General features: G+C 61.1%; 55 protein-coding genes and 2 tRNA genes (1 of these 57 running past the window's edge). 17 read left to right on the top strand and 40 right to left on the bottom strand.

Annotated elements, in window-relative coordinates; genetic code table 11:
* From FEF26_RS01350 to FEF26_RS01360, 3 genes are all read left to right on the top strand, one after another.
* A partial coding sequence (locus tag FEF26_RS01350) for a transposase (RefSeq protein ID WP_208012816.1) occupies positions 1–332 on the top strand: 332 nt, incomplete at its 5' end.
* A 274-nt stretch (positions 333–606) separates the two neighbouring features.
* A complete protein-coding gene (bla, locus tag FEF26_RS01355) occupies positions 607–1461 on the top strand; it encodes a class A beta-lactamase (protein ID WP_243730342.1) in 855 nt (284 codons plus the stop codon).
* Positions 1462–1742: 281 nt separating this feature from the next.
* A complete protein-coding gene (locus FEF26_RS01360) occupies positions 1743–2942 on the top strand; it encodes an FUSC family protein (protein WP_243730343.1) in 1200 nt (399 codons plus the stop codon).
* Positions 2943–2965: 23 nt separating this feature from the next.
* Here the strand turns inward: FEF26_RS01360 and FEF26_RS01365 are convergent, their stop codons facing one another.
* The 4 genes from FEF26_RS01365 to FEF26_RS01380 all read right to left on the bottom strand — a co-directional run bounded on the left by FEF26_RS01365 (position 2966) and on the right by FEF26_RS01380 (position 5403).
* Positions 2966–3730: a DUF429 domain-containing protein gene (locus FEF26_RS01365; protein WP_243730344.1), complete on the bottom strand. Its 765-nt coding sequence runs from the start codon at positions 3728–3730 to the stop codon at positions 2966–2968.
* An 89-nt stretch (positions 3731–3819) separates the two neighbouring features.
* A tRNA-Ile gene (locus FEF26_RS01370) sits at positions 3820–3896 on the bottom strand.
* 98 nt (positions 3897–3994) lie between these two features.
* On the bottom strand, positions 3995–4399 hold the full coding sequence (locus tag FEF26_RS01375) for a 6-pyruvoyl trahydropterin synthase family protein (RefSeq protein ID WP_243730345.1): 405 nt from the start codon (positions 4397–4399) through the stop codon (positions 3995–3997).
* A complete protein-coding gene (locus tag FEF26_RS01380; RefSeq protein ID WP_138251747.1) occupies positions 4399–5403 on the bottom strand; it encodes a zinc-dependent alcohol dehydrogenase in 1005 nt (334 codons plus the stop codon). The genes FEF26_RS01375 and FEF26_RS01380 overlap by 1 nt, the downstream gene beginning before the upstream one ends.
* A gap of 57 nt (positions 5404–5460) precedes the next feature.
* On the opposite strand from FEF26_RS01380, the gene FEF26_RS01385 reads away from it, so the two are divergent.
* Positions 5461–6546: a glycosyltransferase family 4 protein gene (locus FEF26_RS01385; RefSeq protein ID WP_138251748.1), complete on the top strand. Its 1086-nt coding sequence runs from the start codon at positions 5461–5463 to the stop codon at positions 6544–6546.
* 28 nt (positions 6547–6574) lie between these two features.
* Here FEF26_RS01385 and FEF26_RS01390 read toward each other — a convergent pair whose 3' ends face one another.
* From FEF26_RS01390 to FEF26_RS01400, 3 genes are read right to left on the bottom strand one after another with little or no spacing between them, the layout of a single operon-like run.
* Positions 6575–7771 (bottom strand): glycosyltransferase, encoded by a 1197-nt coding sequence (locus FEF26_RS01390; protein WP_138251749.1) that lies wholly within the window; start codon positions 7769–7771, stop codon positions 6575–6577.
* A complete protein-coding gene (locus FEF26_RS01395) occupies positions 7768–8532 on the bottom strand; it encodes a CDP-alcohol phosphatidyltransferase family protein (RefSeq protein ID WP_138251750.1) in 765 nt (254 codons plus the stop codon). The genes FEF26_RS01390 and FEF26_RS01395 overlap by 4 nt, the downstream gene beginning before the upstream one ends.
* Before the next feature lie 9 nt (positions 8533–8541).
* Positions 8542–9363 carry a phage holin family protein gene (locus tag FEF26_RS01400; RefSeq protein ID WP_166432867.1) on the bottom strand — a complete coding sequence of 274 codons (822 nt, stop codon included), beginning with the start codon at positions 9361–9363 and terminating at the stop codon, positions 8542–8544.
* A gap of 112 nt (positions 9364–9475) precedes the next feature.
* Between FEF26_RS01400 and FEF26_RS01405 the strand changes: the two genes are divergently transcribed.
* Complete coding sequence (locus tag FEF26_RS01405) at positions 9476–9922, top strand: NINE protein (protein WP_138251752.1); 447 nt, start codon at positions 9476–9478, stop codon at positions 9920–9922.
* Here FEF26_RS01405 and FEF26_RS01410 read toward each other — a convergent pair.
* Positions 9919–10791: a siderophore-interacting protein gene (locus tag FEF26_RS01410; protein ID WP_138251753.1), complete on the bottom strand. Its 873-nt coding sequence runs from the start codon at positions 10789–10791 to the stop codon at positions 9919–9921. The two genes, FEF26_RS01405 and FEF26_RS01410, sit on opposite strands and share 4 nt — an antisense overlap.
* Positions 10792–11009: 218 nt before the next feature.
* Here FEF26_RS01410 and FEF26_RS01415 point away from each other — a divergent pair, with 218 nt between their 5' ends.
* Positions 11010–11495 (top strand): Hsp20/alpha crystallin family protein, encoded by a 486-nt coding sequence (locus tag FEF26_RS01415; protein WP_138251754.1) that lies wholly within the window; start codon positions 11010–11012, stop codon positions 11493–11495.
* Between the two features lie 72 nt (positions 11496–11567).
* Here FEF26_RS01415 and purU read toward each other — a convergent pair whose 3' ends face one another.
* The gene (gene purU, locus FEF26_RS01420) at positions 11568–12437 is read right to left on the bottom strand and encodes a formyltetrahydrofolate deformylase (RefSeq protein ID WP_138251755.1); all 870 of its coding nucleotides are present in this window, start codon (positions 12435–12437) and stop codon (positions 11568–11570) included.
* An 80-nt stretch (positions 12438–12517) separates the two neighbouring features.
* A tRNA-Asn gene (locus FEF26_RS01425) sits at positions 12518–12589 on the bottom strand.
* An 81-nt stretch (positions 12590–12670) separates the two neighbouring features.
* Here FEF26_RS01425 and FEF26_RS01430 point away from each other — a divergent pair.
* Positions 12671–13240, top strand: coding sequence for an LOG family protein (locus FEF26_RS01430; protein ID WP_243730346.1), 570 nt, complete (start codon positions 12671–12673; stop codon positions 13238–13240).
* Between the two features lie 8 nt (positions 13241–13248).
* Here FEF26_RS01430 and FEF26_RS01435 read toward each other — a convergent pair whose 3' ends face one another.
* Complete coding sequence (locus tag FEF26_RS01435) at positions 13249–13941, bottom strand: SDR family oxidoreductase (RefSeq protein ID WP_138251757.1); 693 nt, start codon at positions 13939–13941, stop codon at positions 13249–13251.
* 62 nt (positions 13942–14003) lie between these two features.
* Between FEF26_RS01435 and FEF26_RS01440 the strand changes: the two genes are divergently transcribed.
* Complete coding sequence (locus FEF26_RS01440; protein WP_138251758.1) at positions 14004–14780, top strand: GNAT family N-acetyltransferase; 777 nt, start codon at positions 14004–14006, stop codon at positions 14778–14780.
* 3 nt (positions 14781–14783) lie between these two features.
* Positions 14784–15902 (top strand): o-succinylbenzoate synthase, encoded by a 1119-nt coding sequence (menC, locus tag FEF26_RS01445; protein ID WP_138251759.1) that lies wholly within the window; start codon positions 14784–14786, stop codon positions 15900–15902.
* A 42-nt stretch (positions 15903–15944) separates the two neighbouring features.
* Here menC and FEF26_RS01450 read toward each other — a convergent pair whose 3' ends face one another.
* Both FEF26_RS01450 and FEF26_RS01455 read right to left on the bottom strand, forming a co-directional pair.
* Entirely contained in the window at positions 15945–18131 is a 2187-nt protein-coding gene (locus FEF26_RS01450) for a TRAP transporter permease (RefSeq protein ID WP_138251760.1), read from the bottom strand.
* Entirely contained in the window at positions 18128–19138 is a 1011-nt protein-coding gene (locus tag FEF26_RS01455; RefSeq protein WP_138251761.1) for a TAXI family TRAP transporter solute-binding subunit, read from the bottom strand. Before FEF26_RS01455 ends, FEF26_RS01450 begins: the two co-directional genes overlap by 4 nt.
* A gap of 222 nt (positions 19139–19360) precedes the next feature.
* Between FEF26_RS01455 and dapD the strand changes: the two genes are divergently transcribed.
* The 3 genes from dapD to FEF26_RS01470 all read left to right on the top strand — a co-directional run bounded on the left by dapD (position 19361) and on the right by FEF26_RS01470 (position 22632).
* On the top strand, positions 19361–20314 hold the full coding sequence (gene dapD / locus FEF26_RS01460) for a 2,3,4,5-tetrahydropyridine-2,6-dicarboxylate N-succinyltransferase (protein WP_208012817.1): 954 nt from the start codon (positions 19361–19363) through the stop codon (positions 20312–20314).
* Positions 20315–20323: 9 nt separating this feature from the next.
* Complete coding sequence (locus tag FEF26_RS01465) at positions 20324–21409, top strand: hypothetical protein (RefSeq protein WP_138251763.1); 1086 nt, start codon at positions 20324–20326, stop codon at positions 21407–21409.
* 257 nt (positions 21410–21666) lie between these two features.
* Positions 21667–22632, top strand: coding sequence for a hypothetical protein (locus FEF26_RS01470; RefSeq protein WP_138251764.1), 966 nt, complete (start codon positions 21667–21669; stop codon positions 22630–22632).
* Positions 22633–22750: 118 nt separating this feature from the next.
* Here FEF26_RS01470 and FEF26_RS01475 read toward each other — a convergent pair whose 3' ends face one another.
* The 20 genes from FEF26_RS01475 to FEF26_RS01570 all read right to left on the bottom strand — a co-directional run bounded on the left by FEF26_RS01475 (position 22751) and on the right by FEF26_RS01570 (position 48277).
* Entirely contained in the window at positions 22751–24031 is a 1281-nt protein-coding gene (locus FEF26_RS01475) for a citrate synthase (RefSeq protein WP_138251765.1), read from the bottom strand.
* Between the two features lie 94 nt (positions 24032–24125).
* Positions 24126–25259 (bottom strand): succinyldiaminopimelate transaminase, encoded by a 1134-nt coding sequence (gene dapC, locus FEF26_RS01480; protein WP_138251766.1) that lies wholly within the window; start codon positions 25257–25259, stop codon positions 24126–24128.
* Between the two features lie 11 nt (positions 25260–25270).
* The gene (gene fdxA / locus FEF26_RS01485; protein ID WP_138251767.1) at positions 25271–25600 is read right to left on the bottom strand and encodes a ferredoxin; all 330 of its coding nucleotides are present in this window, start codon (positions 25598–25600) and stop codon (positions 25271–25273) included.
* A gap of 13 nt (positions 25601–25613) precedes the next feature.
* Complete coding sequence (locus FEF26_RS01490) at positions 25614–26024, bottom strand: hypothetical protein (protein WP_138251768.1); 411 nt, start codon at positions 26022–26024, stop codon at positions 25614–25616.
* Between the two features lie 8 nt (positions 26025–26032).
* Positions 26033–27955, bottom strand: a complete 1923-nt coding sequence (typA, locus tag FEF26_RS01495; protein ID WP_138251769.1) for a translational GTPase TypA — start codon at positions 27953–27955, stop codon at positions 26033–26035.
* 120 nt (positions 27956–28075) lie between these two features.
* Entirely contained in the window at positions 28076–29803 is a 1728-nt protein-coding gene (locus FEF26_RS01500; RefSeq protein ID WP_138251849.1) for a dipeptide ABC transporter ATP-binding protein, read from the bottom strand.
* 392 nt (positions 29804–30195) lie between these two features.
* Entirely contained in the window at positions 30196–31329 is a 1134-nt protein-coding gene (locus tag FEF26_RS01505) for an ABC transporter permease (RefSeq protein ID WP_166432868.1), read from the bottom strand.
* An 18-nt stretch (positions 31330–31347) separates the two neighbouring features.
* A complete protein-coding gene (locus FEF26_RS01510; protein WP_138251771.1) occupies positions 31348–32892 on the bottom strand; it encodes an ABC transporter permease in 1545 nt (514 codons plus the stop codon).
* Between the two features lie 150 nt (positions 32893–33042).
* Positions 33043–34992 (bottom strand): ABC transporter substrate-binding protein, encoded by a 1950-nt coding sequence (locus tag FEF26_RS01515; protein WP_166432869.1) that lies wholly within the window; start codon positions 34990–34992, stop codon positions 33043–33045.
* A gap of 1001 nt (positions 34993–35993) precedes the next feature.
* Positions 35994–37256, bottom strand: a complete 1263-nt coding sequence (locus FEF26_RS01520; RefSeq protein ID WP_243730347.1) for a YihY/virulence factor BrkB family protein — start codon at positions 37254–37256, stop codon at positions 35994–35996.
* A 53-nt stretch (positions 37257–37309) separates the two neighbouring features.
* Positions 37310–37687: a cation:proton antiporter gene (locus tag FEF26_RS01525; RefSeq protein WP_243730348.1), complete on the bottom strand. Its 378-nt coding sequence runs from the start codon at positions 37685–37687 to the stop codon at positions 37310–37312.
* Complete coding sequence (locus FEF26_RS01530; protein WP_243730349.1) at positions 37687–37950, bottom strand: MrpF/PhaF family protein; 264 nt, start codon at positions 37948–37950, stop codon at positions 37687–37689. Before FEF26_RS01530 ends, FEF26_RS01525 begins: the two co-directional genes overlap by 1 nt.
* Positions 37950–38381: a Na+/H+ antiporter subunit E gene (locus FEF26_RS01535; RefSeq protein WP_138251775.1), complete on the bottom strand. Its 432-nt coding sequence runs from the start codon at positions 38379–38381 to the stop codon at positions 37950–37952. Before FEF26_RS01535 ends, FEF26_RS01530 begins: the two co-directional genes overlap by 1 nt.
* The gene (locus tag FEF26_RS01540; protein WP_138251776.1) at positions 38378–39988 is read right to left on the bottom strand and encodes a monovalent cation/H+ antiporter subunit D family protein; all 1611 of its coding nucleotides are present in this window, start codon (positions 39986–39988) and stop codon (positions 38378–38380) included. Before FEF26_RS01540 ends, FEF26_RS01535 begins: the two co-directional genes overlap by 4 nt.
* Entirely contained in the window at positions 39985–40515 is a 531-nt protein-coding gene (locus tag FEF26_RS01545) for a sodium:proton antiporter (protein WP_138251777.1), read from the bottom strand. The genes FEF26_RS01540 and FEF26_RS01545 overlap by 4 nt, the downstream gene beginning before the upstream one ends.
* Entirely contained in the window at positions 40512–43520 is a 3009-nt protein-coding gene (locus FEF26_RS01550; protein WP_138251778.1) for a DUF4040 family protein, read from the bottom strand. The genes FEF26_RS01545 and FEF26_RS01550 overlap by 4 nt, the downstream gene beginning before the upstream one ends.
* 267 nt (positions 43521–43787) lie before the next feature.
* Complete coding sequence (locus FEF26_RS01555) at positions 43788–45647, bottom strand: DUF2207 domain-containing protein (RefSeq protein WP_138251779.1); 1860 nt, start codon at positions 45645–45647, stop codon at positions 43788–43790.
* A gap of 214 nt (positions 45648–45861) precedes the next feature.
* Positions 45862–46854 (bottom strand): phosphatidate cytidylyltransferase, encoded by a 993-nt coding sequence (locus FEF26_RS01560; RefSeq protein WP_138251780.1) that lies wholly within the window; start codon positions 46852–46854, stop codon positions 45862–45864.
* On the bottom strand, positions 46851–47579 hold the full coding sequence (locus FEF26_RS01565; protein WP_208012818.1) for a lysophospholipid acyltransferase family protein: 729 nt from the start codon (positions 47577–47579) through the stop codon (positions 46851–46853). Before FEF26_RS01565 ends, FEF26_RS01560 begins: the two co-directional genes overlap by 4 nt.
* Positions 47580–47581: 2 nt before the next feature.
* Positions 47582–48277, bottom strand: a complete 696-nt coding sequence (locus FEF26_RS01570) for a CDP-alcohol phosphatidyltransferase family protein (RefSeq protein ID WP_138251782.1) — start codon at positions 48275–48277, stop codon at positions 47582–47584.
* A 117-nt stretch (positions 48278–48394) separates the two neighbouring features.
* On the opposite strand from FEF26_RS01570, the gene FEF26_RS01575 reads away from it, so the two are divergent.
* The gene (locus FEF26_RS01575; RefSeq protein ID WP_138251783.1) at positions 48395–48988 is read left to right on the top strand and encodes a hypothetical protein; all 594 of its coding nucleotides are present in this window, start codon (positions 48395–48397) and stop codon (positions 48986–48988) included.
* A 197-nt stretch (positions 48989–49185) separates the two neighbouring features.
* Positions 49186–51273: a S9 family peptidase gene (locus FEF26_RS01580; protein ID WP_138251784.1), complete on the top strand. Its 2088-nt coding sequence runs from the start codon at positions 49186–49188 to the stop codon at positions 51271–51273.
* A gap of 31 nt (positions 51274–51304) precedes the next feature.
* Here FEF26_RS01580 and FEF26_RS01585 read toward each other — a convergent pair whose 3' ends face one another.
* Entirely contained in the window at positions 51305–51604 is a 300-nt protein-coding gene (locus FEF26_RS01585; RefSeq protein ID WP_138251785.1) for an acylphosphatase, read from the bottom strand.
* A 41-nt stretch (positions 51605–51645) separates the two neighbouring features.
* Positions 51646–52833 carry an amidohydrolase gene (locus FEF26_RS01590; RefSeq protein ID WP_138251786.1) on the bottom strand — a complete coding sequence of 396 codons (1188 nt, stop codon included), beginning with the start codon at positions 52831–52833 and terminating at the stop codon, positions 51646–51648.
* A 90-nt stretch (positions 52834–52923) separates the two neighbouring features.
* Here FEF26_RS01590 and FEF26_RS01595 point away from each other — a divergent pair, with 90 nt between their 5' ends.
* Positions 52924–53883 (top strand): cation diffusion facilitator family transporter, encoded by a 960-nt coding sequence (locus tag FEF26_RS01595; protein ID WP_138251787.1) that lies wholly within the window; start codon positions 52924–52926, stop codon positions 53881–53883.
* A gap of 134 nt (positions 53884–54017) precedes the next feature.
* Positions 54018–54917 carry an ectoine hydroxylase gene (gene thpD / locus FEF26_RS01600; RefSeq protein WP_138251788.1) on the top strand — a complete coding sequence of 300 codons (900 nt, stop codon included), beginning with the start codon at positions 54018–54020 and terminating at the stop codon, positions 54915–54917.
* A 31-nt stretch (positions 54918–54948) separates the two neighbouring features.
* On the opposite strand, the gene FEF26_RS16335 is transcribed toward thpD, so the two are convergent.
* From FEF26_RS16335 to rpmI, 4 genes are all read right to left on the bottom strand, one after another.
* Positions 54949–55335 carry an RNHCP domain-containing protein gene (locus tag FEF26_RS16335; protein ID WP_138251789.1) on the bottom strand — a complete coding sequence of 129 codons (387 nt, stop codon included), beginning with the start codon at positions 55333–55335 and terminating at the stop codon, positions 54949–54951.
* Entirely contained in the window at positions 55265–56266 is a 1002-nt protein-coding gene (locus FEF26_RS01610; RefSeq protein ID WP_243730351.1) for a TrmH family RNA methyltransferase, read from the bottom strand. Before FEF26_RS01610 ends, FEF26_RS16335 begins: the two co-directional genes overlap by 71 nt.
* 234 nt (positions 56267–56500) lie before the next feature.
* On the bottom strand, positions 56501–56887 hold the full coding sequence (gene rplT / locus FEF26_RS01615) for a 50S ribosomal protein L20 (RefSeq protein ID WP_138251790.1): 387 nt from the start codon (positions 56885–56887) through the stop codon (positions 56501–56503).
* A gap of 50 nt (positions 56888–56937) precedes the next feature.
* Positions 56938–57132, bottom strand: a complete 195-nt coding sequence (gene rpmI, locus FEF26_RS01620) for a 50S ribosomal protein L35 (protein WP_120004476.1) — start codon at positions 57130–57132, stop codon at positions 56938–56940.
* On the opposite strand from rpmI, the gene FEF26_RS01625 reads away from it, so the two are divergent.
* Positions 57132–57431 carry a hypothetical protein gene (locus FEF26_RS01625; protein ID WP_138251791.1) on the top strand — a complete coding sequence of 100 codons (300 nt, stop codon included), beginning with the start codon at positions 57132–57134 and terminating at the stop codon, positions 57429–57431. The two genes, rpmI and FEF26_RS01625, sit on opposite strands and share 1 nt — an antisense overlap.
* Here the strand turns inward: FEF26_RS01625 and infC are convergent.
* On the bottom strand, positions 57418–57671 hold the 3' end of the coding sequence (gene infC, locus FEF26_RS01630) for a translation initiation factor IF-3 (RefSeq protein ID WP_341805133.1). 481 nt of this gene lie beyond the right edge of the window; only the last 254 of its 735 coding nucleotides appear in the window; the start codon falls outside the window, past its right edge — the gene reads right to left on this strand; it ends in the stop codon at positions 57418–57420. The two genes, FEF26_RS01625 and infC, sit on opposite strands and share 14 nt — an antisense overlap.

Below are 57671 nucleotides of genomic sequence, written 5' to 3' on the forward strand. Positions count from 1 at the left end.
ACCGTCAGCATGCCAGGGTGGAGGACCGGATCCGGCAGGCCAAAGCCACCGGGCTGGCCCGATTCCCTGCCGCCGGGTTCGCGGAGAACCAAGCGTGGCTGCAGGTGGTGATGATCGCCAACGACCTGATCACCTGGACAAAGCTCATCGCCTACAAAGACCACCCCAGCATTGGCCGGGCAGAGATTGCTGCGTTCCGGTACATGATCCTGCACACCGCAGCCCGCATCACCCGCGGAGCACGACAACTCAGGCTCCGGGTTGATGCCGGCTGGAGATGGGTCAACGAGGTCGCCCACGGCTACACCGCCATCCGCGACGCCTTCACCTGACGACCCGCCCACCTGCCCCAACGACTTGCGGAAAATTCGGAGAAACGGCCACCCGAGACGGCAACCCTCGGGCCACAGCCGCGCCCTCATGCGCATTCTCAGCGATTCACCCGCGAGCATGCCCTCAGAACTCCTCAGCGGCGCCCCGTGAAAGAAGGAGGCTCAAAGCCCTCGGACTGACCCTCCCCCTGGTGCTGCTCACCGCAGCGTGTTCTGGCACTGAGCCTGACACCGCACCCACACNCTCAAAGCCCTCGGACTGACCCTCCCCCTGGTGCTGCTCACCGCAGCGTGTTCTGGCACTGAGCCTGACACCGCACCCACACCGACCGCTTCCCCCGAAGAGTCAACCGTTTCGGAGAGCTTCAAGGAACTGGAGTCGCGCTATGACGCCAGACTTGGCGTCTATGCGGTAGACACCGGTAGCGGGGAAGAGGTGACCTGGCGTGATGATGAGCGGTTCGCGTACACCTCGACAATTAAGGCCATCGCGGCAGGGGCACTGCTTGATCAGGTGGGCCTCGATGGCCTCGAGACGGAAGTCCCGATCCAGACAGGCGATATGGTGCCTCACGCCCCCGTCACTGAGAACCATATCGGTCAAACGCTCACACTCGCGGAGCTCACAGAGGCCGCGGTGACCGTGAGTGACAACCCCGCCGCGAACTATCTCTTTGATGAACTCGGCGGCCCCGCCGAGTTCGATGCTGTCTTGGAAGATTTGGGTGACGACGTCACTGAGGTGGTGCGCCGTGAACCAGAGCTCAACGAAGCGACCCCCGGTGATGACCGAGACACCACCACTCCCCGTGCAATCTCAGAGAATCTGCGGGAATACCTTTTCGGCACGACATTGTCTGATGAGGAGAAGTCCCAACTCAGACAGTGGATGATCGATAGTGAAACCGGCGATGCGCTTATCCGCGCCAATCTTCCCTCAGAGTGGACCATCGGAGACAAATCTGGAAACGGGGGCTACGCGAGCCGTGGCAATATCGCGGCGATCTGGCCTCCAGAAGGTGATCCCATCGTGATCGCTGTCCTGTCCTCACGTGATGAACCGGATGCTGAACACGATGACCGGCTCATCGCAGAAGCAGCCGAAGTGGCCGTCTCCGAGCTTCGCTGACGCACCGCATCCAGCCCAAGATGAGACAAGCTGGCACCAAGGACCAGCTCACGCGGAGATACATGCGCATGACATCACGGAACTCAGAGAAATAGACCAGGCGATAGGCCGGACTGGTCCCAGTAGCATGCGCCGTCAGAGGGGACGATTTTCACTGCCAGTGGGCGTTGGGATCCGATTGATAGAGATACAGTCCCAGCAGTGCCAAAATATGGACTGCGGCGCTGAGCGCGCCAATGACACCCCAACACGATGAAGTTCATGAGCGCAGAGGAGCACAGGTGGCCCAGAGTCCCAGGCAGGACCCGGTGAAACACACTCAGGAGGGCAACCACGGTAGATCCCGGCGTATGCCCTCCTTCCGCGGCGTCGTCGACTGGATCCGCAATGTGGTGCAGAAGCCGGAGTTCCTCACTGATGTGCTGCAGATCCTCAAGACTGTTATCGCTGGAACGGCAGCATGGTGGTTCTCCACCTCCGTGTTGGAATCTGAGCTGGCATTCCTAGCGCCGTGGACAGCGCTGCTGACTGTCCACGCAACTGTGCACCGTTCACTGTCGCACGGCATCCAAACCACGGTGGCTTCCACTATCGGTGTCGGGCTGTCCTTTGTCATCGGCTTCTTTCTCGGTGTCAGCCTGTGGACGTTCGCCCTGGCGCTGCTGGTGGGTGTGGCCGCGGCGCGTATCTCTTGGATCAGAGATGAGGGGGTCGCCATTGCGACCACCGCGATATTCGTCTTCGGCAGTGGTTTCGACGAGCAGGCTCCGCTGCTAGATGACCGCATATTGGAAGTAGCAGTGGGTGTCGCCGCCGGGGTCCTGGTCAACATGCTCATTGTTCCGCCTCTGGGAGACAAACAGGCTGGGCGCTACGTAGACAGCCTCAACGAGCGCATGGGCGGGGTTCTAGTCAGCATCTCCGAGGAGTTCTCCGACAACTGGGATACCGACCGGGCTGAGGCATGGTTCAAAGAGACAGAGTCAATGAGCCAAGAACTCGATTCGGCCTGGACTGTGGTGCGTTTCGCGAGGGAATCCCACCGCGCGAACCCACGAGGACTTCGCGGCAAAAGCAAACTTCACCGAAGCACCTGGGAAGCGCACGAGGCAAGCTACGAGGAAATCTTGGAACGCACTGACGAGGGCATCTCCCATTTGCGCCACCTCACCCGTTCGCTGCGGGAAGCCTCATACTCCGACGGCGAATGGGATGAGCGGTTCCGTGAGCGCTGGGCGCGGATTGTGGGAGACGCCGGGCGCTCGATCGCAGATCCAGATAGAGAGGTCGCCCCTCTTCACGAGGACCTCACCTCACTGTCGACCGATATGGCCAAGGACAGGGGTCTGCCCACTGATTCATGGCCTACCTACGGTTCGCTGCTCGCAAGCGTGCGGCACATCGTGGTGGTCGTGGACGACGTCGCCTCCGCCCGTAAAGCCCGCGAAGGCGGTACTGAGAACCCCACAGTCTCCCATTGAACGCTGCGCACAGGGTGAGAATCTCAACTGCGCGGAGACCGCAAGCTGCCAAGCGAGCAGTCCGGTAGAGCGATCCATCCTTCTCGTTCAGCCCTCGCCTTGTGCTGGGGTGGCGGAGAGGAGTACTGGCCCACTGCTGCGGCCCGAGCCGAAAGAGCTGCGATCACCGCATCAAAAGCGTCAGGAGAGTCCACCATGAGTTCTTGATGCGGACGGATTTCCAACCACGGTGCCTCACTTTCAATCCGCTGAACGAGTAGGCGACGCACCTCAGGGTCGGTCCGATACCCGCGGATATCCCAGTCCCACTGCCTCAGCGTTGCCCCAGGGTAGACCTCAACTACGATGCCCTCTCGCCCGGACCTGTCCACCTGAAGTCCATGTGCGGCAAGTCGCCCAAGGAGGCCGGCACAACGCATTGCCGTCAGGCCCAGGCGATCGGTCGATACGCTCAGCGGCCAGCGTCCTACCTTCTCGCGGACAAACCGGTCGGTCTCTCGGAAAGCTAGGGTCCGCCTCCACTCCATGCCCCCGTCTGCTGTCTGCGGCTGAGCGAGATTCGAGTGACTGGCCACAAAGGCGACAAACTCGTCAGGCCAGCCCAGCGCACAATCAACTCCGATCTTGGTGACTCCCGCTGCCGCCCGGACAATCTCGGTGTCGTCAACGTTAAGACGCAACTGCTCCAGGCGCGCACCGGCTGGGGTCCAAGCCATGATGGCGAGGGCCGTCCGCTTGCTCTCGGCCGCAAGATCGACTCCCGCGATCCACATGACATCATCGCTCATGCCAACGACGGTACGTGATCAGGATCGACGGGACTGCTATGAGCACGAGTGTCGCTGAACCACCAGGACACCTCATCATCGGCCCATTCTGGTAGGGGGTGCGGGACTTGAACCCGCGACAAAAGGATTATGAGTCCTCTGCTCTAACCAACTGAGCTAACCCCCCTCGCAGCCGCCCAGATACGCAACGGCAGCCGCTCTATCCTAACTGAGGACCGCCCGACCTTGCGCAGCTGCGCAGGCCCCACGGAGGTGGCGATACTCTCAGGGGCCGAGTTCAAGCCTGACGGAAGCTCGCGCCCGCGGGTGCTCATCAGCTGCAATCTCCAGAGCACGCAACCCGTGGTGACCGGGCAGCCCCTGCACCACCTGCTCGGCGACGTACTGGCAGACGACTTCCGTCGTCGTGATCTTCCCTGAAAGGTCCGGGTGCTCATCCAGATTCCGGTACCTCAGGCCGTCCAACACCCCACCCAGAAGGGACATGGCCACCCCAATATCCATCACAACCCCATGCTCATCGAGCCCTTCACGTTCGAACGTCGCAGTGATGGCCAGGGTTGCCCCGTGCAGCTGCTGAGCTGGACCAAAGAACTCATCCGGGAGCGAGTGAGCGATCATCACGTGGTCGTCCACCGATACGCGGAATATGGGCTTCTGTGCGGGCATTAGTCGGCTCCTTGAGTCTCGGATGGGGCATATGTCACCGCGTGCAGCAGCTGGTTTCGAGTCCAGTCTGCCTTACGCGAAAAGTCATCGAGCACCGTGGGCAGATCGTCCAAGGATGAGCTACCGGTGACGAGGGCGTCGAACCGCGGATCCAGCAACTCCAATGCGGCCGCCAACCGCTGCCTCCGGGTGCGCCGCAAGCGCTTGGGTGCCGCTACCTCGCCCACCTGGGCACCGATGATCCTCAGGCGCCTAGCGTGAAAACCGCCACCCAAAGGAACATTGGGCTCGCTCGTGCCGTACCAGGACATCTCCACCACAGCACCGTCGTCCCCCGTGATGTCCAGAGCGCGGCCAAGGCCCGATTGGGCAGCTGAGGTGTGAAAGACTGCGTCGTTATCACCGGAGGCCTCCTCTGGGGAGACGGCATGAAGTCCCAACTCTGCGACAAGGGCCCGCCGCGCTGAGTCGACCTCCACCACTTGGAGCCGCGCCGGGGTGACCTGTGACAGCAGCAACGCCGTCACCAACCCCACCAGCCCAGCGCCTACGACGGCGATTCTGTCGCCAAGTGTGGACTGGGCCTCCCACACGGCATTGAGCCCAACCTCAGCAATACCGGCCACCAAGGCACGTGAGCTGGGCATGTCATCGGGCACCACATGGCAGGCCTCCACCGGCACCACCGCATGACTGCGGTGACCAGTCAGGCTGAAGACCCGTTTACCTATCAGGTCCTCAGGTCCCTGGCGCACCACTGCCACATTGAGATACCCGTGCGAGACCGGAAACGGCAGATTGCCAAGCTGGTGCGGGGCAGCCATCAGACTGGCCACCGCGTCCGGAACCTCCCCCCGGTAGACCACCGATTCGGTGCCAGGAGAGATCCCGGAGAGCTCAGTCTCCAGAAGCACCTGCCCGGGGCCAGGCTCAGGCGCAGCAACGTTGCGCACCCGGGCAGAACGGGGCGACTCGATCCATAGTTCGCGTGCAGTCAATGTCATCGGCCCTATAGTCCCATGTCAGCCGGAACAGGACCTGGAGGTGACACACTAAAGGCTATGAGGCTCTTCATTGATTGCCGGTATGTCCGCCCGCGGGTGCATGACGGAATCTCCCGGTACACAGCCTCCCTGGTGCAGGCCGCCGCTGAGCAGGCTGATATCACCATGCTGATCCACGACCCAGAACAGCTGAACCAGCTCCCTGAGCTTCCGCATCTGCGTATCAGTTCACCGACAGGGCCGAACGAACCTTTCGTTGCCCGGCAGATTAACCCCCACTCCCCGGATGTGGTCTTCTCCCCCATGCAGACCATGGGCAGCCTGGGCAGACGGTACAGCCTGATCCTCACTCTTCATGACCTCATCTACTATCAGCACCGCACCCCACCGAAGAACCTTCCCGCCCCAGTCCGACTGGGGTGGTGGCTCTATCACCTCAGCTATGCGCCTCAGCGGCTGGCACTGAACCGGGCCGACGCCGTCGCCACCGTTTCGCAGACAACAGCAGACTTGATTGCCGAACACCGGCTGACCTCACGGCCGGTTCATCTGATCTCCAATGCACCGCAAGACGTGCCCGAACCGCGGAACCCTTACCAACCCCCCGAAAAAGACCTGGTCTACATGGGTTCGTTCATGGACTACAAGAATGTTCCGGCGCTCATCGCCGCGATCAATGAACTACCCGGCTACAGGCTGCACCTATGTTCACCGGTTGAGCCCGCAGGCCGGGCGCAGCTGACGGCACGTGCCACGCGACCGGGTCAGCTGATCTTCCACAACGGGATCAATGAGGGGGCCTACCACCAGCTGCTACAGCGGGCCACCGCCTTGGTGACGCTTTCCCAGGCAGAAGGCTTCTGCCTTCCCGTGGTTGAAGCGCTCAGTCATGGAACGCCCGTCATCACCTCAGATCTGCCCATCTTCCGGGAGGTCACAGGCTCTGCAGTCCGCAGCTACGGAGCACAGGTGATCGATAGTAAAGATCCGCTGAGCTTCGCTGCCGCGGTGCACGCTTTGGAGAATCAGGAGGACTTCGCCGCGGCGAGCGAGGCGGCACGAACCAGGAGCCAGGACTACTCATGGTCGGAATCCGCCGCTGAACTGATCAGGCTGGCTGAATCACTGACGGGTTCCCGCTAGCGCAAAGGTCGCACGTGCTTTCCGCGCCCTACCACTCGAACTGGTATGTCTCCGTCCAGTCCGCGCCGTAGTAGAGAGCCTCATAAGCGGCCATGGTCTTGCCAATCGCGTGCTGATTGGCCTTCTCCCGGCTCCTCAGCCCCATAGTCGCCCGCTCCTGAGGTGTCTTCCTGAAGACGCGGTTGAGCTGTTCGGCCAAATCATCACTGTTGAACGGCTCAAAAAGGTAGCCGTTCTCTCCCACTGCCACCAAGTGCGGCAAGGCCAACGCGTTCGCCAAAATCACAGGCTTGGCCGCACTCATGGCTTCCAGCGACACCAATGACTGAAGTTCTGAGGTGCCTGGCTGGCAGAAGGCATCAGCCGAAATATAAGCCTCTCTGAGCTCCGCATCATTCAGGTGACCCCTGAAATTGATTCGGTCCTCAATGCCCAGCTCAGCTGTCTGCTCGCGGAGCTTATCGCGCTGTTCGCCGTCGCCGATGATCTCGGCGGTGATCTGGAGTGCAGGATCAGTCTTAGCCACGGCGTCTATGAGCACGTCAACGTTCTTCTCCACCGCCAAACGCCCCACGAAGAGCACTGTCGGTTTGTCCCGCCGGGCGATGGATTCATCAGGCCGAGGGCTGTAATAGTCAACATCGATCCCGTTGGACAGTGGGAGCACATGTTCGAACCCACCCTTAGCCCGCATGGTGTCGGCGGCTAATGGTGTGGGGGTCGTGACCACGGAGGCCTTACCCATGAGGCGCCCCATATCCCTCCAAGAGTTCCGTGCCACAATCCGCTTGAACCACTTGGGGAAGGGCAGGAAGGGGTCCAGGTTCTCCGGCATGAAGTGATTGGTGGCCACCGTGCGCACCCGCGCCTCTTCTGCGGCCAAAATTGCAGCCTTACCAATCATGTAGTGGCACTGGACGTGGACCACGTCTGGTTGGATCTCGGCGACCAAGCGGCGCATGGCAGGTTCCACCAGCCAGGGCAGGCAGAGGCGGTGGTACTCGTGTGTTGGCGCCTTGAATGACCGGAAACGGTGGATGGTGGCCTCATCTTGATGCTCCACCACATCAGGGCCTGGGCCCGGCCGCGCCGCCGCTATGTGGACTTGGTGCCCGCGGGCTGTCATGTGTTTGGCCAGTCGATAGCCGAAAATGGATGCCCCGTTGACATCGGGTGGGTAGGTGTCGGCTGCGATCAGAACTGTTAGTGGCTTGCCGTTGTTCACTCTTCGTTGACCCTCCGCGGAGGTCCTCCCTGTTCGGGGTGCAGATTGGCGGTTTGTGTGGTGGTTGTGGGTTTACCGACCAGCGGTTCGTCTGATGTGGCTGCCACACCGATCCGGGCCCACGTACTTCGCCTCCACGGGTTGATGTCCGCTGCGCGCAGCCTCCGGAACTTGCCGAGGGCTTGGATGAAGTAGTCCAGGGAGGCGATGATGTGCATCACGGCTCCGGCGACGAGGAGCGACTCTGCCACCAAGGGGAATAGCCCGTCGATTCGCTCGGAGAACTCCGGCAGTTCGGCGAGCATGAGCATCGGCAGACTGACCATGAGGCAGGCGGTGCGTACTTTGCCCATCCCGGAAACGGGCAGTTGGGGTGAACCGGCGAAGAACACGGTGGATGTCAGCAGGAGCACCAGGTCGGGAAGCAGTATTGCCCAGAGCAGCCATTCGGGTGCTATGTCGAAGTAGACCAGGGTGAGCGTCACGATGATCATCGCGAGTCGATCGGCAAGTGGGTCAAGCCAGCGTCCGACTGTGGACATCTGGTTGAAGAACCTGGCGATGAAGCCGTCGATCCAGTCAGTTGCGCCGAGCACCACCAGGATCCAGAACGCGGTCATGAACTCGCCCTCGCGCACGAAGTACACGAAAAACGGAAGAAGCAGGAACCGAAGTACGGTCACAATGTTCGGAACGGTCCAGAACGTCTGCTTGACGGTGTACTCGAAACCCTCCCGGGTTCCAATACCCATGATCCTCATGGGCTCAGTCTATTTCTTGGTCAGCTCGCGGAGGAACGCACCTGCGGCGGCGGCGGAACCGGCAGCGACTGCCAGTGGTTTCCAACGTTCTGCGAAGAATTCTTTGGCACCACGGGCATCAGCAGGATCCTGCCCATCGACCGGCGGAGCAGGGGCCGGAGCCTCGGGTGGCAGCGAATCCTGGGGCTGCGGAGGCTGATCCAGGACGGTGTTGGATCGGGTGAATCGGGTCCGCAGCTGGTCCTGCAAACCGGCAATGTGATCACGGCGCAGTGCCGTCCGGCGCAGAAGTTCGGTGTAGCTGGGCTTCTGGGGCGCGCCTTCACCCGGGGTCTTCTTCTGCTCAGCGGACCGGCGCTTAGCCTCCGCCTTCGCCCGGCGGCGTTCCTCATCAGCTCGGTCCAAGGACTTGGGATCAAAGTCTGTGCCCTCGCGTGCCACCCCGAGGTCGAGACGGAGCCCGCGGATGGCATCCTCTGGTGTCAGAGGCTGGGTGCGTTTGAACTTCGCTAAGCCTATGAGAGCGAAGACCAGCGCGATCAGCAGGAACCCTCCAGCCACAATCAACGCTGCGGCCCAGAGTTGGAAGCCCGCGGCGTGAAGTCCCGCAATGGCAGCTACGATGAGCGCCACGGTGAGGAAGGTGAGGAAGACCAGACCCACGACCACAAGGGCTGCGGCGATGGCGGCGGCCATCCCTTTGGCCTTCATCTGAGCGGTGGCCAGGGCTATCTCGTCGTTGATCTGCTTGGGTCCAAGCCTGACGAGAACTTTGACAACATCGATCACGGAAGGTTTCGATGCCGCGCTCTTGGTGTTCTGCTGCGCCACGACAGCGCCTCCATCCATAGTTGAGAAGCGTATATTCAGATCCAAACTACCACCTGCACCCCTTGTGAGGCGCCTGGGCCTGGGCTTTCGCTCCAGAGCTAGAATTGTGGGTATGGCCGGTGACTATGACCTTGACGAGCTTTACGCCAATACCTACACCGATGAGGACCGGCTTGCCTTCGAAAATCAGCCGGAGTCATCCAAGAGGTTTGTGATCGCCTGGGCTCTGGCACTCTTTCTCGGGCCCATAGGGGCTCAACGCTACTACCTGGGCTATTTCACCACAGCTGTGGTGAAAACCAGCCTGTTCTGCGCCGGGGTGGCGCTGTTGGTCCTCGATGTGCCCAATGCTGGGCTCGCACTGATTGGTGTTGTGGGGGCGTGGACCATCATCGACCTGTTTCTTCTGCTTTCCGGAACCATGCAGGATAAGGCGGACCATCGACTCAAGGGCTTTACCCGGTTTGCTGGAATCTGCGCCGCAGCAACTGTGGCGGTGCTCGTCGGTTGGCTGGTCATCGCCCTGGTGATCGGCACAAGCTCCGGAGTTGCCGGTTAGTTGTCGGGGTCAATCTTTCCCGCCGGGGTCTGTTTCTCCGCCTGGAACTGGTCCTCTATCCTGCCGTACGCCCAGTATGCCGATAGCGACATCCCCTTGCGTTCCAGGCCCCGCTCTTTGACCAGGTGTTTACGGATTCGCTTCATCTGCTCCCGCTCCCCGTGGATGAACACCTGGACGTCACCATCAGGAATCTCAATTTCCCGCAGGTGATCCGTGATGCGGGTGGTTTCCGGCGTGAAGTCACCTCCACGGTGGATCCACATCAGCTCAATACCCTCTGGCACAGTGAGCGGCACTTCCTCAGTGGCGTCCCGAACTTCCAGCACGACGACGCCGCGCGCGTCAGCTTCCATTCCCTCCAGGGCAGCTGCGATGGCTGGGATGGAAGACTCATCGCCAGCGATGAGGTGGAAGTCGGCTTCAGGGCGGGGAGCGTAGCCTGAGCCGGGTCCGAAGAAGCTGATGCTGTCCCCCGGCTGGGCATTGGCCGCCCAGGGACCCGCGATGCCCTCATCACCATGGACAACGAAATCAACCCAAATCTGCTTATTAAGCCAATCGATATGCCTCACGGTGTAGGTGCGACGAACGGGCATCTGCTTTTTGGGCAGCTGCTCACGCAGCGCCTCCATGTCATAGGGCCGCTGAAGTCCCAGTGCGGGGTCAGCGAACAGCAGCTTGATGTACTGATCCGTATCGTTCTTGAACTCGATGGAGTCGAACTGTTCTCCGCCCAGCACCACGCGCACCATGTGTGGGGCGATCTGCTCAGTGCGCACCACTTCGAGAAGCGTTTGGACCTTCGGTTTGCGGGGCTTCTTGGTCTCTGCGGTGGGCTGCTGGTCGGGGGAGGCCTGAGTTGACATGCCCCTCACTCTACAAGATAGGTGATCCTAAGTAGGAGACATGTCCACTACGCAAGATGGTTATGACGCAATTTACCAATTCGAGAATCTTGAGCGTTACTGACTCAACTTGAGGAATAGGTGCGTAGGCGGCGTCGTTATATGAGGCGACAGTGCCATAGTGGCGCGGTCCACCGTTGTAGGTGATGAGTTGCTTCCATGAAAGGAGCTGATTGCTGATGATCAACTCGACCTTTACCCGTCTTGACCCTTTCGCTCTGGTGGATGATTTCCTCCGCCAGTCGCGAATCCCCCAGTTCAACGATGAGCAGCGAGCTTCCGGGTTCGTGCCTGCTGTTGACGCGCGCAGGGAGGAAGAGGACCTCGTGGCCTCTGTTGACCTACCCGGCGTTGACCCGGAGAACGATATCTCCGTGGAACTCTCCAACGGTGGGCGCACGCTTACCGTCTCCGGCGAGCGCAAGATCCGCCATCAGGCCGAAGGGTTCCGCGAAGTCCGCTACGGCAGCTTCTCCAGGACTTTGCACCTGCCTGAGGCTGTGCAGGACAGTGACATCTCCGCTGACTACGAATCCGGCGTCCTGACTGTGCGAGTCGCCGGAGTCTACGCGGAGGAGCAGCCGCAGAAAATCCGAATCACGTCCAGCTCCGGGTCCCAGCAGGTGAGCGCTTCAGGATCTGAGGCCAAAGAGATTCACCAGTAGAAACCGTTGTCCGCACCGTATGAACTCAACTGTTGGGGTCGCCACGTCCGGCGGCCCCAACACCGTTGGACCCTAGAATACGATGGTGGTGCCGCCGTGCCGGATAACCCGGTCCTCACAGTGCCACTTCACGGCACGGGACAGCACGGCACGTTCTACGTCCGCTCCAAATCGCGTGAGCTGGGCGACGTCGTCAGCATGAGAGACCCGGATGACATCCTGTTCGATGATCGGGCCCTCATCCAAGTCCTCGGTGACGTAGTGCGCCGTGGCGCCGATCAGCTTTACACCCCGGTCTTTGGCCTTTTGGTAGGGCCCTGCGCCGATGAAGGCAGGGAGGAAGCTGTGGTGAATATTGATGATCGGCACTCCGATCTGCTCTAGGAAGCTTGGGGAGAGGATCTGCATGTACCGAGCCAGTACCACCAGGTCAACGTGCCCCTTGAGCAGCTTGAGGTGCTCAGCCTCAGCAGCCGCCTTATTGTCCCGATCCACAGGAACGTGGTGGAAGTCGATGCCGAAGCGGCGCACGTCAGCCTCCAGATCTGCATGATTTGAGACCACCATGGCGATGTCCATGGGAAGGTCACCGCGACGATGCCGCCAGAGCAGGTCAAGCAGACAGTGGTCCGTCTTGGAGGCGAAGATCGCTACCCGCTTGGGTTCCGCGGCGTCGGTGAGCTGAAACTCCATAGAGAACCGCTCACCGAGACGATCCTGGACCGTTTGCTGGATTTCCTGCCGACGCTGGGCGAATCCCGGAAGGTGAAAGACGGTGCGCTGAAAGAACTGGCCGTCCTCGACACCGGTGGAGTACTGGTCCAAGGTGATGATGTTTCCACCGAGTTCAGCGATCAGTTCCGATACCGCGGCGACGATTCCATGTTGGTCGGGGCATGAGATGACCAGGCGGGCGATATCAGGACGCTGCTCAGTGTTCATCGTGGGCCTCCGGGATCGTTACTACCACTGGAACCAAAAACGCCCTCCACCCGACGGGCAGAGGGCCTTTTTGCGTTTCGCTCCCCCGGCTGGACTCGAACCAGCAACCACTCGATTAACAGTCGAGTGCTCTGCCATTGAGCTACGGAGGAATGGACCTCGAAATTCTAGCAGGCGGGGAGCATCGATGAAAAATCGGGCCCACGCCCAACCCCGCTTATAGGATGGTGAGCGTGACTCACCTTCAACGCATCACCGTCTTTACCGGCGGCGCCTCCGGCCATGATCTGACCTACCAACAGCACGTACGCGCCCTCGGAACCGAGTTCGCACGGGCCGGCATCGGTGTGGTCTACGGCGGCGGAAAGGTGGGCCTCATGGGCCAGATCGCTGACTCCGCATTGGAAGCCAACGGCGAGGTCATCGGAGTCATCCCCGAGGTGCTCATGGAACGCGAGGTCGCGCACCGCAACGTCACCTACCTCGAAATCGTGCCCGATATGCACTTCCGCAAAGCGCGGCTCGGCGAGCTCGGGGACGCATTCGTGGCTCTCCCCGGCGGTATGGGCACCCTCGAAGAACTCTTCGAGGTCTGGACCTGGCAATACCTCGGCATCCACGCCAAACCAGTGGCGCTCTACAACATCAAGGGATTCTGGAACCCTCTGCTGGAGATGATCGACCACCAAGTAGCCGAAGGGTTCATTGCAGGATGGCGGCGGGACGCACTAGTCATCGCAGACACCCCCGGGGACCTGATCTCCCAGCTGCAGGCCTGGAGGCCACCAGCTCAGGACCGGTGAAGCCCTCCCTAGGGATTGACCGGTCGAATGGTGAGCTCATCAATACTTGAAGCAGCTTCATTCTCTAAAGCCAAGCGGGCAGTCTTGGCCACTGCCTCCGGAGAAATATAGCGGGCGCCGTCGTACTCGGTGTTCCCAGCGGCAGTCTGCAGAGCCACCTGCATATCCGTATCCACCTGACCAGGGTGCAGCGAGGTCACTCGCACCGCGCCCCGCTCCTCCTCCCGCAAAGCATCAGTGAATGCACGCAGCGCGAACTTTGACCCGGAGTAGAGCGAGCTGCCGGCTCGGGACCTGAAGCCCGCACCCGAGTTGATGGTGATCACCTGCCCTGATGCTGCCCGTAAGGCAGGAAGGGTCAAGCGGGTGAGTTCCGCCACAGCGAAGACATTGATCTCAAACATCTGCCGCCACTGATCCAATGTCGCCTCAGCCACTGGGTTGGTCCAGGCCAGCCCAGCAGAGTGGACCAGCACGTCCATCTGCTGCAGGCCGGCCTCCTCCCATGCCCGCTGCACTGCGTCCGCATCGCCAAGGTCAGCGAGGAACGGCGCCGCGTCCGGCAGTGAGGAAACCACCTCCTGCACGCGCTCTGCGTCGGTGCCGCCGACCAAAATTCGGTAGTCAGGACCCAGTTCCTCGGCGATCGCGCGGCCGATCCCCCGCGAACCACCAGTGATGAGTGCAACTTTTTCAGCCATAGTCGGTAGTTTATCGCCCCGGTCAGACTCGCCGGCGGGAAGCAGAGCGATACAGTGGCTCCATGATCCCCGGAGACAATTCACCCGCCGCGCGACTGACGCTCAGCTCAGGGCTCATCGTCCGCGAACTCAGCAACTACGGGGAACTCAAGCAAGCCTGCCAGCTCTACCGCGGCGTGTTCGGTTACACCGGTGATGACGAGTCACTGAACCCGAGGATGCTCAGCTCACTGCTCAAGCATTCAGGCTCGGTGGTCGGCGCCGTGGACCCCTCCGGCACGGTACTGGCTTTCGCCTACGGGTGGGCTGCGGTTGAAACCGGCGACGACGCCCACATTTACCACTTCTCCCAAGCGGCCGTGGTGTCCTCCGTCCTGCAAGGGCAGGGGGTGGGCCGCTCACTGAAACGAGTCCAGGCAGCCATGGCTGAACGCTCAGGTGCGGAGCGTATGCGCTGGACTTACGATCCGCTGTTAGCCCGCAACGCACACTTCAACCTTGATGTGCTCGGCGCTCGAGGCCGCTGGTACTCCCCTGATGCGCAGGGCCTACCGGGCACTGACCGCATCACCGTGGAATGGCGCTTCACCGAGGACGGCGCATCCACCGCTGGTGCGGACAACGCCAATGGTGGCCACACACCCCACGTGGCCGTGGGCGAACTTCACCACGACGACGCCGGAACCCACCTGGGACTGCCAGCCGCCAAACCTGTGGACCCTGACCTCGCTGCCAGTCTGCGCCACCAGATCCGAGGCATATTCGACCAGGGCTTTTCCGCCGTCTCCTGCTTCCGCACCGACCCACATACCGCCGTATACACCTTTGTGAAGGACTGATCCATGCGCATCGTTAACGCCACGCTCCACGACGTTGAGCTTCCGCTGGTCCACTCATTTGAGACGTCCAGCCACCGCAAGTCCTCACTGCGGCATCTCATTGTGGAGCTCACTGATGAGTCTGGAGCCAAAGGATGGGGAGAGATCGCCTCACCGGCAGGGCCGTACTACGCCTCCGAGACAACCACGATCGCCTGGCACACCGCCACCGAGTACCTCATCCCCGCAGTTCTTGGGGCCGAATGGGAACATCCCGATGAGGTCTCTGCGCTCTACGGCAAAGTGCGCGGGCACTGGTTCGCTAAGGCAGGAGTCGAAATGGCGGCATGGACTCTCTACGCCGCTCACACCCAGCAGCCCCTGGCGACGGCCCTAGGTGGGACCCGCAGCACCGTCATAGCTGGCGTTTCCCTAGGTATTGAGCCGAGCATCGATGAGCTGCTGACCCAAGTGGCCAAGCATGTCGACTCCGGCTACCCGCGCGTGAAGCTGAAGATCGCACCCGGATGGGACGTGGAACCGGTCAAGGCTGTGCGAGGCACCTACCCTGACCTTGATGTTCACGTTGATGCAAATGGGGCCTATCCCGGGGACGACGCCGCCTTCGAGACTTTTCGCGCATTGGACCCACACGGACTGACAATGATTGAGCAGCCCTTCGCGCCGCGGAACTTCATGGATTCAGCGCGGCTCCAAGCAGAGCTGAACACACCGGTATGCCTCGATGAGTCCGTGGAGACACTGGACGATCTGCGCACCGCCCTTGAGCTGAAAGCAGGAGGGGTGCTCAACATCAAGGTTTCCCGCATGGGAGGGCTCAGTGCCGCGCGCGCTGCACACGACTTGACCCAAGAGGCCGGTTGGCCAGTCTGGTGCGGGGGGATGCACGAGTTCGGAATCGGGCGGCTCGCCAATGTTGCCATCTCATCACTGCCGGGCTTCACACTTCCTTCTGATGTGTCCGCCAGCGGCAAGTACTACGCAGAAGACATCATTGACCCGGCCGTCACGGCCGAGGGCGGCGTCGTCACGGTCCCGTCCACCGCAGGTCTGGGCGCGCAGGTGCGTACCGAGCTGATTGCTGAGCACGCGCAGCAGACACAGACCTTCAGCGCCGACTAACGCGCGTCAGCCGCAGGGGACCCCGGCTCGGCCATGGGCCGATCAGTTGGTCGCGGTGGAGTCCTGGTGGAGGTCTACGTGAACATCGTCGCCGGAATCCATGTTTGCCTTGTATCCGCGGGAGCGGAGCACGGCCTGGATGGCGACGCCGGCGGCGACGACGCCCAGGCCAATACCTGAGACGACCACGTCCGGGTAGATGAGCATGATTCCGCCGAGTACCAGCAGTGTCCGGTCCATGATCGTGCCCCGGGCGATGAGGTAACCCGCCAGACCCGAGGACACTCCGATCATGCCGAGCACCACGGTGCCGAGCGCCAGTATCAGCTCGGTGAACGTTCCCTCCAGAAGCAGCGCCGGTTCCAAGATGAACGCGTAGGGAATGAGGAAGCCGGCTATCGCCATACGCATCGCGCTCACCCCTGCTCGCATGGGATTCGCTCCAGCGATTCCTGCGCCAGCGAACGCCGCAAGACACACTGGTGGCGTGACATCGGCAAGGATTCCGAAGAAGAACACGAACATATGCGCCGCAATCAGCGGCACGTCGAAGTTCTGATACAGGATCGGCGCGGCAACCGTCGCGGTGACAACATAGTTCGCGGTGGTCGGAAGGCCCATACCGAGGATGATGCAGGCGATCATCACCATGACCAGCACCAGCATGAAGTTGCCGCCGGCGAGGGCGACCAGACCGGCGCCCAGCTGGCCACCCAGTCCCGTGGAGGTCACGGTTCCGGCGACCATACCGGCGGTGGCACATGCTGCGATGACCGGAAGCGCCGTACGGGCTCCGGAGGTCAGCATTTGGATGACCACGTAGAGCAGAGCGAGCAGCATCTTGCCGGTCTCCTCAAGAGGGCTCTTCCCCTCCTTGACGGCATCTGTGATGACCGGGATCAGATGTTCGATCATGGCTCGCAGCAGGCTCAGACCCAGGGCGGTGCCGATACCGAAGAGCGCTGCGCGCATGGGGCTGGCGCCGCCCAAGAGCGTGCCGATGATGACCACCAGCGGCAGCAGCATATCGATGCGCGTGATGATGGACTTCCAGCTCGGCAGCTCCTCCGGGGGAATGCCTTTGAGCTCATTGCGTTTGGCCTCGAAGTGCACTGAGAGGAACACTCCGGTGAAGTACAGGGCTGCCGGAATGATCGCGATGACGATCAGCTCGTTGTACTCCAGGCCGGAAATGTTCTGCGCCATGATGAACGCGGCCGCACCCATGATGGGTGGGACCATCTGACCACCAGTTGAGGCTGTTGCCTCAGTAGCTGCCGCAACGTGAGGCTTGAAGCCCGCCCGTTTCATGATGGGGATGGTGAAAGAGCCAGAGGCAACTGTGTTTGCCACCGAAGAGCCTGACACCATGCCCTGCAGACCTGAGGCAGCCACCGCAGCCTTTGCTGGGCCGCCGGTAAAGCGTCCAGCGGCGCGGAAGGCGAGATCGTTGAAGAACTGGCCAATATTGGTGCGCAGTAGGACGACTGCGAAGAACAGGAAGAGGAAGATGAACTCGGACGAGACCCGAATGGGGGTTCCGAAGATGCCCTGCCCTGCGGAGAGGAACATGTTGGTGGCGAATTCGTTCCACTCCTGTCCGCGGTGCCCCCAGTTGCCCGGCATCCGATCCCCTGTGGCGAAGAGGGCGTACGCGATCGCCACGCCTGCCACCACAACGATCGGGGTTCCCACGCAACGTCGGGTGGCCTCCAGAACTAAGAGGACTCCCAGAGTGGCGACCAGAATGTCGGTGTCGCTATAGCCCAGGATGGCCACCTGGTTGGAGACCAGGTACTCGTAGTTGAAGAAGATGTAAAAGCTGCACGCGGAGGCAACAACGGCCAGCAGCACGTCATACCAAGGGATGCCCCGGTGCCGGCCGGTCAGCACATCAAGCCAACGGTTACCACTCGGGTTCACCGCAAGCAGGCGCTTGGACGCCGGGTACAGCAGGAAGATTAGTGCAAGGGCACCGGCCACGTGAAGGGACCCATGCATCCATGCGTTGTACGGCCGTTCGAAAGCGGCGTACAAGTGATAGGCAGTGAAGACGACAGAGATGCCGCCTACAACCCAACCCCACCAACCGAGGTCGGTGCGGAATCGGCTGGAGATGTCATGAGCACGGAGGACATCCTCAGCCTTCCCCTCAGCCGCAGCCCCGGGTGCGGCATCCTCTGAAGATGCCGACGCCCGGGGCTTGTCGGCTGCGGCGGCTTGGGTCACGGCAGGTCGATGTCCTGCTCTTCGAAGTAACGCTCAGCGCCGGGGTGCAGCGGAATGTCGCCGACACCCAGGAGTGCCTCATCGGTGCCGATGTTCTCACCGACATCCAGTGTGATGCTGTCAGCGTTGTCGAACAGTGCGGCGGTGATGTCGTAAGCAAGGTCATCGCTCACCTGAGTGGTGGAAGCAACCAGGGCCGCGAATACCGACAGAGTAGTGACATCTTCGTCAAGGAAGTCGTAGATGTCAGCCTCAATGTTGTACGGATCGAACAGTCCGCCCTCAGCAACTTCCTCAGCGTCGCTTTCGTCCAATGACAGTAGCGTCACATCAGTGGTGGCCGCCAGTGACGTCAGTGCCGCCACCGGGGGGCCAGCCACGAACATTGACGCGTCAATCTGTCCATCGCCCAGCATCTCAGTTGAAGCGCCAAAGTCGGTGACCTCAGGGGTGTAGTCGATCTCGTAGTACTCGAGGATGGCATCGGAAATGGCACGAGTTCCTGAGCCGGCGTCGCCGACAGCGATCGTCGTGCCATCCAGGTCATCAATGGACTCAATGCCGGAATCTTCACGCACCACGATGTGCATGGCCTCTGGATAGAGGTTGGCGATCCAGCCAACATTGTTGATCTCAATACCATCGAGATCCTCAAGGTCCCCATTGATGGCCTCAGCTGCCGTGTCATTCTGGGTCAGCGCCAGCTGCGACTGTTCGTTATAGATACGGCCCAGGTTCTCACCTGAACCACCGGACTCCACATAGTTCACGGAAGCATCGGTTTCTGCGGAGAAGATCTCAGAAAGTTCACCACCCAGCGGGTAGTACGTGCCACCAGTACCACCGGTAGTGAACTCGAGGTCTGTGATGAAGTCGTCTTCGCTGCCGACCTCGACGTCACCCTCATCCCCGTTGCCATTGTCATCGCCATTGTCATCCCCACATGCGGCGAGTGCGGTCATCGCGGCCACAGCAGTCATTGCTGCGGCAGTTCGGCGGATAGTCATTGGTCCTCCTGGTAAAAATGATTCATGGGTGCGACCGACCCGGTTCACCTCACCACAAGCTTGCGGTGAGGGTATTCCCAGCCGACCCCGTGAGGATCACACTAGAGCAGGTCAGAGGCATTCGGCCAGTCGAGGAGTGGCCTGAAACACAAACGTAACCTTAATGCCGCATGCCTATGGACTAGTCACGGTGAAGCTTCGGTCATACGTAGGATGGAGACTATGACTTCTACTGCTCGCACCGCTTCCGGACATGGACTCGCCACGATCGCCGCAGACGGCACTGTTCTGGACACATGGTTCCCCTCCCCCACGCTGGTTCCGCTGGTGGAGAACGACGACGCCACACTGACCAGCCATCTCAAGGCCGCAGAGAGCGAAGACCCAGACCGCGGCGTGAAAGTTCAGGCAGTAGCGGTGGAGTCAGACCTAGACGCTGAGGCGGCGGGAACGTCGGACGTGTGGCTACGCCTGCACCTGCTCTCCCACCGACTAGTCGCTCCGAATAGCATCAACCTCGACGGCATTTTCGGTCACCTGTCGAATGTGGTGTGGACAAACTTCGGCCCGTGCACTGTCGAGGGGTTCGAACTCACCCGCCTCAAGCTGCGCAGCCGCGGCCAAGTCACGGTGTACTCCATAGACAAATTCCCCCGCCTGGTCGACTACGTGACCCCATCAGGTGTCCGAATTGCCGATGCCGACCGTGTTCGCCTAGGAGCCCATCTGGCTGAAGGCACCACAGTCATGCATGAAGGGTTCGTCAACTTCAACGCCGGCACGCTGGGAGTTTCTATGGTGGAGGGCAGAATCTCTGCCGGCGTCGTCGTCGGTGATGGAACCGACGTAGGTGGAGGCGCGTCCATCATGGGCACCCTCTCTGGTGGGGGCAAAGAGAAGATTTCCCTGGGCGAGCGGGTGCTGCTGGGCGCGAACTCCGGGGTCGGAATCTCCCTGGGTGATGACTGTGTGGTTGAGGCCGGGCTCTATGTCACCTCCGGCACAAAAGTCACCGTGCTGAACAGTGACGGCAGCGCCCGCGGGACAGCCAAAGGCTCAGAGCTCTCCGGGTCAGCCGGTCTGCTCTTCCTGCGCGACTCGGTCACCGGCCAAGTCCAGGCCCGCCCGCGTAAGGGCCAGAAGGTTGAGCTCAACGCCGCGCTGCACGCCAACTGAGGCTGCGCCATGAGTCCTTTCCGAAGACGCCGCAATACTGTGATCACTAGGCCGATGGCTCGGCGTCGGCGGCGTCGTCGCGCGCTGGTGGCGCTGGGTGTAACCACCGCCATGGTGGCCGGAGCTTCCTACGGCACCTGGCGCTATATCGAGGAGAGCGAATTCCTCCTCGATGAACGCTGCGCAGTCACCGTGGGCGACACCGACTACCAGCTCACCCCCACCCAGGCCCATAACGCCGCCCTGCTGGCGGCATCAGCGGCAGATCACGGGCTACCACCTGAAGCTGCCGTCGACGCGCTGGCGATGTCCATGCAGGAGACAGAGCTGAGCGTCCGCGATTCAGATGACGAGCGCGGCACAGAGGTGCTGTTCGCCCGCGGTGCACCAGATTGGACCGCGGACAACGATGTTCAGCCCGTGCAGATCACCGTGGACGGGTTCTTCGACGTGATGGAGACATCATGGCGTTCAGGCCTGGAGGCAGCGGAAGAAGCTGACGAAGAGGACGATGAGGACGACGCCGAGCTTTTCTGGATGCCGGACCTTGAGCTGGACGAAGCAGCTGAAGCCTTGGAGCGCCCCCACAACCCGCAGTTCTACCCTCAGCATGGTGCTGCGGCGCGGGCATTCGCGTGGCCGCTCGCGGGACAGACCCAAGGGCCAGACATGACCTGCCATCTCTCCCAGCTGGATGTTCCGGGGCCTGATCCTGAGGGCGTCACGGACGAACTGGTCGGTATGATGCCCGCGGTGCTGGAGATCCCCTTCACGGAACCGTCAGAGGAGGACGAAGGCGACGAGGAGGATGAGTTCGTGCCGGAGCCGATCCTGGAAGGGATCATCGAGGTCTCAGGCGACGATGATGATGCCCTGGTGAGGGTGGAGACGCCCGAGTCCGATGGCGACCTCAACCACCAGTGGTTGATTGCGCACTGGGCGGTGGCGACGGCTGAAGACTACGGCGTGCAGTCGGTGACATCGGCGCCCTACCGGTGGGATCGTGACTCTGCTCGGTGGCAGCGCCTCTCAGAGGACGAGGCCGACGCCGCACCCAACGGCACAGTGGTCCTGGGCTTCTCCAGGGACCGCTGAGGCTGCTCCCGACTGTCGGCGCGCTCTGCCTGCCCTGCTCCTGCGCCTCCTGGACCTACCTGCGCCAACTGGCCGATTATGCCGCTAACTCAGCCTTAGATCGCCGCATTTAAGGGCAGAATCGGCCAGTAGACGATGGGGACGGGAGAGTACAGTGATTTGTTCCCTCCCGCGCCGTGTGAGAACGACACTCCGGCCACTGCACAGATGCGCACTAACGGGTGGTCTGCGCATGCAGGACGTGGCATCACTGAGGTATGACACCCGAATCACACCGAACGTTTCACCGACGCCGCGGCCGGGACTATCCGCTGCCGACTCGTGGCATTCGCTACGGGGAGCTCACTGACGTTCTCTCCCGACGGGATATCCGCCACGCTACCCATGGAGGCGAACTTCACGCTGTGTCGCACGGCATTTACATTCCCGCGTCCAAGTCTGTTCTTGGAGCCCCTCTTGCCACTCTCGAAGCGTTGTGCCACGGGACACCACACCTAGTGAGCCACCACACGGCAGCTGCATTGTGGGGGATCATCGATGCCGCACCTACACCCCCGTACCACCTGACGGCACCACCAGAAGGCTCACGTGTTAAGCGGCCCGATTTGGTGGAGTCTCACCGCACACATGTGCCGGAGGCGGATAGAACGGAGCTGCATCGGCTGCCGATCACGTCCCCGGCCAGAACCTGGGTGGATGTGGCACTCAGCTCCTCCGTACTTGAGGCACTCATCCTGGCTGATCGCTGTCGACGCCGGGGGCGTAAAGAATTCGGCGAGGATCCCCAAGCGTTGGCGTCCGCCGCTGAGCTGGCCGCAGCACTGACCAGACGCGGGAAACCCCGCGGGATCAGGAACGCCCGCGCGGCCCTGCAGTTGAGCCGGGACCGAGTGGATTCACCCCAGGAGACGCGGCTGCGTTACGCCATGGCTCAAGCAGGCCTTCCCGAACCTGAGGTGAACGCTTGGATCTACAACGCCCACGGCTGGGCTGTAGTGCAGCCGGATATGAGCATCCGGGAGTATCGCCTCGCCATCCAGTATGAAGGGTGGGAATTCCACACAGACGATGATCAGATGGTCAGGGACATCCAGCGTCAAGAACTCACAGAGGCGTTGGGCTGGGTCGAGGTTCGAATTACTCGGGAGCACATGAGGAACCAGTGCGGACGGGCTGTCGAGAAGATTGTCCGCACCCTGCGACGACAGGGGTGGCCCGGGTGAAGCCCAACTTTCATAACCCAGGCGTCTAGTGGCCGAAAATGCCGTTCCAGGAGGGCCCTGAGGACCTCTTGGAACGGCATAATCGGCCAGTCAGCGAAAGGGAGAGCCAGGAGGCGGCTCAGCCGGGGTAGTCCCGCAGCGCCTCGCCGGTGTAGATCTGACGTGGGCGGCCGATCTTGGTGTTGCGGTCGCTGAGCATCTCTCGCCACTGGGCAATCCAGCCTGGCAACCGCCCCAGGGCGAAGAGCACGGTGAACATCTTCTCCGGGAACCCGAGGGCCTTGTAGATGAGCCCGGTGTAGAAGTCCACGTTGGGGTACAGCTTGCGCTCCACGAAGTAGTCGTCCTCCAGCGCCTTGGACTCAAGCCGCTGAGCGATGTCGAACAGTTCATCGTCGCCACCGAGCTTGGCCAGAAGGTCATCCGCCAGGCCCTTCACAATGCGGGCCCGGGGGTCGTAGTTCTTGTAGACGCGGTGGCCGAAGCCCATAAGCCGCACGCCGTCTTCTTTGTTCTTGACCTTCTCCATGAAGGTCTCGGGGCTCACGTCGCCGGCCTGGATCTCGCGGAGCATCTTCAGAACGGCTTCGTTGGCGCCACCGTGGGCTGGGCCGTAGAGAGCGTTGACGCCCGCGGAGACTGAGGCGAACAGGTTGGCCTGAGCTGAGCCGACCATCCGCACAGTGGACGTGGAGCAGTTCTGCTCATGATCGGCGTGCAGGATCAGCAGTGTGTCGAGCGCCTTGGAGATATCGGGGTCCACCTCGTATGGTTCGGCCGGCACACCAAAGCAGCCGCGCATGAAGTTCTCCACCAGGTTCAGGCTGTTATCCGGGTACAGCATGGGCTGGCCGACAGACTTCTTATAGGCGTAGGCGGCAATAGTGGGGAGCTTCGCCAGCAGCCGGTAGGTGGAGCGTTCGACGTGGTCGGGGTCGAACGGGTCCAGTGAGTCCGGGTAGTAGGTGGACAGGGCGGATACCGCGGAGGACAGCACCGGCATGGGGTGCGCGTCGCGGGGGAACCCGGAAAAGAAGTTCTTGAGCTCTTCGTGGAGGAGAGTGTGACGCCGCGTGACGTTGTCGAAGTCTGCCAGCTGCTGCTCGGTGGGCAGTTCTCCGTAGATGAGCAGGTAGCTGACTTCGAGGAAGTTGGACTTCTCCGCCAGCTGCTCAATCGGGTAGCCGCGGTAGCGCAGGATCCCCTCATCACCGTCAATGTAGGTGATCGCCGATTTGGTGTTGGCGGTGTTCATGAACCCGGGGTCGTAGGTGACCGCGCCGGTGGTCTTCAACAACGGAGCAATGCTCAGACCGTCATTACCTTCGACGGCGGCCTCCACCGGAAGTTCAAGCTCATGGCCTTGATATTCCAAGTGCGCTGGGGTCTGCTCGCTCACTGGCTCTCCTTTAGATCTTGAGGACACACGAAGGTGACAACAGTATGTAACTTACCGTGTCGCCGCGCGCACACGCGAATGCGTCGAAGCAGTCTCAGATGGAGTTGACGTGCTCTGAGCTGGAGCTCAGTCTTTCGGCAGCGGCGCTGATCCGTTCATCAGTGGCAGTCAGTGCCACCCGGATATAGCCCTCCCCCGCTGCACCGTAGAAGACACCCGGTCCGACGAGAATCCCCTGCTCAGCCATGCGCTGGACCAGGTCCCAGGTACTTGCAGGGGCGGCGTTCTTATCCCTGCACCAGAGATACAGTCCGGCCTCTGAATGCTCCACCACCAGGCCTGCCGACTCCAATGCCGGTTTCAACACAGCACGACGACGCCGGTAGATTTCTCGCTGTGCGCTCACGTGGGTGTCATCGCTCACCGCGGCAGCTAACGCTGCCTGCACTGGTGCTGGCATGATCATCCCGGCATGTTTGCGGGTGTTGACCAGGTTGCTGATGAGCTCAGGACATCCTGCGACGAACGCTGCCCGGTAGCCGGCCAGATTGGACTGTTTGGATACCGAGTAGACCGACAGCAGCCCCTGATGACTCTCACCACAGACACGGGGGTCCAGGATAGAGGGAACTTCTGCAGCCTCCCAGGGCAGCTCGGCGTAGCATTCATCGGATGCGACGACGGCTCCAATGTCTCTGGCGAGCTTCACCACGGAGGCGAGCCGGGCAGCGTCGTGCACTTCCCCTGTGGGGTTACCAGGTGAGTTCAGCCAAATGAGTTTGACCCGGCTCAGAGTGTCCTCATCCAATGAGTGAATGTTATTGGTGGCCAGCCCCTGGGCGCCGGCGATGACCGCACCCATGTCATAGGTGGGATAGGCGATGCGCGGATAGACCACGATGTCGTCGGGACCGAGTCCGAGCAGTGTGGGCAACCATGCGACCAGCTCCTTGGACCCGATGGTGGGCATCACGGCTGGAGGGTCGAGGTCTGTGACGTTTCGGCGGCGGGCGTACCAGCCGGAGATCGCTTCACGGAGCGCAGGAGTGCCATGCGTAGTGGGGTAACCGGGTGCATCTGCGGCTTGAGCCAGGGCTGCCTGGATGACCTCAGGCGTGGGATCGACCGGGGTGCCGATCGAGAGGTTGACTGTGCCGTCCGGGTGCTGCTGAGCGCGCTCTCGGTAAGGCCCCATGGCATCCCAGGGGTAGTCCGGAAGTTTCAGCATGGGGAAAGCCGTCAGTCGACGTCGTGCTCTTGCGGCGGCAGCGCCTGAACGACCTCGTGATCCTTCTCGATGAGCCCGAGGCGCGCGGCTCCGCCTGGTGAGCCGAGGTCGTCGAAGAACTCCACGTTGGCGCGGTAGTACTCACTCCACTTATCTGGCAGGTCATCCTCGTAGTAGATGGCTTCTACTGGGCAGACCGGTTCGCAGGCCCCACAGTCAACACATTCATCCGGGTGGATGTAGAGGGCACGTTCGCCCTCATAGATGCAGTCGACGGGACATTCGTCGATGCAGGCCTTGTCCTTCAGGTCTACGCAGGGCAGAGCGATCACATAGGTCATAGTGAGTTCAAGTCTACCGGTCTTTGGACAGGATCCATGAGCTGAGGATCATTGAGATCAAGGTCACCGCTCCCGCGCCGAGCCACCAGACGAGTGAAGCGATCACAGGTCCGGGCAGAGTCTCCATGGCCAGTGGCGAATAGGGCACAACGAGCTGATCCGGTCCTGGCCAGAGGTAGGCGATGGTGGCCACGGTGAAGGCCGTACCGCCCATGACAAAAGGTTCCACCAGGGACCGGCCCGTGGTGCCCGCCCAGAGCAGCGCCAGTAAGAGGATCAGCAATGCAGCGGCAGCGCCCCAGGGCACGACGGCGCCGGAACCCACACCCCCGATTACCCAGATATTGCCTTGGAGCACGGTGCCGAGCACCCCGAGGATCACTCCTGAGGCGAAGCAGATGCCGAGCAGGACCGGACGGGGCATGAGGGGGCTCAGACTCCCGCGGCCTGCTTCTTGCGGCGAGTGACCTTCATGCGTTCGCTGGGGTCCAGGATGACTTTGCGGATGCGGATGGACTCCGGGGTGACCTCGACGCATTCGTCATCATTGGCGAACTCCAGGGATTCCTCCAAAGTGAACTTGGTCGGTGGTGTCAAACCTTCGAAGGAGTCAGCGGAAGCTGCACGCATGTTGGTGAGCTTCTTCTCCTTGGTGATGTTGACTTCCATGTCCTCGTTGCGGGAGTTCTCCCCCACCACCTGACCGCAGTAGACCTCTGAGGTGGCCTCGACGAAGAACGTGCCGCGTTCCTGGAGGTTGATCATCGCGAACGGCGTGGCCGTACCAGCGCGGTCTGCAACCAGGGAGCCCGAGGTACGGTATTCGATCTCGCCCTTCCAGGGCTCGTAACCGGCGGAGTACGACGACGCGATGCCGGCGCCCCGTGTTTCGGTGAGGAACCGCGTACGGAAGGCGATGAGCCCGCGGGCTGGAACGCTGAACTCCATACGGATCCAGCCGGAGCCGGAGTTCGCCATGGTGGTCATGGTTCCCTTGCGCGCTGCGAGCAGCTGGGTGATGGCGCCCATGTATTCCTCTGGCGCATCAATGATCATGGCTTCCATGGGTTCGTGGAGCACACCGTCGACCTCTTTGGTCACAACCTGAGGTTTACCAACGGTGAGTTCGAAACCTTCACGGCGCATCTGCTCGACCAGGATGGCCAGTGCGAGTTCGCCACGGCCCTGGACCTCCCACATATCGGGACGGTCAGTGGGGAGCACTTTGATGGAGACGTTACCGATGAGCTCCTGCTCCAGCCGGTCTTTGACCTGACGGGCCGTGACCTTGGCGCCCTTGACTCGACCGGCCATCGGTGAGGTGTTGATACCAATGGTCATGGAGATTGCTGGGTCATCGACCACGATATTGGGAAGTGGTTTGGGGTTCTCCAGGTCAGTGAGGGTTTCACCGATCATGATGTCGCCAATACCTGCGACGGCGACGATGTCACCGGGGCCGGCGGATTCGGCAGGAACACGCTTGAGTCCCTTGGTGGCCAGCAGTTCTGTAATCTTGACGGTCTTGATGCTGCCGTCCTTGCGCGCCCACGCCACTTGCTGGTTCTTGCGCAGGGTGCCGTTGAAGACACGCAGTAGTGCGAGGCGACCCAGGAAGGGTGAGGCGTCGAGGTTGGTGACGTGGGCCTGGAGAACTTCGGCGTCGTCGTATGTGGGTGCGGGGACGTGCTGAAGGATGGTCTCGAACAGCGGCTCGAGGTCCTCGTTTTCGGGCAGGCCTCCGTCTTCTGGCTGCGTTTTGGATGCTCGGCCAGCTTTGCCGGATGCGTAGACGATTGGCAGGTCCAGAACGGCGTCGACGTCGAGTTCGGGGTTTTCTTCGGCAACATCGGAAGCCAGACCCAGCAGCAGGTCCATGGTGTCTGAGACCACGCCGTCGATCCGCGCGTCGGGGCGGTCAGTTTTGTTGACTACCAAGATGACGGGCAGGGATGCCTGCAGTGCTTTGCGGAGGACGAACCGGGTCTGCGGCAGCGGGCCTTCAGAGGCATCGACCAGTAGCACCACGCCGTCAACCATGGAGAGGCCGCGCTCGACCTCACCGCCGAAGTCGGCGTGACCTGGGGTGTCGATGATGTTCATGGTGACGTCTTCGGAATCAGCCACTGACTGAGCGGATGGACCGGAGTAGAACACCGTGGTGTTCTTGGCGAGAATGGTGATGCCCTTCTCTTTTTCCAGGTCACCGGAGTCCATGACTCGGTCTTCGAGATCGCCGTGGCCGCCGACTGCTTTGGTCTGGCGGAGCATGGCGTCAACCAGCGTAGTCTTGCCGTGGTCGACGTGGGCGACGATCGCGACGTTGCGCAGATCATTGCGTGACACAGTGCTCATGGAGAAAGAAGGGCCTTCCGAAAATAGGGATCAGCAACTCGACAGTCGAGTGCTCAACTACACCAGTGTACGCGAGGATAGTGAACCTCAAGACTCGTGCGGCGCTCTTCGATTCTCACGTCACATGACGTCGACGCCGTGTGAGATCAGCAGCTCACGCCTTGCCTCACGCCTTTCGGCCTGCTGAGTCGGGTGAGGGACCGGCGCCGCGGCCAGGAGCCGTTGAGTGTAATACTCGGCGGGTGCGCGCAGAATCTTGTCTTTTGAGCCTTGCTCGACCACACGGCCATTTTGCATCACGATCAGCTGGTCAGCCAACTGATCGACCACGGCAAGGTCATGAGTCACGAAGAGGCACGCGAAGTCGTACTGCTCCTGAAGTTCAGCGAACATCTCCAACACCCTGGCCTGAACCGAGACGTCGAGAGCAGAGGTCGGCTCATCAGCAATAAGGATTGACGGGCTCAGACTCAGCGCACGCGCAATGGAGATGCGCTGACGTTGGCCACCTGAGAGCTCGTGAGGGTAGCGGTTAATCACCGACCGTGGAAGCTTGACTGATTCGAGCAGGTCCTCAGCCCTCGCGGTGCGCTCTCTAACTGTACCCACCTTGTGAACGACCATAGGTTCCGTGATGATGTCACCGATAGGAAAACGTGGATCGAGCGAGGCTGCAGGGTCCTGGAAGACGACCCCGATGTCTTGGCGAAGTTTCTTGCGCTCGGCTGACTTGAGCGTCGGCAAGTTCTTCCCCCGTATGAGCAGCTCCCCCTCCTCAACCTCCAAGAGCCCTAGCACAGCCTTCGCGACAGTAGATTTACCTGAGCCGGACTCTCCCACCAGGCCCAGGATCTCGCCGCGACGCACCTGGAAGTTCACTCCCTCGACAACACGCGTCGATTTTCCCCGGTGATTGTACGCAAGAGCCAGATTTTTAGCCTCTAGCGCCACTTCGTTTTGGCCGGCGGGCTCGGTATCCTCTTCCGCAGTGGACTGTGGCGGCACATCCGGCTCTGACACTTCACTGCGAAGCCGAGGCATAGCTTCCAAGAGGCGCCGAGTGTATTCATGCTCCGGGTGAAGCAGAATTTGCTCGACCGGACCGCTCTCGACGATCTCTCCTTGGAACATCACCACCACCCGGTCGGCCATATCAGCAACCACACCCATATTGTGGGTAATGAGCATGATCCCAGTGTGGACCTCGGTCTTCAATCGCCGTAGAAGATCCAGGATGTCTGCCTGAACAGTGACGTCCAATGCAGTGGTCGGCTCATCCGCGACGATCATGGAGGGATGACAGGCAATGGCCATTGCGATGACGATGCGTTGGCGCTGCCCCCCTGAAAATTGGTGTGGGTATTCGTTGATTCTCTGCTCCGGTTCAGGAATGCCAACCTGTCTGAGAAGTTCGACACCCCGCGCCAAGGCGTCTTTACCGAAAGCGACCCCGTGGACTTCCATGGCCTCTTTGAGCTGATCAGAAACTTTCAAGACGGGGTTGAGCGCCGTCATCGGTTCCTGGAAAACCATGGAAATCTCGTTGCCACGCAAAGCTCGCAGTTCCGAGCCGCTTAGCCGGGTCACGTCTCTGCCGTTGACGTATACCTTCCCCGTAAGTCGCCCGTTGGGCGGAAGTAGCCCCATGGACGTGGAGCTGGTAACTGACTTTCCTGAGCCGGACTCGCCTACGACGGCAACGACCTCTCCAGGCATGACATCGAAGCTCACCCCCTTGACAGCCTGCACCTCTCCAAATTCGGTACTAAACGTCACTTTTACGTCCTGAAAGCTCAGCGCCGCGCGCGTAGGAGCATTCTTTTCGGCTGTCTCCCTCGCCGTAATCATTTCTTGTGCCGTGGATGCGTCTCGATGGGCGCGGAAAGCTGCCACGATTCCGATGACCAATCCGGCCGCCAGTCCCGCTAGTGCGGCCAAGTCAGCCACCGTCAGCGCATCGGACCTGACATGTGTGCCACCGAGTCGCATCGGCGTCATCACTAGTGTCGGGCCCATGGCTACGACGAGCCACGCGACGAGCAGACGTGTGCCCAGCCTGGGCTGCCCGAGGAGTATTTGACCGAGTCCGGGAATCACAAGGGAGATAACCGCGTGAAGGACGGGGTTTTTGCCGGGCCTGGCCTGCTCGCGGCGGTGGTCATAAGCCGACTGTCGCTCGATTGAGTTCTGAGAACTTTCGGACGATGCCGTGGGCTCGGGGGCAGTGTTTTCGCGGTTGGTCATGGGGTCCTTCCCTGGTCGTCCGTGGCGGCGGAATCATCGGGTTCTCGGCGTGTCGCGTAGTCCCGTTCACGGTTCGCGCGCTTGCGGCGCTCAATAGCGATGGAGAGGCCCCGCAGACCCAGCACGCTCAAGAGGTCGGGCCGACGGTCCCCAGTGCGCTGCCGGCGTGGGTCGAAAGCATCTCGCAGCCCGTCACCAATAAAGTTCACCGTCAGCGCGATCAGCACGATGAAGAAGGCAGGGAACCAGAACAGGTGTGGTCGGGTGTTCATCGCCTGCTCATTGCTCTCGATCAACATCCCCAGCGAGACCTCTGGGGAACGAACCCCTAGTCCCAGATAGGAAAGCGAGGACTCAAGTAGCACTCCGGCTGCCACAGCGAATGACAGATTGACGATAATAACGCCGATGCTGTTGGGGATCATGTGCTTGAAGATGATTCGCGAGGCAGAGGCGCCCATGGCCACTGCGGCGGCGACGAATTCACGCTCCCGAAGCGCCAGGACCTCGGCTCTTACCAAACGAGCCATACTCGTCCAGGTCACACAACCCAGGATGAGGGCCAGAATCCAAATGTTGCTTCCGGCGAGGGGGCCCAGAATCGCTGCGAGCATGATTACCGGAACGACGATCACGAAGTCGGTCAGTCGCATGATCACTGACTCGATCCAGCCGCGGAAGAAACCTGCGATGGCTCCCAAGGCGATCCCTATGACAGAGGACACGATTGCAATGGTGAAGGCAATAATCAACGAGTTTGATGTACCTCGCATGACGCGCGCGAAGTAATCCCTTGGGAGTCCATCTTGACCGAATGGATGGGGCCCCAGGATGCCTTCGTCGCTAAACCACGTAGGTTCACCTCCGTTGTATGTCGTGGCTCCTGGCTGGAGCCGGTAGGGCTCATCCCACCAACCGGCAATCGGCCCGATGCCTGCAGCGGAGAACGCCAGGACACTCGTCGCAAAGAGAATGACCAAGGAGGTCATCGCCGGGCCGTGTCTGAAGAATCGCCGCATCACGAGCCGGGACTGCGAATAGGACTTACCTTGGGCGGAGTCGGTCAGCTTGAGGTCTTCGACTTCAGCGACGTCACTGACGCTGCCCCGCTCTGAGTTCTGGGAGTTCATACTGTCCTTACTCATAGATCAACTCACCCGAATCCTGGGGTCAAGGACTCCGTAGATGAGATCAGCGAAGAAGTTGAACAAGACTGAGATGAAGCCCGTGAAGACGACGACCGCCATCACCGGGGCTGGGTCCGCATTCTGGATGCCGGTGATGAGCATCTGCCCCATCGCATTCCACCCGAAAACTCTTTCGACGATGATGGAACCACCAATGAGGCTGGCGAAGTCGAATGCCACGATTGTTGCCAGTGGAATGAGCGAGTTTCGGAAGGCATGTTTGAGCACGACGGTTCGTTCTTCAACGCCCTTTGCTCGCGCAGTTCGAATGTAGTCCTGTTTATTGACCTCCAGCATGGACGCTCTGGTGTAGCGAGTGTAGGTAGCAATCGACATCAACGCCATCGCTAAGGAGGGAATCCACAGTTGCGTGATGTGGTCCAGAGAGTGGATCCACCAGTCACCTTGAAGGTTGGGTGTCTCGGCTCCGATCGTGCGGACAGGACGAGGTTTTGCTGACAAGAGACCCGGCCAGCTGTACATGTAGTGATCCAGCAGAATGAGCGCTGACATCAGCACACCAGTCACGACCGCTACCACTGTGGCTTGACCCTTGGCGTATCCGCCGAAGAGCCTCGCACCGATGACGCACAGCGCGATAGTGAGTACGAAGAGACCGATGAGGAGTAAATATCCTCCAGGAATCTGTCGCAGCAACTCCCATGTTGCGTAGTAGGAGATCATCGCTGCGGCGACGACACCCAAGGCCACATAGAGCACTCGCCGGTTCTTCAACCCTGAGATGAGCGCGGTGAGACCGACAGCCAGCATCAGTCCTAGGACCAGCAGACCAATAGGGCCGATGCGCGGGTGCTCCATGAAGTGCATATGGTCCAGCAGTGGCATCACCGTGCAGGTGTAGACGAACATGATAGAACCGGTGATCACGCGACGTGCGGTACTGCCGCCCATGACAATCGGAACCGCAATCGCCAGAATGATGGCCATCAACAGAATGTTCCCTGCGCTGAAGCGTGGGTCTCCCATCCAGTTGTTGTACTGGATTGCCAAATATTCTTTACCGATGATGGCCGCCACGAAGGGCGGCAGAGACCAGAAGAGGAAAATGATGAAGCTGGTGAAGTAGTCGAATGTCGAATACTGGCGGATGGCGGAGATGATGCCGATACCAATGCCCAGAACGATTGATATCAGTGTGGCCACCAAGACAAGCCGGAGTGACATCGCCGCAGCATTGACGATCATGTCAGTCACGTTGCTGCCGCCGATTGAGGTACCGAAGTCACACTCGCCAAGCACGGTGTTCGTGGGATCTAGGCACCCAAGGACTCCAGAGAGCCAATCCCAATAGCGGACGTACCAGGGGTCATCGAGGCCGAGAAAGTCGATGCGCTGCTGCATGAGGAACTCAGCATTGGGATCCGTGTCATACCGGAGATCTTCGAGCGGGTCACCGACCCAGCTCAAGAGGGGGAAGCATAGCAGCGTGGCACCGAAGAGGACGATGATGGTGCTGCCAAAGCGTTTGAGGGAGTATTTCAGCACTGGGCGAGTGGCCTTCCGTAAGGTCGAGCTGCCGGTGACGCCACCGCGGGGCCCAGCAGAGATGTTCTGCCGGGCCCCGCAGGGCGGGAACCCTAGGTGAGGGTCCCGATATCACTCAGCAAACCGAAGGATCGGGAGAGATCAGTCGGATCACTCGTAGCGTTGCCACTGTTCAGCGTTCCAGTGAATCTGGGTCTGAGCGGCAGTAGAACGGACATTGGCAATTGAGGCATCTGAAGCATCCATACCCGGGTGGGCGAAGATCGGAATGCCGTGAAGGTCGTCCCAGAGGTGCTGCTCGATTTCGATCAGTGCCTCTGTGCGCTCCTCGTCGCTCACGTCGTCAGCGACGGTGGTCCATAGGCGGTCCACCTCTTCGTTGGAGTAACCCGTGGTGTTCTGATTACCTTCGGTGCTGTAGATGTTCTGGCCGGAAATGATCTGTCCGGATCCGGCCCAAGCAAAGAGGCCTACACCTTCCCAGCCCTCGTCACCGGGTGACCAGTTAGCGTCGGCCTGCTCGACAATGTTGAAGCCGGCGCCCTCTTCACCGCAGTAGGTGTCGATGATTTCTACCATTGCGGAACGACGGGGGACGTCAAAGTGGTGGATCTGGATGTCCGTGCCTTCAGCATCGTGTTCCTCAATGATTTCGGCGGCGGCGTCGATGTCAGCTTCGTCGTAGCGACCGTCGTAGGATTCCTCGACGAACTCGTCGTATCCATCCTGGTAGTTGAAGATTTCGCGAGCGTTGAGTACCTCAGCCTCAGGGTTGATGGGCTGGATGATTTGCTCGACAATTTCCTGACGGGGCAGGCAGAGGGCGAAGGCTTCAGCAAGCTCCGGGGTGTCAGCGAACGGGCCTTGCTCGTACTGGAAATCAATGTGCTCCCAGGTGGCGGTATCGCCCTCGTGGACGATGAAGTCACCGCTGTCAGCAAGCCCGCGGAGTGCGTCAGCAACATCTTCATCCGGCTGCGGCGACACGACGTGGTAGTCGAGGTTTTCCAGAGCCTGCACGTGTGTTGACTCGTCCGAGAACTGGAAGATAAGCGTCTCTGTGCCGGGAGGCGTACCCCAGTAGTTTTCATTGGGCTCCAGGACCACTGATCCGCCGGTCTCTTCGCCTTCCCAGTTCCATTCGGCCAACTGGTAGGGCCCCGAGGACAGCGTCTGGTTTTCATCCCATTCGCCGTGATGACCCAGTCCGGTGTTCCAGATCGGGGCGACCTCCTCAAGAGCATCGACGTCACCCTCATCGATGGCGTCATTGAGTTCTTCTGGAGTCATTCCGGCTTCTTCAGCTATGAGGTGTGCGGGCTGACCTGGCCCTGACAACATCAACTGCCAGTCCGCGTTGAACGCTGGCATCTCTGCGGTAAAGGTCTTGGAGTCGTATGCCTCAGCCTCGAGGCCCTCCGGCAGATACAGCGCGACTGTGGCGCCAGAAGGCTCAAAGCCTGCGTCCTCATCGTAGGCCTGTGAAGCCCACTGCAGCTTGTAGTCGAGCACTGTGATCGGAGTCTCGTCCGACCAGACGGCTTCGTCGTTGATGTTGTACTCGATGACGTAGGAGGTGGACGCCTCCTCGTCAACAACCGCCTCACCGGTCTCTTCGTCGATCTCGGGTTCGCCGTCCTCGTCTTCGACGTAGACAGTGTCTCCCTCCTCGGTGATCTCGAAGCTACCGAAGTCTTCATTTTGGTTGATGCTCAAGTCTGTGCCGTAATACCAGAAACCTGAGTGAATCTGTGCTGCTACAACAGAGTTGTTTACCGAGTTGGCCAACGTGTGATCGTTGTTGTAGTTCACAAATGGTACGCCGCCCGGCGAGGTGACGATCGTGTCCTCGCGGGTTTCAAAGTCTTCGGGGAGATCTACCCGGGTTCCATCGGTGGGCTCCCCGCCGATGTAAGCCTGCCCCTCCTGTGTAAAGTCGCCTTCTTCACCGTAAACGACGTCGTTGGCGTCACCGTTGTCAGCGCCGCCGTTCGCATCGCCGTTGCCGTTCTCACCGTCGTCGCCAGGCGTGCAGCCCGACAGAACGAGTGCGCCGGAGGCCATAATGGCCGCGGCAGCAGAGAGTTTGCGTAGTTTCACGTATTGCTCCTCATGAAATATAAGTGCGGAGTGACCAGTGATGTGAGCCACACCCCGGTACTCAGGTGCCACCCAGATTACGACCCAACGACTCATCTATTGAGACATATCGGCCCCCGTGACCGAATCGTTACGAGGCGGCGCGAGAGACTCAAGTGACGGCTAGCGAGATTCAGAAAGAAGTCAAGCCCGCTGATTCAATATTCACGAAACCTTCCAGGCGAGAAGCAAAATCAGTCCGGCTACTTCCAAATTGCCCGCCATTCCGGGCGAGTCAGTATTCAGCTTAAATTCAGGTGGCTGCAAGGTTACCCAAAGTTCACAAGCTTCCCTCAACCACGCGAAACATGGCCGTAACGCTGACTGGATGCTAGATGGGAAATAGCTGATGTTTCCGCTGATCGAAATGTTACGCAACATTACGTCATGTGACAGTTATCTCATGGATGAGACGCTCGGCATGCTTGCCTCTGATCGCGAATCTGTTCGACGTCTGCGAAACGTCCCGGTTTCGTCAGTGGCCCCCACCCTTTGCTGAATGCGCCTGGAAGGCACATCAGTCTTTGCCATGAACAACTCCGTATTCCCTACGAATTTCCTGACAGCTTTGAGTGACTCTTGAAGGGTTGAGAGTGCCAAGGTTCACATTAGAGTCACTGAGGCAAGCAAATAACAAGATTTGATCAGTCTCCGACTGACGCCAGGAGAAACAATGCAATCCATCCGATTGAAGAGTCTCGCCACGATGGCCTTGGCTGCTATCGGCCTTCTTGGCGTTGGGGCGTTCGCCCTTATGTCCCCCGCTAGCGGGTCGCTAGGCGCCGCAGCCAGTGCTGAATATTGGTGAACCTGCGGAAGCGGCCTCGTGGATTCGTGGTGCGCCCGTAATGGTTGCGGACCTGGGATCTAACCACAGTCTCGAAATTCTGGAGGGACCTTTCACCGCCCATGGGGAGCGCACGGTGAAAGGTCCCTCTCAGCGAGAATTTGAGCGCGGGCGGCTAGACATCATTGGGGTGTCTGCGCCAGAGCTCATCGGGGTCGTTGGTGGTGCCCTCAGACAGCCGCAGCGCACGCCCTGAGGCCACCAACTGCTCATGCTTGGCATGCTTCTTCTTGGACCCTTTGGTCTCCCTGGGCCGGAGCATGATGGTGCGCTCGGCAACAATGCCCGCCTGGAGCTGCCGACCACGTTCCAGCTCAGCATCCAACTCCGCACCCAGCAACAGCACCATGTTCATGATGTACACCCAGAACAGGAAGATAATGACGCTCGCCAGCGCCCCATAGGTGGCCTCATAGTTGGCAAAGTTCATCACATAGACCGCGATGCCAGCGGTGGTGAGGATCATGACCAGGATCGTGATCAGAGCGCCTGCGGAGGTCCACTTCAGTCCCGACTGACGGATGTTCGGCGTCGTCGAATACAGCATGGCAATCCCAGCCGCCGCCACAAGGATGAGCACCACAGGGGTCGCCCAGTTCCACACGGTCACCGCGGTGTCCCCCAGGCCGATAGTGCTGCCCACCGCTTGGGCGATAGGGCCGGAGACCACCAGCATCATGCCGGCTGCCGCCACAAGCAGAATAAGCACCACTGTGACCACGTACACCAGGGGGCGCAGCTTGAGGATGGAGCGGCCTTCTTCCACTTCCCAGATCCGGTTCATTGCCCGGGAGAAGCCATTGACGTAGTTCGACGCCGTCCAGATCGCCAGGAGAATTCCGACAACCAGACCCAGCCCAGCTCCCCCAACACCAGTGATGTTGTCCATGACCGTACCGACGGTCTCCATGACGTCAGGATCTCCGTTGGTCAGGTCATCCACCATGTCCACGAAGAATCCCGTCACACGGTCCTCCTCACCGGCCAGACCGAGAATGGAGACCAGGGCGATAAGCCCAGGAAAGATCGACAAGACCGCGTAATAGGTCAGCCCGGCAGCTAAGTCGGTACAGCTGTCGCGCCCGAACTCGCTGAACGTCCGTTTGAGGCTGTACTTCCAGGTCGCCTTGGTGAGCTTCATGGGCGATTCCACTTTGTGGTCATCCTGGGCTGCACGTTCCCCGTCAGCGTGCTCCTCCCGCTGGCGGGCCTTCACCATATACGGCTGGTCTGCGGCGGCGGAGACGGTGCCGGGCTCCGAGGCGTCCTGGTACGTAGCCGTCTCATCGAAGATGTCTGTGTTTTCTTCTCCCCGGAGCCGCACCTGGTGAGGCTCAAGACCGGTGGGCACGGCGGGGTGATCCTGGGAAGCGTTCATGGTTCCACAGTATCCGGATGTTTCCTGGACAGCCCGTATGCAGGGCCGTGACGTTACGTTGAGGATTCACCCTCAGGGTCCGTGGCCCGGTCCCGGCGAGTCTTCAACAAGTCATCGGTGTGGGTGATCTCCGCAGGCAGAGAGTTGTTGAGGTACCCGGAACGGGCGATGGCCATGGAGCCCACCGCGGAGGTCAGCAGTTGGGCTATTACCGCCACAGCTGCCTTCACCAGATTCAGCCCGCTGAAGTCCATCAGCAGCGCGCCTATCACGATGGACGCCACCCCCAGGCCCGCAGAGGTTCCGACTGCCGATGCACGGAGGTAGAGGTCTGGCAGCCTGAAGAGGCCGATGCCGGCCACGATGATGGTCAAGATGCCCAGGAAGATGAACACCAGGCCGGCCCCGTGCATGATGTCGTGGAGTTCCATCAGCGCCGTCCTCCTGATCCAAGTCGGGCCATTGAGATCGCAGCCATGAACCCGAGAAGGGTGGCGATAAGAATGATGTCGAACAGGGCCTCGATATTGGCTCGGAGTCCGATGAGCGCGATGAACCCGATAATCGCGAAGAAAATGAGGTCCGCAGCCACCGCCCGGTCTGTGATCTTTGGGCCGAGGTAGGCGCGTACGCCAGCCAGGAGCATCCCGAGTCCCAGCAGGATCAGCGCTATTTCCAATGTGATCTCAGACATCAGCGCACCTCACCTTCTGGCGGCTCATCGACAGGGACGACGTCGGGGACCCGGATGGGACGTGACAAGTCACCTGGGGAGCGCCGGAGGGCGCGAAGCATCCTGTCTTCCATCTCCTGGATTTCCTCCACGAGGGACTCCCTGGATTCAACGAACATGCCGTGCACATAGAGGATCTTGTGTTCACGTGAAATCGACAGGGTCAGTGTCCCTGGGGTCAGGGTGATGAAGCAGGAGATAAGAGTCCATTCGGTGTCAGACTCACTGGCCGCCGGGACCGCGATGATGGCCGGGGACATCTTCATCCGCCTCTTGGGCCGGAGGACATCCAAGGTGACGTAGACATTGGCCAGCACGAATGCCTTGATGTACCAGAGCAGGAAGCTCACCATGCGCCAGGGCCAAGAGGCCAAGGAGGTAGTGGTACTCATGCGTCCATCACCGCCTCAACGTAACCTTCAGGGTTCAACAGGTTCTCGGCGGCAGTCTCCGACAGCAGCATCAGCAGCTCGGCTCCGAAACCGAAGAAGACGGTGATCGCAGCAAGGATGGCACCCGGGATGATGAGCTTCACGGGAACTTTGACAGCCCGCTGACCGGAGAGAACCGCAGACATCGCAGCTGTTGGTGGGCCAATGGTCAGAGTGGGGTTCTCCGCCTGTGCCTGCACACGGAGGTAACGCTTGCCGTGCATCTTCTCCTGATACTCCAGCGCGTTGTCCTCCAGGTCAGCCGGAGGCTTGCCCATAAACACGCCTACCCAGATCTTGAGCATCGACAACAGGGTGAAGACACTGACGATCACCGCTACTGCTGCCACCCAGTAATGAGCCTGTTCGAGGGTCGCCTGGATGATGGTGAACTTTGCCACGAACCCGGAGAACGGCGGCAGACCCGCCAGTGAGAGCGCAGCGATCATGAAGGTGATGGCGATCAGCGGCTCACGTTTGAGCATGCCACCGAGCTTGTCGATCTCCCCAGTGCCGTAGGTCTCTTCAATGGCACCAGTGGACATGAACAGGCTGGCTTTCACAATCATGTGGTGCAGCAGGTAGAAGATGCCTGCCGTCAGGCCTAGGCCGGTGAACAGGCCAACGCCGATGAGAATGTAGCCGATCTGACTGATCATGTGGAAGACCAGAATGGACCGCGTGGTCTTCTCTCCTATTGCCCCCAGCACACCGATCAGCATTGTCAGGCTGGTCACCACCAACGCGATCCACAGGAAGCGCTCATCACCGTCAAACAACACCGAGTAGATGCGGTAGATCGCGTAGATCGAGACTTTCGTGTGGATCCCAGAAAACAGAGCTGTGACCGCAGGTGAGGTCATCGGATAGGTGCGGGTCAACCAGCCATGCACAGGCACCACGGCGGCCTTGATGCCGATGGCCGTGAGGACGACGGCACCGCCGACTGCCACTGCCGGATCCTCCGCAGCTGCCCCATGCAGCTCAGCGAGGTTGACGGTGCCAGCTGTGCCGTAGACGATCCCGATACCGAACAGCAGCAGTGTTGAGGCAAGGAGGTTTACTGAGACGTAGATGCGTGCTCCGTGGGCGCCAAGTTTGGCTCCCATCATCGCCAGCAGACCGTAGCTCGGGAGGAGCATGACCTCGATGAACACGAAGAGGTTGAAGATGTCACCAGTCATCAGAGCCCCTGCCACACCGGCCATGAGGATCAGGACGAACGGGTGGTAGAACCGGGACCGCGCCTCGTGAGTCGCCATGGCGAACATGACGCTGGTGATGCCCAAAATGGTGATGATCATCAGCACCAGGGAGTTCAGGGCGTCGACCACAAACGGGATGGCCACCTGAGGTGTGAAGTCCCAGAACCCTACTTTGTGAGCCAGCACTGTTCCGTCATGCGTGGCGATCACCAGCAGGAGGGAGAAGACGAACATGGCAGACAGCGTGCCTAGGCTGATGATGTGCCGGGCACGTTTGCTCTTGCGCAGTGCCGCGCCCAAAGCGCCCATCAGCAGCGGGATGCCGACCAGCAGAGGCAGCAGTGGTGGGAGGATCTCAGTCACTGTGGGTCCTCCTTTCCCTGGTGGTGGCCCGTTCCTTCATCGGCATTGGGAGCCTCCGCAGAGTCGTCGTCCTGGGCTTCGAAATCGTGCACAGGACTCATGGGGGAAGCGTCCGCACCTCCGGTACCGGCGGCCACGGCGCCGCTGGAGCTAGTGTCCACCGAGGAGCTGACGGCGTCGTCAGTGTCTGCCGAAGTCAGCACTTTGGCCGGTGATTCCTCATCGTTCTCCGTATCGTCATCATGGGTGGTGGTGATCGCCAGGGTAATCATGAACATAGTGATGGAGAAAGCGATCACGATGGCCGTCAGCACGAAAGCCTGAGGCAGCGGGTCTCCGCCTTCTCCGTAGTCGGAGGTGCCGATGTAGGGCACCCCGCGGTAGGCGGTGTTACCGGCTGCAAAGAGCAGCAGGTTGGCGGCGTGGCTTGCCATGACGAATCCGAGCACAATGCGAACCATGCCCCGCTGCATGAACAGGTACACAGCTGCCGCGGTGAGCAGGCCTACTGCTATAGCAATACTCATCGGGCCTCATCTCCCCTGCTGGTGCCCTTGTGGCAGGCTCGGGGCTCCGGATGCCAGCCCTCACCCTCTGCTTCCAGAGGCACATCTCCGGGGTCGTCACCGGCGTGCATCTCGATGCGTTCGATTTGGCTGGTCTTCTGGCCCTGGGACTTCATATGGGCTTTGAGCAGTTCGGCCGGGTAGCGCTGGGCTTGCCCGAGACGATCCAACGCCACCAGCACCGCACCGATGACCGCCAGGTAGATACCGACGTCGAAGATCAGTGCCGTGGTGAGCGTGAAGCCTGCTTCAGTTCCCCACGGAAGCGGCAGACCTTCGAAGATGACGATGGGCCTCAGGTAGGAGCCCTCTGCCCCGTCCAGGAAACCGAAGAGCCCGATCACGGCACCGACGGCGATTCCTCCAACAATGATCAGCGCGTAGTCGAAGCGCAGTTTGACCGCAGAGTCCGAGGGCGCCACCAGGTACCGCAGGGCGAAGAACCCGCCGAGCACCAGTGCGGAAATGAAACCACCGCCGGAGTCGTAGTGGCCGCGCAGCAGCAGAACCAGAGACAGCAGCACAATGAAGGGCGCCATCCAGTTGAACACGCTACGCATCGCCTGAGTGTTGTCTGCCGCGTGGTCCAACGGAGTGCCGATCCACAGTTTGGACTCAGCAGGATGCGAATCCGAGGTGGAGAATGCAGAGTTCAGCACCGCCAAGATCGCGAAACCGGCCACTCCCAACACTGTCAGCTCACCGAAGGTGTCGAGGGCACGGAAGTCGACCAGGATGGAGTTGACAGTGTTCAGCGCCCCGACCGTCTCATAGGTCTCTTCCAGGTACCACTGGGCGGCAGGTGACTGACCGCGCCGGCCAGTCAGGGCGTAGGCCGCCACGAAGGCCGCCACGCCGAAAACAATAGCGACGACGGCAGATACCGCCGTGCGGGACCGTGAAACCTGGTGGAACTTGCGTGGGAGTTTCCGCAGCACCAACACCAGCACCACCACGGTCAGGATCTCCACCAGCAGCTGGGTCATGCCCACATCCACAGCGCCGAGGGCGAAGTACCAGGCGCCGACCACAAATCCTGCGCCACCTGCCAGGACGACTGCCGCAGTCCGCGACTGGGTGATAACCGTTCCCAGGAGGAAGAACGCCAAGAGTCCGATGAGCACCCAGTCGGTCATGCGGGTATGCCCGGGGGTGAACTCGCCGACGTCACCGACGTTGAGCACACCCGCGATGAAGATGCCGACCAGGAAGATGCCGGGGGCTGCAAGGTGCACGCCGTGGATATCGGTCCGCGTGATATCACCGACCCGGCGGCCGAAGGCGATGCTGCCGGTACGCATCTTCTCCACCACTCCGACGCCCGTCCAGGGAAAGATCTGCCGGGGAATAAAGCTGTCGAGCCGGGTTCGGCTGAGCACAGCAACGAGACCCACACCCATGATAATCACTGAGAGCATCAGGTCAGTGCTGAGACCGCCGTAGAGGTAGAAGTATGGCTCGTAGCTGGAAGTGGTCGACGCCTGCGTGGAGGCGGTCAACAACCCGTCGAAGAGGAAGGGCACGAAACCTAAGATTGCCCCTGCAACAGCTGGCAGCAGTGCAGGAGCGTAGAAGGCTAGTGGGGCTTCATGGGCGGTTTCGGCCGCTATAGGCTCTTTGGCGTCGTCGTGCTTGCCCGTGCCGGAGTAGCTGGTGAAGACGCCGAGGACGATCCGGCCGCAGTAGGCGAACGTGCCCACCGCTGCGAGCACAGCCAACAGCGTGATGGTCCAGGTCAGCCCCGGGCCGAACAGTGCAGGGTCCTCGCCCGCAGAAAGGAAGCCCTTAAGCAGGTTCTCCTTGGACACAAACCCGAACAGCGGCGGGATGCCCGCCATGGACAGGCAGCCCAACACGGTGATGATGAAACTCACCGGCATGGCCTTGCGCAGCCCGTTGAGCTCACGGATATCCCGGGAGTGCGCCTCATGTTCGATGATGCCGACCATCATGAACAAGCTGGACTTGAACAGGGCGTGGGCGATGACGTGGATAGTGGCCGCAGCGATCGCGGTGGGGGTTCCGATGCCAATAATGGCCACCAGGAAACCCAACTGGGAGACCGTGGAATAGGCCATGATCTCTTTGATGTCATGGCGCTGCAGCGCAAACAGCGCACCAATGAGCGCGGTGATCAGACCGCACACGATCAGCAGCGTCTGCCAGACCAGGACTCCCTCAAAGACCGGGGAGAACCGCAGCAGGAGGTAGATCCCGGCCTTCACCATCGCCGCAGCGTGCAGGTAGGCACTCACCGGGGCGGGGGCGACCATGGCATCGGGCAACCACAGATGGAACGGGAACTGCGCAGACTTGGTGAAGGCAGCGAAGGCGATAAGGACCGCCACCACACCGGTGAAGACGGCGTCGTCCCCCCACACCTGATGCTGCAGGGCCTCCGACAGGCTCGTGGTGCCGGTGCGCACAATAATCCACAGCACCGCAGTCAACAGGCCGAGGCCGCCGGCCATAGTGATCAGTAGAGTGCGCTGCGCCGGGGCTGGCGCCTTGTCTCCAGACCGATTAATGAGGAAGAACGAGCAGAGAGTGGTGAACTCCCAGAACACGAACAACAGGATCATGTCATCGGCGAGCACCATGCCCGACATGGCGAAGACGAACAGCAGCATCCAGATGTAGTAGTCGCCGGTCTTCTTCTTCACCGAGAAGTAGCGAGCGCTGTAGGCCATCACCAGCGCGCCGATGAAGAGCACCAGCAGCAGAAACACCATGCCGAGCCCGTCAAGCCGGAGGCTTATGCCCACATCCACTGTGGGAATCCACGGCAAGTACTCGTCGACAGTCTCCCCCGCGATGAGATCGGGAAGCCACATGAGGCTGAAACTGCCCATCACCAGCAGCGCAACGGCAGCGAACCAGCCGGTGTCGCGGCCCAGAAACTTATGCACCGCGGCTGCTGCAGGGACCAGCAGGAGTGTGAGGAACAGCAGGACCAGCAGTGTCACCGAGTACCCCCCGCCAGCGCCGGGGCAGACGGAAGAGCTACGCGGCACACTGCGGGCAGAGGCCTTGGCGACATGTCAGCCTCCTGTGTGCTCGTTTTCGGTCAATCGGGTGCGATGAAGCGTCACATGCGCTCAGAGCATCCTACATTTGCTCCAATGAACGCAGTGTTGCGACTGCTTCCGCCGACCAGACTTCCCGGCACACCGCCCCTTACCCTAGCGAGTTCATGGGTGGGCGAGCAACGAGCCACCGGTTGGACAGCGCGATTAACGCCCTGCTACACCCCCACCTCCGCCGAAGGAACCGGCTGAGAATCCCCCGGGCGACATGCTCCCCGATGCCGAACCGGAACCCTGATGAGAGGCCCCTACGGTACCGGGCATAGTGGCGACCAAAACCACCCAACTGCCGGTGGGCAGCCCGGGTAGCGGCTCAGTCTCAGCGCGGGCATCCATCAGTTGCGTCCATTTCTCGTGATCGCCGAATGCCATGGCGTAAGGCAGTTGTTCGGTGATTTCTTCAGGCGATAAGTCAGTTTCTTCAGAAGCGCCCACTGTGACCGACTGTGACAGCTGGAGTCCGCGGAGTTGCTCATAGTGGACCCGTCCTTCCGCAGTACGGCGATTGGACGCCCGGATGGTGCCCGCCCAGCCCAGCCCCACTGCAGCAGCTGCGACTGCGACAACGAGGAGAAGGAAGTTCAAGGATGTGGGCATTCCGAATCCGAAGCTCAACAGGGGGGTCGCTAAGACCAGGAACAGCACCGCGCCGCCAATCCAGGCCCAGAGGCTTCCCACACCGCCAACGTTCCGGGCGAGGAGGCCCCGTGCATTGAACTGGTCCACCGCCTTTTTCTGCGCGGCATGCGCGGCCTCAGTGAAGCCTTCGTCCAGCTCCGATACTCGCACCGGTTCCTGCTCGGGGAAGAGCGCCTCAAGCACCTCTCGCTCCCATGTGATGAGTGCCGAGGTGTCTTTGTTGGTGGGTGTGAGCAGCCAGTCTGTTCCGGCGTCGTCGTCCTCTCCATCAGTCTTCTGGGTGGTTTCTTCCATGGTGAGGTAGCCGCGCGCAGCCAGATCAGTGACCGTCAGGCCCGTGAAGTCTGCCTGCGGGACGTGGGGCGTCTTGTGCCAGAGCAGTGCTGCCTCAAAGGGACGGAGACCATCCGGGACGGCGTTACGGGGCACGGCGGGCGGCTCGTGACGCAGCGGTGCGGTCGGCTCGAGCGTTCCCCCGGTGGGCACAGAGCCCTGCGGCAGGTTGGGGAAGTGCTCATCGGCACCGCGGCGCCGCCGGACCGTGACCACTGCAGCGGCCAACGCCAGGATTGCAGCAGCGACGGCCCACCAGTAAGTGAGCACTGAGTCCCAGAGCCGGTCCGTGGCGGGGGCGACCCTTTCTGCGAACTGCTCGGCCGCTGTGGGCTCGGCGTAGATCGGCTCGACACCTGCGAACGTGTCCGCCGCGACCTGCAGGTCCACCGCCTGCCAACCCCCTGGCGGCAGATTTTCGGCAGTCGCGGTGACGGTGTCACCCTCTGTGGTGATCTCGCAGGAGACACCGTCGTCCAGATCTGGGTCCTCCCCCTGCCAACAGGCTCCCTCCTGCACATCAACCGGGAAATTCACCTCCGTGGTGACGCGGTCCATGGGGACATCGGCGTGAGGACCGGCAGTGACCCACTCCAGGCCGTTGGGGTCGACCGCTCCGTGCACGGTATAGCTGAGCTGGTAGGTCTGCACCCCGGTGCTCGTCTGATCCGAACCATCCGGTGCTCCCAGCGTGAGCTCCAGCTCCCTTCGGCTCTCATTCGTCTCAACAACCTCAGCTGGTGCTCCACTGGGGCTGCTGAGTGAGAACTCCTGGTAGTCGAACTGCCGGCGGCCGTCGTCGGTGGGCTGTTCGGTGCTCAGGGAACGGTAGAAGCCCAATCCGTCACGCTCACCAAAGTCCCAGTCGTAGGTCTCCTCCACATGGAGCACGCCATCTTCATCGACTTCGATCTCAATAGTGAGGTCGCGGACGACGTCGTCCTCGGGGTCACCGGAAGCGAGGGCGGGTGCGGCCGTGAGCCACACGATGCCGGAGACTACTGCGGAGGCTGCTGCGAGACGGAGAGTGAACATAATTTCACCCTAGAGAGTGACAGCCTGCGGACGCATCCGCCTCGGAGAGTATCTTGGCACGCGAATTCAGGGGGATGTTGGGATGTCAGGCGCCTATAGGATGCTGAATTCCCAACGGGCGCCTGATAATGCGTGGGGACACGAGCGGGTCGGGGTCGTGAGCGGAGCTTACCCGGCGCGCAGCCGGGGCTGGTGCGGGGACGGGTGCACCCCGCTAGGCGTAGAAGAACCGCACGGCGTGAAAGAAGACCGGCGCCGCGAAGCACAGCGAGTCCAGCCGGTCCATGATGCCGCCATGGCCGGGGATGGTGGAACCGAAGTCTTTGATGCCGCGGTCGCGCTTGATCGCGGACATCACCAGCCCGCCGGCAAAGCCCATCACACAGGAGATTAACGCCAGCAGAGCCGCCATCAGCGGGGTGAACGGCGTGATCCACCACAGAGCTGCACCCAGCGCAGTCGCCGAGAGCACACCCCCAATGAACCCCTCCCAGGTCTTATTGGGACTCACACTGGGCGCAATCGGGTGCTTGCCCAAGGTCTTACCCCACACGTACTGCAACACATCGGAGCCCTGGACCACGATCAGCAGGAATAGCAGCAGATGCGCCCCGGTGGCCCCGCCATCCCCTGGTGAGGAACCCTCAGCGGCTTCGCGGCCAAGCTCCATAGCCACCGGCAGCTGGAGCAGCGCCGGGGCATGGCTGATCGCGTAGACACACACCATCAACGCCCACTGGATGGTCGCGGCTCGCTGCAGGAAACCCTTGGTCTGGCCGGCGAGCGCGTTCCGTGCCGGCAGGAAAAGGAAGGCGTACACCGGGATGAACACACTGAACATCCCGTACCAGTGCTCCCACAGGAACCAGTAGTGCACCGCAGGGATGATGAACACCAGCCACACCAGGACCTTGTGGTCACCCCGTCCGGTGGGGGAAATGGTGATGAACTCCCGCAGCGCCAGGAGCGACAGCAGCAGAAACAGCAGAATGGTGACCGTCTCACCGGCAGCCAGTACCGCCCCAATGAGTGCGACCATCAGCCACCAGGCGTTGATGCGCTGTTTCAGGTTGCCGATGGTGCTGGTCGGGCCTATCCGGCGGCCCAACAACCAGGCAATCGCACTGGCCAGAACAAGGACGACGACGACGCCGCCGAGCAGTTTCAGTGCCGAGGAATCCAGCAGGCCTAGGCCCCAGTCACTCATGGGCGGTCCCCACCCGGTGGGCTGCCGAGGGCGGGGGCTGCGTCGTCGTCATCCCCATGGTCGATGGTGTCCTGGTGTTCGGCGAGGCAGTCCACCAGGACCCGGCGTGCGCGGGCCAGAAAACTGGGCTGTTCCTCGTCCGGGGCCACGTGGAGTGGATCGCAGAAAACAACGGTCGAAAGATGCGGCACCGGAACCACCTCACCCTTGGGCAGGATGCGTCCAAGGTTGGCCAGGGTCACGGGCACCACCGGCACTTCAGGATGGCGGTTCGCCAATTTGTAGAGTCCGCCGTGGAACTGAGCGATCGATTCCCCGTCGCCGCGAGTGCCCTCCGGGAAGATGATCAGCGAATCCCCCGCAGCGAGCACCTCCGCCATACCTGCGATCTGGCCTTTCGGGCTCACTCCAGAATCTGATGCTCGCTGACGAGTGCGGCTCGAGCCGTGCCGGTCCACCAAATAGGCGTTGAAGATCTGCTCGGCGAAGGCTTTGCGCAGCCCCGTTCCCCAGTAGTCCTTGGCCGCCACGGGCCGGGCCCGCTTTTGCAGGTCAGCGGGCAGGGCGGCCCAGATGGTGAGGAAGTCCAGATGGCTGCTGTGATTCGCATAGTAGATGGCCTGCTCGGGCAGCTGTGGTGTGGGATCTCCGTGTGCGGTGACCACACGAGCACCGGCGAATGCGCTAATGAGCTTGGCGAGGCTGCGGCGGGACAGACCGGCCACGTTCATGAGGGCACGTCCCGAGCTCGCGCGCGCAGCACGGCACTGACCCGGCGCAGTCGCCGCATACAAGTAAACAGCGAGCCCAGCGCGATGAGCGTCAGTGTGCAGAGCAGGACCCATCCGGGGGTCCACGGCAGCCAGGGTTCAGCGATGGCGCCCAGGATGCCAACCATGAGCACCCACATGCGGTGGGGTTTGGCCAGGGGCCCGTCGAAGAAGTTCCCGGTGCCCAGGGCCGCGCCGAGACTTCGGATATACGCCGTGAGGACCGCGAGGGTGGCAGCAAGGAACCCCAGTACGACTCCGAGGTCGACCCGGCCGGCTGTCACCAGTCCTGCGGTCGCCAGGCCGGCGGCACCTAGAAAGAGCACATCAGAGATTCGGTCGGGCAGTTCGTTGTAGATATCGCCCACCGGTGAGCTCATCCCCTTCTCGACCGCCAGCATGCCGTCAAGCATGTTCAGCAGCAGACGCAGAGGGATGCAGAGCGCCGCGACTGCGAGCAGGACTGCCCGTCCGGGCTCATCTTCGGTGTGAGCTGACCAGATAAGCGCGGCTGCGCCGATAGCGGCAAAGAGCACTGAGCCGACAGAGATTTGGTTCGGGGTGAGTTTCGCGGCCGCGAGAAGGTCAGCAGCCTTGGCCGCCCACCGACTGCTGCGCTGCGGGATCGCCCGCCGGTCCGTTCCCTGGCTCATGTGCTGTGTCCATTCCCTCGGGGTACCCCATACGCTAGTACGTCTTGGTCAGAACCGTCAGTATCTGGCCCGCCTTTCCTCTCGATGCTCCGAAGGCTGCGCGCTAGAGTCTTGGGTATGGGAATTCGGCGCGCACAAGGCTCCAACGGCGCATTTCGGGACCACGGTGTTGCCGCCGCCTGGGGATTCGCGGAAGCTACGTTCTTCTTTGTTGTTCCCGATGTGTGGACCTCCTGGGTGGGGCTGCGCCGACCCAAACGAGCTTTGGGCACTACCGTCTCCGCACTCGGTGGGGCACTGGCAGGTGGTGCGGTGACGTCCTGGTGGGGGCGTAAGATCCCGGCGCAGGCCTCGCACTCAGCTCTGGTGAAAGTTCCAGCGATCACCGACTCCATGGTGCACCAGGTGGAGCAGGAAGTGGCCGAATCCGGCCATGCCTCGCTTATGCGGGGCCCGACCCGTGGTGTTCCCTATAAGCTCTACGCCCGCGCCTCCGGGCTGCAGCGGAAGTCGCTGCTGAACTTCCTGGCCTGGAGTGTGCCCGGCCGGCTGATTCGGTTTGTTGCGGTGACACTGGCGGCCTCCGGGCTCGCCGCCCTGACCCGCCGTATGTTCCCCAATGTCTCTGACAAACGCGTCTCCGCTGTGTTCTGGACGTGTTGGGGTGGGTTCTACGCCTGGTTCATCCCCACAATGTCACGCCGACGCTGACCACCTCTCCCAGCGATCCCCCGTGAATTCCAGGGCGTTGTTGGGTTCTCAGGCCGCTATAAGAAGCTGATTTCTCAACAACGACCTGAAGTTTGCCCGGGGCGAGGGAGCAGCCCCTTGAAAAACCCTTCCCGCCAACACAGAAACATAGTTGCAATACGCAACAAGTTCGTGTTCTGCGTGGCAGACTGGCACACATGGCTGAATCCCTCTTCTCTGACCTGGACCGCTACGTCGCCCACCCACGGACCGCAGGACTGTCACTGAGCCCGGACGGCACCCGGCTGATCACCACAGTGCAGACGCTGAACAAAAAGAGCAACGGCTACGTCACCTCACTCTGGGAAGTTGATCCCGCCGGTGAACGCCCTGCCCGCCGCCTGACCCGCAGCGCCAAGGGGGAAACTGGTCCTACTTTCGCCGCCAACGGCGACCTCTACTTCACCTCGGCACGGCCCGATGAGGACGGGGAGGATGAACGCAGCGCACTGTGGTGCCTGCCCGCTGCCGGCGGCGAGGCACGTGTCATCAACCGGCGGTCCGGCGGCGTGTCATCGGTTGTGACCGCAGCTGATGCTGATGTGGTAGCGGTCACGGCACCCCTGCTTCCTGGTGCCGCCGATGAGGATTCCCAGCAGAGCCTGCACAAGACCCGTCAGGACAGCTCAGTGAAAGCCATCCTGCACTCCGGCTACCCCATACGGTACTGGGACCACGACCTCGGCCCCGCACGGCCCCATGGGTTCATCCTCGACGCGCAGACCCCGGATCACGAGGACGCCCCCGTAACTTCTGAGCCGGTACGCCCAAAGCTACGCCAGATCACCGAAGGCCTCGGCAGTCTCTTCGAGGGCACCATGCACCTCAGCCCAGACGGCTCGCAGGCTCTCATCGGCGTCACGGTGCCTGAGGCGAAGACCGATCGCCACTCGGCCATTGCGCTGGTGGACACCTCCACCGGAGAACGACGCATGCTCGTCGATGAGCCGGAGATGACCTTCTCCCCTGGCCCTATCAGTCCCGACGGCACGAAGGCTGCGGTGGTCGGCTCACCGAAGCCCACCCCCAGCAGCGCGATTGCGCCCCAGCTTTATGTGGTGGACCTCGGCAGCGGAGCGGCCACTCCCCTGGCGGAGGGTCTTGACCTGTGGCTGAATCCGGCCTCTTCCCGCCCGTGGATCGATGACCAGCGGCTACTCGCCGTCGCAGACTACAACGGCCGCGGGGCCATGTTTATCGTGGACGTCACCTCTGGCGAGACCACTGAGGTGCCGGTCGAAGATGCCGTCTACTCGCAAGCGTTCCCAACCCCGGACGGCACCACGGCCTTCGCGGTGCGCAGCAGCTACGCGTTCCCTGATGAGGTGGTGCGTATTGACCTCAGAAGCGGCTCTGTCACCCGGTTGCAGAATCCCACAGAGCGTCCGGAACTGCCCGGCACCTTGGAGGATGTTCAGACCGAGACCGGTGACGGCGTCGTCGTGCGCGGGTGGTTGTGCCTACCGGAGCAGGCCTCACCGGCGGATCCGGCGCCGCTGCTGCTGTGGATCCACGGCGGGCCGGTGAGCTCATGGAATGCGTGGACCTGGCGGTGGAACCCGTGGCTTGCAGTGGAGAAGGGCTACGCGGTGCTGCTGCCGGACCCGGCGCTGTCCACCGGCTATGGCCAGGAGTTTGTCCAGCGGGGATGGAACTCTTGGGGCGAAGAGCCCTACACCGACCTGCTGAGCATCACTGACGCGGTGGAGGCCCGCGAGGACATCGACGCGTCCCGGACCGCAGCGATGGGCGGCTCGTTCGGCGGGTACATGGCGAATTGGGTCGCCGGGCACACCGACCGGTTCAAGGCCATTGTCACCCATGCCAGCCTGTGGGCGCTGGACCAGTTCGGCCCCACGACCGATATGTCACCTTTCTGGCGGCGGCAGATTGACCAGACCATGATGGACCGGCATTCACCGCATGACTTCATCAGCGAGATTGTGACCCCCATGCTGGTCATCCACGGGGATAAGGACTACCGGGTGCCCATCGGGGAAGGGCTGCGGCTGTGGTTCGAACTGCTGGCCGACTCCGGTCTGCCCGCCGATGAGAACGGCGAGACGCTGCACCGTTTCCTCTACTTCCCGGATGAGAATCACTGGATCCTGTCTCCGCAGCACACCAAGGTCTGGTACCAGGTGATCTTCGCCTTCCTCGCCGAACATGTGCTCGGAGTGCAGGAAGAGCTTCCCCAGGAACTCGGCCTGAGCGCGCCGAAGAGCACAGAGAACGACGACGCTTGAACGAGCCCTGATCACCTGAACTGGGCTGGTGTCACCGCCTGACCTCGAAGCCGATGGACGGCAGAGTCTGCAGTTGTTCTTCGGTGGCCTCACGGGTGTCCACTGAGCTGACTTCAGCCCGCTTGGGCCCCTTAGCGCACCAGCTGATGAAGGAGTCGACAGCGGGACCGTCACCACCGATCAGCAGTTCCACGGCACCGTCGGAGGCATTGCGGACCCACCCAATGAGCTCCAGATCATCAGCCTGACGTTTGGCTGAGTTCCGGTAGTTTACGCCCTGGACGGTGCCTGTGACATGAACCGAGGTGCCTACGCTGAAGTGAGGTTCCATGACCCCAGTCAAGCAAAGCTAGGCGCTGCTGTGAAGGGCAGTTACCAGCGGGAGCGTACAGAACCGGTCCTGCTGGAGGTGTCATAGGCGTAGACCTCTTTGCCCTCGATCCAGGTGCGCAGCGCGCGGTTGCGGGTATCCAGCGGGTCTCCCTCCCACAGAGTGAGGTCCGCATCCTTGCCTGGTTCGATCGAGCCGATTCGGTCCGCGACACCGAGGACTTCGGCCGGGTTGATAGTGACGGCTTTGAGGGCCTCATCCGGGTCCATGCCCTCTTTCACCGCCAGGGCCGCCTGGTTGATGAGGAAGTCGATGGGGACCACGGGGTGATCGGTGATGATCGAGACCTTGACTCCGGCCCGGGAAAGGACGCCAGGCGCGCGCGGGCTGCGCTCCCGGACTTCCACCTTGGACCGCGACACCATCATCGGGCCGTAGAGGACGGGAATCCCACGAGCGGCGATCCGGTCAGCAATCAGATGAGCCTCGGTTCCGTGGTCGAGCACCAGGTCGTAGCCGAACTCGTCAGCGATACGCAGGGCGGTCACAATGTCATCAGCACGGTGGCAGTGCTGCCGCCACGGGATCTCACGCGCTAGCACCATGGCCAGAGCTTCGGAGACCAGATCTGCGGGGCGGTCCTCAGGGTCTTTGGCTGCCCAATGCTGGGCCTCAGTGAAAGCTTTGCGGGCAGCGAAGGCCGTCCCCAAACGGGTGCTGGGCGTCTTCTTCTGGTCGCCATAGACTCTCTTGGGGTTCTCACCGAGGGCAGCCTTCAACCCAGAAGGAGAACGCAGGACCATATCGTCGATGACCGCACCATGGGTCTTGATCGCCACCGTCAAGCCACCGATGACGTTGGCTGAGCCCGGATTGACGTTGACCGTGGTGATGCCGTGGGCGAGCGCGTCGTCGAACCCGATCTCCACAGGGTTGATGGCGTCGATGGCCCGAACTGCTGCAGTGACCGGGTCGGTGGCCTCATTGAAGTCCGCCCCGGCCCAGCCCTCGCCCTGCTCGTGAACTCCTAAGTGGACATGGGCATCGATGAGCCCCGGAACTATCCACCCACCGGCGGCGTCTATCACCTCATGCTCCGCAGGGGTTTCAACCTCGGGACCAATTTCAGTGATCTTCCCGTCGGTGACCACCACTGCACCGTCAAAGGGGGCATCCGTCACCGGGACCACATGGGCATTCGTCACAATATAGTTTCCTGAAGCAACCATGCGTCCACTCTAACGGAGCCGCCTTGCTACGTCTTCTGCGGATCAGTAACACCTTCGCCATTCTCAATAACTTGGACTTATTGTGAATACATGGGATTCGGCCACAGTCATTCGGGCAGTCGCGCTACCGCCGGCACACATGGCACCGGGCAGCGACGTCGTCTAGTAATCGCCTGCGTCATTACTCTGAGCATCGTTGCCGTTCAAGGGATTGGGGCGTGGCTCACCGGTTCCCTGGCCTTGCTGACGGACGCTGTTCACTCGCTTGCGGACAGCATTGGACTAGTGATGGCGGTCATAGCTGCAAGTCTGATGTATCGCGGCGTCAGCGGCACACGCACCTGGGGATACCGCCGTGTGGAGATCATTGCCGCAGCCGCACAGGCAGGTCTGCTGGCGGGAATCGGCACATACGCTGCTGTCGAAGGGATCTCCCGACTCTACGAGCCCCAAGAGGTACTGCACGTGGAGCTGCTACTCTTCGGCGCGGCAGGACTTTTCGGAAACATCATCTCGCTCCTGGTACTAGCACCCCGGCGCACGGAAAACCTGAACCTGCGAGCCGCCTTCCTTGAGGTCTCCGCCGATGCGCTTGGATCGTTGGGAGTCATGGTGGCCGCAGTGGTTATCTGGCTCACCAGCTGGCATCAGGCGGATGCTGTGGTGGCCCTTCTCATAGCGGCGATGATCGTGCCACGAGCGATACTGCTCCTGCGGGAAACTGGCCGAGTACTGTTGGAATTTACCCCACGCGGCCTGGATCTCGTTGAGGTACGTCGGCACATCATGGCGGTTGACCATGTCCAGGACGTCCACGATCTGCATGCCTCTACTGTGGCTACGGGACTGCCCGTCGTATCAGCGCATGTGGTGGTGGATGAGTCGTGCTTCACCAGCGGTTGCGCCCCGGACAAGCTGGCCGAACTGAGCACCTGCCTCTCTGACCACTTCACTGTGTCGATTACACACTCGACTTTCCAGCTGGAGACCGCCGAACGCGCTTCCAATGAGCGCCTCACCCCCGGTGGGCAACCCTGCACACGATTCTGAATGGGGGTTGCAGTCCTATCCGAACCTGATACGGTCCTGGTGGCGGCGCCAGCGTAGGCGCACCTTCTTTGGGGTACGACTGCGGCGGGCGTCGTTGATCGACCGTGCAACCCAGACACAAGGAGGTGTGGCGCATGACCACCGTTGCCCCCGAAGTGACAGACCTGTATCCGACCCGCAAGGGTGAGAATCGCGTTATCCCACGGCAGGACGAGGTCGTCCAGGGCGCAGCCGATCAGGGCCCCTTGAACGCCCATACGTTGGAGGATTTTGATCAGCTCGGGTACCTGACGATCAACCAGCTCATCACAGATGATGAACTGGAACTGTTCCGCAATGAACTCCAGCGCCTCGCAAAAGACCCTGAGGTCAAAGCTGAGCGGCACACGGTGGTGGAAGCCAGCTCGAACGAAGTGCGTTCAATCTTCGATGTTCACAAAACCAACGAGATCTTTCGGAAGATCGCCCAGGATCCGCGCATTGTGGACAGGGCACGGCAGATTCTCGGCTCGGAGGTCTACATCCATCAGAGCCGGATCAACTACAAGCCTGGCTTTGTGGGCAAAGAGTTCACATGGCATTCCGATTTTGAGACCTGGCATGCCGAGGACGGAATGCCGAAGCCGCGCGCTGTGAGCATCTCGATCTCCCTGACGGACAACTACTCCTTCAATGGACCGTTGATGATCATGCCCGGTTCCCATAAGCACTATGTCTGCGCGGCTGGGGAAACCCCTGAGAACAACCACGAACAGTCGCTCATCATGCAGGGCGCAGGTGTGCCGGACCCACAGACTTTGGCTGAATTCGCAGACAGGTTCGGCATTGACGTGCTGGAGGGTCCCGCCGGTGGTGCGATCATGTTTGATTCCAACTGCATGCACGCCTCCAATGGGAACGTCACGCCGTATCCGCGCTCCAACGTGTTTATCGTCTACAACTCAGTGGAGAACACCCTCCAGGAGCCCTTTGCAGCGCCGACGCGGCGGCCTGAGTTCCTGGGAAGCAGGGACTTTACACCGGTGGGTGATTGAGGAGCCTCGCGAGTGGGCTGGCTGAGGTTGGTCAGTGTGGGCGCTGCAGGGCGATGATGGCGTCCATATCATCATCGGGCGCGGTTTTGTTCCGGTCTGTTGCCCCGCAGGCTGTGCAGCGATGAATGAGGATGTAGCCCTTCTTGCCGGAGTAGTCGACACCGACCGGTTTCATCGGCGCGCCACATTGGGCGGCCCGATCCCCTGGCAGCTCATCCACATGACGGGACCACAAGCAGTGCGGGCAATGATTGCGATAGCTGCCCCCGGTATGCCGCGCGATCTTGCCGCCGCACTGGATGCAGCTAAACCCAGTATTTTCTACGTTGCGCCTGCCTAGGGCGGCATCACTGCCGGAGCTCACCAGGAGCCTCCACGCCTGACACCGGTGCCAGGTCCTGCGCTGTGGCTGTGGCATAGAGACACAGAGTTGCTGCAGTAGAGACGTTCAGCGACTCCGCCCGGCCATAGATGGGAATCGAGACTGCGGCATCAGCCAGAGCGAGCTCATGCGCGCTGAGTCCTTGAGCCTCATTGCCGAACAGCCACAGTGTCCGACCAGCGGCGCTGACTCGCCGCCCTGCGGTCGAAGGCGAACTAAGCTCATGGAGTGTCAGATCCGCCTGACCCGCGGCGGCCAGCACCTGAACTCCGTTTGGCTGAACAAAACGGGCATATTCAGCGATGTCTATACCGGTGAATATCGGCAGATGGAAATGCGACCCCGCTGCAGCCCGCACAACTTTTGGGGACCATGGGTCCGCTGAGCCGGCAGCGAGCACTACGAGCTCGGCCCCTGCAGCATCAGCGGCCCGGATGATGGTTCCCACATTGCCCGGATCTTGAACCCGAACAACACCTGCTATGAGGGAGACAGGTGAAGCTACCGTAGCCGACTCAAGCGACCGAAAGTCAGCATCTCCGTCGGGGATGCGCGAGACCGCAACTAAACCCTGGGAGGTCTCAGCGTCCCCCATGGCGGCCAGTACTTCCGGTGTCGCTTCGCGGAGAAACGGTCGGGCATCACGCGGCAGATCGATGGTGGGGTCGAAGAGCACTCCACGCATACGGTCCAGAAGTGCCTCGACATCCGGGAATCTCTGGACCGCCGCGGCGTCGAAAAACAGTGCATCCAGCTGGGGAAGTCTGGGGGCCTCGGGGGCCCCGGGAAGTGCCACAGCGTCGTCGGGTTCATATCTGGCCAACCAGACTTTCAGCGCCTCCCGCACCGGCTGAGGGCCCTCAGCCAGAAATAAGCGCTGCTTCTTCCGTCCGCCTCGTGTGGCTAATGCAGCGACACGCTTGACGCGCTCACTGCGGGGGTTGTCCATGAGATATTCGTCAGTCACTAGGTCATTCTCTCAGGCCCCAGTGCACAATCGGATAGGACGCTGCAGAAGGCCTCCTTAAGAGTCCTATCGAGTCTCGCACAAACACCGGAAATATCGGCTCAGCTGGCACAGGCGATGGGATGAAGAGTGGCGCGAGTGCTGGTGTCCCAACGAGCGCGCGATAACCGGGTATTAACGCAGCAATGCCCGCTCCACCGAGTGGAAGCGGGCATTGCGTGTCTGCTCAGAAGATCAGGCGTTGGCCTTCGGAGCGTTGACGTCGGAAGGCAGAGCCTTGCGGGCGGTCTCAACCAATGACCCGAAGGCGTTCGAGTCGGAGACGGCCAGCTCGGCCAGCATCCTGCGGTCAACCTCTACACCGGCAGCCTTCAAACCCTGGATGAAGCGGTTGTAGGTCATGCCGTGAGCGCGGGAAGCAGCATTGATGCGCTGGATCCAGAGACGACGGAAATCGCCTTTGCGCTTCTTGCGGTGCTGGTAGTTGTAGGTGTAGCTGTGCAGCAGCTGCTCTTTAGCCTTGCGGTACAGGCGGGAGCGCTGTCCGCGGTAGCCGGAAGCCCGGTCAAGGACTTTACGGCGCTTCTTGTGGGCGTTGATAGCCCTTTTTACACGTGCCATTACTATTTCTCCTGTGAGCTAAGTCTGTGGTCTTGCTTGATGCTTGTGGCTCAGAGGCCCAGCATCTTTTTGATGCGCTTTTCGTCGGCCTTGGTTACGATCTGGTCAGATGCCAGGCGACGGGTCAGACGCGAAGACTTGTGCTCCAGGTAGTGGCGGCGGTTAGCCTGCTGGCGCTTGATCTTGCCGGAGCCGGTTTGCTTGAATCGCTTTTTGGCTCCGGAGTGAGTCTTGTTCTTCGGCATTGAGCCGCACTCCTTCTGTTCGTTCGGACCTGCAGTACCTTGGAATGATCGACGGAACAATCACGACGACGGCACAGAGGTGGACTGCCCAACTCATCAAAGATGAGCAGCAGTCCCTTTGTCTTGGACTGGAAGCGCGCTCCGCAAGCGGGCACAATGCCTCCAGGCCCAGCAGCCAATACTACGGGAACACCACTGCTGACCAAAATTTCCTGGCCAGCGCCGCTGGCGACCACCTGGCTGGAAGGCCTCTTCTTCGAGACCTGCAGTCAGGTGTGGGCCAAATCAGCGGTTCTTGAGCTCGTCCGGGAGGTAGTCCTCCATGGAATTGGAGAGCGGCTTGACGTCCTTCTGATCAGTGGACATCCGCTTCTGGCGCTCCTGAGTCTTCTGGGCGCGACGCTCATTCTTAGCTTTGGTCTTGGCCTTGTTGTCCTCATTGTCCGAGACTTCACCGTCACCGGTGGCGGCAGCCTTCGCCTGCTGAGCCTTAGTGCGCAGGGGTCCCACGACCATCACCATGTGCCGGCCGTCCTGGC

This window comes from Nesterenkonia salmonea (genome assembly GCF_005771525.1).
In the GTDB taxonomy this organism is placed as follows: Bacteria; Actinomycetota; Actinomycetes; order Actinomycetales; family Micrococcaceae; genus Nesterenkonia; species Nesterenkonia salmonea.

What these genes read in the sequence shown, in the direction of transcription:
- FEF26_RS01595 (WP_138251787.1), top strand. Translation starts at nt 52,924, where the DNA reads ATGGGATTCGGCCACAGTCATTCGGGCAGTCGCGCTACCGCCGGCACA.
- FEF26_RS01575 (WP_138251783.1), top strand. Translation starts at nt 48,395, where the DNA reads ATGGGAATTCGGCGCGCACAAGGCTCCAACGGCGCATTTCGGGACCAC.
- FEF26_RS01405 (WP_138251752.1), top strand. Translation starts at nt 9,476, where the DNA reads ATGGCCGGTGACTATGACCTTGACGAGCTTTACGCCAATACCTACACC.
- FEF26_RS01535 (WP_138251775.1), bottom strand. Translation starts at nt 38,381, where the DNA reads ATGAGTACCACTACCTCCTTGGCCTCTTGGCCCTGGCGCATGGTGAGC.
- FEF26_RS01385 (WP_138251748.1), top strand. Translation starts at nt 5,461, where the DNA reads ATGAGGCTCTTCATTGATTGCCGGTATGTCCGCCCGCGGGTGCATGAC.
- FEF26_RS01455 (WP_138251761.1), bottom strand. Translation starts at nt 19,138, where the DNA reads ATGACTATCCGCCGAACTGCCGCAGCAATGACTGCTGTGGCCGCGATG.
- rpmI (WP_120004476.1), bottom strand. Translation starts at nt 57,132, where the DNA reads ATGCCGAAGAACAAGACTCACTCCGGAGCCAAAAAGCGATTCAAGCAA.
- FEF26_RS01585 (WP_138251785.1), bottom strand. Translation starts at nt 51,604, where the DNA reads ATGGAACCTCACTTCAGCGTAGGCACCTCGGTTCATGTCACAGGCACC.
- FEF26_RS01410 (WP_138251753.1), bottom strand. Translation starts at nt 10,791, where the DNA reads ATGTCAACTCAGGCCTCCCCCGACCAGCAGCCCACCGCAGAGACCAAG.
- FEF26_RS01555 (WP_138251779.1), bottom strand. Translation starts at nt 45,647, where the DNA reads ATGTTCACTCTCCGTCTCGCAGCAGCCTCCGCAGTAGTCTCCGGCATC.
- FEF26_RS01500 (WP_138251849.1), bottom strand. Translation starts at nt 29,803, where the DNA reads ATGATTACGGCGAGGGAGACAGCCGAAAAGAATGCTCCTACGCGCGCG.
- dapD (WP_208012817.1), top strand. Translation starts at nt 19,361, where the DNA reads ATGACTTCTACTGCTCGCACCGCTTCCGGACATGGACTCGCCACGATC.
- thpD (WP_138251788.1), top strand. Translation starts at nt 54,018, where the DNA reads ATGACCACCGTTGCCCCCGAAGTGACAGACCTGTATCCGACCCGCAAG.
- typA (WP_138251769.1), bottom strand. Translation starts at nt 27,955, where the DNA reads ATGAGCACTGTGTCACGCAATGATCTGCGCAACGTCGCGATCGTCGCC.
- dapC (WP_138251766.1), bottom strand. Translation starts at nt 25,259, where the DNA reads ATGCTGAAACTTCCGGACTACCCCTGGGATGCCATGGGGCCTTACCGA.
- FEF26_RS01375 (WP_243730345.1), bottom strand. Translation starts at nt 4,399, where the DNA reads ATGCCCGCACAGAAGCCCATATTCCGCGTATCGGTGGACGACCACGTG.
- FEF26_RS01435 (WP_138251757.1), bottom strand. Translation starts at nt 13,941, where the DNA reads ATGGCTGAAAAAGTTGCACTCATCACTGGTGGTTCGCGGGGGATCGGC.
- FEF26_RS01365 (WP_243730344.1), bottom strand. Translation starts at nt 3,730, where the DNA reads ATGAGCGATGATGTCATGTGGATCGCGGGAGTCGATCTTGCGGCCGAG.
- purU (WP_138251755.1), bottom strand. Translation starts at nt 12,437, where the DNA reads ATGAACACTGAGCAGCGTCCTGATATCGCCCGCCTGGTCATCTCATGC.
- FEF26_RS01505 (WP_166432868.1), bottom strand. Translation starts at nt 31,329, where the DNA reads ATGAACTCCCAGAACTCAGAGCGGGGCAGCGTCAGTGACGTCGCTGAA.
- FEF26_RS01560 (WP_138251780.1), bottom strand. Translation starts at nt 46,854, where the DNA reads ATGAGTGACTGGGGCCTAGGCCTGCTGGATTCCTCGGCACTGAAACTG.
- menC (WP_138251759.1), top strand. Translation starts at nt 14,784, where the DNA reads ATGCGCATCGTTAACGCCACGCTCCACGACGTTGAGCTTCCGCTGGTC.
- FEF26_RS01580 (WP_138251784.1), top strand. Translation starts at nt 49,186, where the DNA reads ATGGCTGAATCCCTCTTCTCTGACCTGGACCGCTACGTCGCCCACCCA.
- FEF26_RS01520 (WP_243730347.1), bottom strand. Translation starts at nt 37,256, where the DNA reads ATGAACGCTTCCCAGGATCACCCCGCCGTGCCCACCGGTCTTGAGCCT.
- rplT (WP_138251790.1), bottom strand. Translation starts at nt 56,887, where the DNA reads ATGGCACGTGTAAAAAGGGCTATCAACGCCCACAAGAAGCGCCGTAAA.
- FEF26_RS01525 (WP_243730348.1), bottom strand. Translation starts at nt 37,687, where the DNA reads ATGGAACTCCACGACATCATGCACGGGGCCGGCCTGGTGTTCATCTTC.
- FEF26_RS01465 (WP_138251763.1), top strand. Translation starts at nt 20,324, where the DNA reads ATGAGTCCTTTCCGAAGACGCCGCAATACTGTGATCACTAGGCCGATG.
- FEF26_RS01395 (WP_138251750.1), bottom strand. Translation starts at nt 8,532, where the DNA reads ATGAGGATCATGGGTATTGGAACCCGGGAGGGTTTCGAGTACACCGTC.
- FEF26_RS01590 (WP_138251786.1), bottom strand. Translation starts at nt 52,833, where the DNA reads ATGGTTGCTTCAGGAAACTATATTGTGACGAATGCCCATGTGGTCCCG.
- fdxA (WP_138251767.1), bottom strand. Translation starts at nt 25,600, where the DNA reads ATGACCTATGTGATCGCTCTGCCCTGCGTAGACCTGAAGGACAAGGCC.
- FEF26_RS16335 (WP_138251789.1), bottom strand. Translation starts at nt 55,335, where the DNA reads ATGCCACAGCCACAGCGCAGGACCTGGCACCGGTGTCAGGCGTGGAGG.
- FEF26_RS01440 (WP_138251758.1), top strand. Translation starts at nt 14,004, where the DNA reads ATGATCCCCGGAGACAATTCACCCGCCGCGCGACTGACGCTCAGCTCA.
- FEF26_RS01470 (WP_138251764.1), top strand. Translation starts at nt 21,667, where the DNA reads ATGACACCCGAATCACACCGAACGTTTCACCGACGCCGCGGCCGGGAC.
- FEF26_RS01415 (WP_138251754.1), top strand. Translation starts at nt 11,010, where the DNA reads ATGATCAACTCGACCTTTACCCGTCTTGACCCTTTCGCTCTGGTGGAT.
- FEF26_RS01570 (WP_138251782.1), bottom strand. Translation starts at nt 48,277, where the DNA reads ATGAGCCAGGGAACGGACCGGCGGGCGATCCCGCAGCGCAGCAGTCGG.
- FEF26_RS01490 (WP_138251768.1), bottom strand. Translation starts at nt 26,024, where the DNA reads ATGCCCCGTCCGGTCCTGCTCGGCATCTGCTTCGCCTCAGGAGTGATC.
- FEF26_RS01530 (WP_243730349.1), bottom strand. Translation starts at nt 37,950, where the DNA reads ATGTCTGAGATCACATTGGAAATAGCGCTGATCCTGCTGGGACTCGGG.
- FEF26_RS01545 (WP_138251777.1), bottom strand. Translation starts at nt 40,515, where the DNA reads ATGAGTATTGCTATAGCAGTAGGCCTGCTCACCGCGGCAGCTGTGTAC.
- FEF26_RS01380 (WP_138251747.1), bottom strand. Translation starts at nt 5,403, where the DNA reads ATGACATTGACTGCACGCGAACTATGGATCGAGTCGCCCCGTTCTGCC.